The following is a 57373-nucleotide window of genomic DNA, read 5'->3' as shown; positions in this document are numbered from 1 at the left end:
CCATGACCCGACCGCTCGCCCGCCATGTCCTGCCCGAGTTCACCGAACGCACCGGCACCGGGTTCAGGACCCTGGATCCGTACTCGAAGCTCCTGGAGGGGCGGATCGTCCTGCTGGGGACGCCGGTCGACGACACCGCGGCGAACGACGTGATGGCCCAGCTCATGTACCTGGAGCACCGGGACCCGGACCGTGACGTCTCGCTGTACCTCAACTCCACCGGCGGTTCGTTCAGCGCGATGACGGCCCTCTACGACACGCTCCGGTACGTGGGCTGCGACGTGGCGACCACCTGCCTCGGCCAGGTCGGCGCCCACGCGGCCGTGCTCCTGGCGGCCGGCGCGCCCGGCAAGCGGTACCTGCTGCCGGGGGCCAGGGTGGTGCTCGGCCAGCCGGCGCTGCCGGAGCCGGTGCGGGGGCAGCCCAGCGACCTGGCGATCCAGGCCGAGGAGCTGGTCCGCACCCGCACCCTGATGGAGGAGCTGCTCGCACGGCACACCGGGCGCAGCCCGCGGCAGGTGGCCGCGGACCTCGAACGGGACCAGGTCCTCGACGCGCGGGAGGCCGTGGCGTACGGACTGGCGGACGGGATCGTGCCGGCCCGCCGGACCGGCCCGGACGCGAGGTGAGCCGCCGATGCTGCCCGAACTGCCGCCGCTGCCCGCTCTGACCCGCGCGGAGGCCGAGCTGATCGACGGTTACCTGGAGGCGGTCGACCTGCTCGGCCGCATCAACCCCGCCCGCCATGGGGACACCTACCGTGGACTGCGCGCGGCCCAGGCGCTCGTGGGCCGGGCGGTGGCGCTGCGGGACGCCCTGACGCTGATGCACCGGCGGGGCGAGCACGAACTGCACGCGCCGACGCTGGCGCGGGCGCTGCGCGTGCTGGACGGGGAGCGCAGGGCGGCGCGTGTCACGGTGCCGCCGCTCCCGGACGGCTGACGGGGCGCCCGTCGGACCCGGACGGGCGGCCCGGCGCGCCCCGCGTCCGACCCGGAGCCGAAACGGACCAAATGGCGTACGGCTGTTCGGAGGAGTTGTCGCTGCTCCCTATGGCCCCTTGCGGTTGCGCGCCGGGGCCGCCCCGCGGGCGACGCGAAGGATTCCGGTGCTGGTCGGAGGCTTACGGCGGCCGGACATCTGATCGATCATCAGCTTGTTCACCCGAACAGGTGAGTGGTGAGTAACCCCACAAATACTCGGTTCCGTTGGGATTTTCGGACATCGGTAGGCCAAGATCCCTGACTGACGACAAGACCCCGCCACAAGCGGCGGGGCGATCCGCGCGGACGCCGAGTCCTGCCGCCGTTCGGATGACAGGTCGACAGAAGTGCATCGGCAGGAGTGGAGGACCCAAGCACGACGGGTCGCCGGCACGGTCGTCTCCGCACTGGAGGCGCCGGGTCGAGCAGCCCTTGGGGTGAAGCCGCGCGAGCGGCCGGGCAACTTTGTCAGCCCGAATCCGACAGGTCATCCTTCACAGGCGGCTGACGAAGGGTTGCGCATGACTGCGCTCAATCGTGTCCCGTCGCTCATGGCCCGGGCCGGTACGGCCTCGGCGTTCGCCATCGCCGCCGTCGGCGGCTCGATCATGGTTCCGGGCGTCGCCGCCGACGCCGCGGCCGCCACCCCGGCGACGAAGGCACTCCAGGTCGCGGCCTCGAAGAAGGGATCCCCGTACAAGTACGGCGCCACCGGCCCGAACAGGTTCGACTGCTCCGGGCTGACGATGTACTCGTACAAGAAGGCGGGCAAGACGCTGCCCCGCACGGCGGCCCAGCAGTACAACAAGACGCGCCACATCGGGGCGTCCGGCCGCAAGGCCGGGGACCTGGTGTTCTTCCACTCGGGGTCGAACGTCTACCACGTCGGGATCTACGCCGGTAACGGCAAGATCTGGCACTCGCCGAAGACGGGCGACGTGGTGCGGCTCCAGAAGATCTGGACCAAGAGCGTCTGGTACGGCCGGGTCAAGTAGTCCCGCTCGACGGCCCCTGCCGGCCGCCAGGGCCTGTCCGGCGCGTCATGCCGCGGGCGCGGGGCTCGGCGGGACCGGTTCCGCCGGGAGGGCCCACGGAAGCTCGATCGACACCGTCTTGCCGCCCTCCCGGGTGGGGCGGACGTGGAGTCTGCCGCCGTGCTCCGCGGTGAGACAGCGGATGATCACCATGCCCCGGCCGTTGTCCTGCTGGACAGCGGCCGGCAGGCGTCTGGGGAAGCGGGGGTGGCTGTCGGTGACGCCGATGCGCAGGCGCTCGTCCCGGTCGAGCACGAGGTCCACCGTGAACGTGGGCGACAGCCCGAAGGTGTGCTGAACGGCGTTGGTGGCCAGTTCGGAGACGATGAGGCGGATGGTGTCGGAGACGTCCGCGTCCGCCGGCAGTCCCCACTCCCCCAGGGTGTCGAGTGCGAAGGCGCGGGCCGTGGACACCGAAGCGGGATCGCTCGGCAGAGTGAGGGAGGCTTCCAGATGGTCTGCCATGGCGACGTCGTCCCTTTCCCACGGGACCGGAGTCCGACACGGTGCGGATGGTTCGATTACGGTCCCGGACTGGTGCTTCGCCGCCAGAGTGCCATCACCGCGTCGCGCCCGGGTGGCGATCCACCAAGAAGTGCATATATCTGTCGCCCGATGCGGTGAACTCTGCTACGGCAGAGCGTATTTGCACGGCACCCAGGAGTGAGGAGCGGTCCATGCAGCACGGTCCCGCGGTGCGCCGCCGGAAACTGGGCGCGGAACTGCGGGCGTTGCGCACCGGGGCCGGCCTCACGAGCGGTGAGGCCGCGCGGCTCGTGGGCTGGCACCAGTCGAAGGTGAGCCGGATCGAGACCGGCTCCAGCGGTGCGAAACCGGCCGATGTGCGCTCACTCCTCGACGCCTACGGCGTGGGCGACCCCCAACTGCGCGAGGTGATGCTCGCGTTGGCCGGCCTGGACGACGGCGCCGGAAGGGACCACTGGTGGCACGCCTACCGGGGTGTCCTGCCGCCCACCTACCGGGACTTCATCAGCCTCGAGTCCCAGGCCCGCGCGATGCGCACACTGGAGACGACCGTGGTCCCGGGCCTGCTCCAGACGGCGGAGTACGCCCGCGCGGTGACCCGGGCCGCCCTGGGGGGAGTCTCGGAGGAGCGTCTGGACACGCTGGTGGAGGTGCGGCTGACCCGGCAGGAGGTGCTGCGGGCCCGTCCGCCGCTGGAGCTGGACGCGGTGCTGGACGAGGCGGTGCTGCGCCGGGAGGTAGGCGGTCCCGAGGTCATGGCGCGGCAGCTGGAGCGGCTGACAGAGGCGGCGCGGCTTCCCCAAGTGAGGCTCCAGGTACTGCCGTTCACTGCCGGGGCGCATATCGGCGTCACCGGCCCTTTCGTCGTCTTCTCATTTTCGAGCACTTCTGATCTTGACGTGGTCGTTCTCGACCACTTGACGAGTACTCTCTATCTCGAGCGGAAAGAAGACCTCCGGGTCTACACGGAGGCCTTCAACGCCCTTCAGGCGAACGCGCTTTCGCCCGAGGACTCCCTGGAATACATCGCCGCGATAGGTGACGGCCTGTAAGGAGGCGCCATGACCGCACTGCCTCGGCACGTACCTTCCAGCACCGAACTCGCCGACCCCCGCTGCCCGGACGGTCTGCGCTGGCTGCGCAGCAGCCACAGCACGGGGGCCAACAACTGCGTGGAGACGGCCCGCCCCCGCTCGGGACCGTGGTCCGGCCTGCTCGCCGTACGCGACTCCAAGGACCCGGACGGTCCCGCCCTGCTGTTCTCCCCCGAGAGCTGGACGGGCTTCACCGCCGCGTTCCGCTGAGTCCTTCCCCTTCTCCCCGGCGCACGGCCGTGTCGCACCGGCTCACGGCCGTGTCCCGTCGATCACCCGTACAGCGCGTTCGATCTGCCGCTCGCTGAGGTCCGCGCGGGCGGTCAGCCTCAGACGTGAGACGCCGTCGGGCACGGAGGGAGGGCGGAAGCAGCCCACGGCCAGGCCGGCCGTCCGGCAGTCGGCCGCCCAGCGCAGAGCCAGCTCCGGGGACGGGGCCCGCACGGAGACGACCGCGGCGTCCGGGCGCACCGCTTCCAGGCCCGCGGCCGTCAGCCGGGCGTGCAGCTCACCCGCGACCGCACGCGCGCGTGCGGCGCGTTCCGGCTCCCGGCGCAGCAGCCGCAGGGCCGCCAGGGCCGCTCCCGCCGCCGCAGGGGCCAGTCCCGTGTCGAAGATGAACGTCCGGGCCGCGTTGACCAGGTGGTCGATCACGCGCGCGGGACCGAGCACCGCCCCGCCCTGACTGCCCAGCGACTTGGACAGCGTCACCGTGACGACCACGTCGTCCGCGCCTGCCAGTCCCGCCGCGTGCGGGGCGCCCCGGCCGCCGTCGCCGAGCACCCCGAGGCCGTGGGCGTCGTCCACGACCAGACCGGCGCCGTGCTCCCGGCACGCGCGCGCGAGGGCGGCCAGCGGGGCCGCGTCGCCGTCGACCGAGAAGACCGTGTCGGAGACGGCCACGGCCGGGCCGTCGTGGGTGCCGAGCGCCTTGCGCACGGCGTCCGGGTCGGCGTGCGCTACGACCTGGGTGACGCCGCGGGCGAGCCGGCAGCCGTCGATGAGCGAGGCGTGGTTGCCCGCGTCGGAGACGATCAGCGAGCCGTGCGGCGCCAGCGCGGTGACCGCGGCCAGGTTGGCGGCGTAGCCGGAGGAGAAGACGAGCGCCGCCTCCGTGCCGCAGAACGCTGCGAGTTCGCGCTCCAGTTCGGTGTGCAGCTCGGTGGTGCCGGTGACGAGCCGGGAGCCGGTGGAGCCGCCGCCCCAGGTCCGGGCGGCACGCGCCGCGCCCTCGGTGACCTCGGGATGGCGGGCCAGCCCCAGGTAGTCGTTGCTCGCGAGGTCGAGCAGCGGGGAGTCGGCCGGCCGGGGGCGCAGGGTGCGTACGAGTCCGGCGCGGCGGCGCGACTCCGACTGCTCGTCGATCCAGCCGAACGCCATGGGTCCTCCGGGTCTTTTGTAGGTAGCGGACAGACACTAGCGGCCCGGCCGGTCACCCATGGTGTGGCAATACCCACACGTCGAAGCGGGTGTGTTGTCCGGTCCCTACCTTGGCCCGGAGCGGTTCGGTAGGACAGGATCGGCTCTCATGGACCTGCTGAACACGCTGGTGGACAAGGGGCTTCGGCGCGAGCTGCCGACCCGCGAGGAAGCGCTGGCCGTGCTGGCCACCTCCGACGACGACCTGCTCGAAGTGGTGGCCGCGGCCGGCAAGGTGCGCCGGCACTGGTTCGGCCGACGGGTGAAGCTCAACTACCTCGTCAACCTGAAGTCGGGGCTGTGCCCCGAGGACTGCTCCTACTGCTCCCAGCGGCTGGGCTCCACGGCCGGGATCCTCAAGTACACCTGGCTCAAGCCCGACGAGGCTTCCGAGGCGGCCGCCGCGGGGCTGGCCGGCGGCGCCAAGCGGGTGTGCCTGGTGGCCTCCGGGCGCGGCCCGACCGACCGGGACGTGGACCGGGTCTCCAAGACGATCCAGGCGATCAAGGAGCAGAACGAGGACGTCGAGGTGTGCGCCTGCCTCGGGCTGCTCTCCGACGGCCAGGCCGAGCGGCTGCGCGAGGCGGGCGCCGACGCCTACAACCACAATCTCAACACCTCCGAGGCCACGTACGGCGAGATCACGAGCACGCACACCTACGCCGACCGGGTGGACACCGTCCGCAAGGCGCACGCGGCGGGCCTGTCGGCGTGCTCCGGTCTGATCGCCGGGATGGGCGAGAGCGACGAGGACCTCGTCGACGTGGTGTTCTCGCTGCGTGAGCTGGACGCGGACTCGGTGCCGGTCAACTTCCTCATCCCGTTCGAGGGCACCCCGCTGGCCAAGGAGTGGCACCTCACCCCGCAGCGCTGTCTGCGCATCCTGGCGATGGCGCGGTTCGTGTGCCCGGACGTCGAGGTGCGCATCGCGGGCGGCCGGGAAGTCCATCTGCGCACGATGCAGCCGCTCGCGCTGCACGTGGCCAACTCGATCTTCCTGGGCGACTACCTGACCAGCGAGGGCCAGGCGGGCAAGGCCGACCTGGAGATGATCGCGGACGCCGGGTTCGAGGTGGAGGGCGCGGGCGAGGTCACGCTGCCCGAGCACCGGGTGGCGGCCGGCGGGGGCGGCGGCTGCGGCTCGCACGCCGACGCCGGGGCCGGGTGCGGATCCGCACAGGGCGCGGGCTGCGGTTCCCACGACGGCGGCGGGTGCGGCTCGCACGAGGGCGGTGGGGTGTGCGGCTCGCACACGGCCACCGAGGAGGGCGAGAGCGCGGGCGTCGCGGGGTCCGCCGGCGCGCCGACGGCCGGCGAGCCCCGTACGGACCTGGTCGCCGTGCGCCGCCGGGGCACCGGGACGGACCTCGCGCCCAATGCCTGAGCTGGGCGTGCCGGAGCTGCTGGACCTCGACCGGCGGCATGTGTGGCATCCCTACGGCCCGATGCCCGGCCGGTCCGAACCGCTCGTCGTGGAGTCGGCGAGCGGGGTCCGGCTGCGGCTCGCGGACGGCTCGGGCGAGCTGGTCGACGGCATGTCGTCCTGGTGGTCGGCGATCCACGGCTACGGCCACCCGGTGCTGGACGCGGCCGCGCGGGAGCAGTTGGCCCGGATGAGCCACGTCATGTTCGGCGGGCTCACCCACGAGCCCGCCGTACGGCTGGCGAAGCTCCTCGTCGACATGACGCCCGACGGTCTCGAACACGTCTTCCTGGCCGACTCGGGCTCGGTGTCGGTCGAGGTCGCGGCGAAGATGTGCCTGCAGTACTGGCGCTCGCTCGGCCGCCCCGGCAAGCAGCGGCTGCTGACCTGGCGCGGCGGCTACCACGGCGACACCTGGCAGCCGATGTCGGTGTGCGACCCCGACGGCGGGATGCACGAGCTGTGGACCGGGGTGCTGCCCCGTCAGGTGTTCGTGGACGCACCGCCCGCGGAGTACGACGAGGCGTACGCGGAGCGGCTGCGCGCCGCGATCGAGCGGCACGCGGACGAGCTGGCCGCGGTGATCGTGGAGCCGGTGGTGCAGGGCGCGGGCGGGATGCGGTTCCACTCCCCCGCGTACCTGCGGGTGCTGCGCGAGGCGTGCGACGCGCACGACGTGCTGCTGGTGTTCGACGAGATCGCGACCGGGTTCGGGCGCACGGGCGCGTTGTTCGCGGCGGAGCACGCGGCGGTGACGCCGGACGTGATGTGCGTGGGCAAGGCTCTGACCGGCGGCTACCTGACGATGGCGGCGACGCTGTGCACGGCCCGGGTGGCCGACGGCATCTCGCGGGGCGAGGTGCCGGTGCTGGCGCACGGGCCGACGTTCATGGGAAACCCGCTGGCCGCGGCCGTCGCCTGCGCCTCGATCGAGCTGCTGCTCGGTCAGGACTGGCTCGCCGAGGTCCGGCGGATCGAGGCGGGGCTGCGCGAGGGGCTGGCGCCGGCCGCCGCGCTTCCCGGTGTGAAGGACGTCCGGGTCCTGGGCGCGATCGGCGTCGTCCAGCTCGACCACGACGTGGACATGAAGGCCGCCACGGACGCGGCCGTGCGCGAGGGCGTGTGGCTGCGGCCGTTCCGCGACCTCGTCTACACGATGCCGCCGTACGTCACCGGTGACGCGGACGTGGCACGGATCGCGCGCGCGGTGTGCGCCGCGGCGCGGGAGGGATGAGCATGCCGATCCTGGTGATCACGGGGACGGGCACGGAGGTCGGCAAGACCGTCACCACGGCCGCCGTGGCCGCGTCCGCCCGGGCGGCGGGCCGGTCGGTGGCCGTCCTGAAGGCCGCCCAGACCGGTGTGGGGCCGCACGAGCGCGGGGACGCCGACGAGGTCGCGCGGCTCGCAGGTCCGGTGACGACGGCTGAACTCGCCCGCTATCCCGACCCGTTGGCGCCGGCGACGGCGGCGCGCCGGGCGGACCGGCCGGCGGTGCGTCCGCAGGCGATCGCCGAGGCCGCCGCCAAGCTGGCCGCCGAGCACGACCTGGTCCTGGTGGAGGGCGCGGGCGGTCTCCTCGTGCGCTTCGACGAGGCGGGCGCGACGCTGGCCGACGCGGCGGAGCTGCTGCGCGCGCCGGTGCTGGTGGTGGCCTCGCCGGGCCTGGGCACGCTGAACACGACCGAGCTGACCTCCCGTGAACTGCGTTCTCGCGGGCTGGAGTTGCTGGGAGTCGTGATCGGCAGTTGGCCCGACTCCCCGGATCTGGCGATGCGGTGCAACGTCACCGACCTCCCGGACGTCGCCGGCGCGCCGCTGCTTGGCGCGCTGCCCGAGGGTGCCGGCTCGCTCACGCCCGCCGACTTCCGTACGCGCGCCCCCGGTTGGCTGGCGGCGCGGCTGGACGGAACCTGGGAGGCGGAGGCGTTCCGCAACCGGGCGCAGGCCTAGGTACGCGCTCAGGCACCCTGTTCGTCCTCCAGCAGGCGGACCAGTTCGATGCGGGAGCGGATGCCCAGCCGGGTGAAGACGCCGCGCAGGTGGTGGTCGATGGTGCGGGGGCTGAGCGCGAGGGAGGTGGCGATCTCGCGGTTGGTGGCCCCGTCGGCCGCCATGCGGGCGACCCGTAGTTGCTGGGCGGTCAGACGGGGCGTCCGGTTCCGCGGCGGGTGCGCGGTGTCGGCGGGGGCGCCGAGGGCGCGCAGTTCGGCGCGGGCCCGTTCGGCGCAGTGCGGGGCGCCGAAGGCCTCGAACGCCTCCCGGGCGCTGTGCAGCCGGTCGCGGGCCTCGGCACGCAGGCGCAGGCGGCGCAGCGCGGCGCCGAACAGCAGTTCCGTGCGGGCCCGTTCCAGGGCTCGGGTGCCCCGGTCGTGGAGGTCGAGGGCGGTGCGGTAGTGCTCGACGGCGCCCGCGCCGGGGGTCAGCAGGGCGTGGCAGCGGGCGCTGAGGGCGAGGTCGTCGGCGCTGCGGACGGCGTGGGCCCAGCGGTCGTAGTCGGCGTGGGCGGCGCGGGCGATCCGGGTGTCCCCGGTGTGGACGGCGGCCTCGACGTAGTGCGGGGTGGCCAGATGGCGGACGGCTCGGTGTCCGTGGCCGGGTCCGAGGCCGGCGAGGGCGCGCAGCCGTGCGGCGGCGGAGTCGAAGCGGCCGAACCCCAGGTCGAGCAGGGCGAGCGCCCATTGGGCGAGGGCGGCGGGCAGCCCCAGGCCGTGTGCGAGGGCGTACGAGCGGGCGGCGGCGGCCCGGTCCCGGCACACGGCGGTGTCGCCGGTGAGCGCGGCGAACATCGCCAGGGCGGCCTGGAGGTGGCAGGCGCCGTTGTCCTGGCCGGTGGCGTAAGCCTGGCGCAGCGCGTCCAGGGCGGCGGCCTCGGCGGCGCGCAGACGGCCGGTCCACAGGTCGGCGTGGGCGCGGAACTCCATGGCCTGGGAGACGAGGGGCGTGAGCCCGCGGGCGCGGGCGGCGCCGGCCGCGCGGACGGTGGCGGTGGCGGCGCGGGTGTGGTCGCCGAGCATCAGGGCGGCGATGCCGGCGTGCAGCAGGAGGGTGGGGTCGCCGCCCGGTCCGCACCGCCCGGCGGTGGCCTCCAGCAGGTCCCGGGCGTCGTCGTAACGTCCGTCGACGGCGGCGGCGAGTGAGCCGAGGACGCCGGGCGGCTCGATGCCGAGCCGGTGGGCGAGGTGGACGGCCTCGCGGCAGCGGCGCAGGTCGCCGGTGTAGACGACGGCTTCGGTGGCGCGGGCGAGAAGGTGGCGGGCGTGTTCGCCGGCCGGGTCCGAGGGGCCGTCGGCGGCCCGTGCGGCCCCTTCGGTGAGCGCGTCGAAGGCGTCGCCCGCGTGCCCCGTCCGCAGGGCGAGGACGCCGTCGAGGGCGGGGGTGCCGGTGCGGGCGGCGAGGAGGCGGGCGCGGTCGCCGTCGCCGGAGTTCCAGGCGTCGGCGGCGGCCCGGGCGAGCAGGCGGGAGCCGGCCTGGGGGTCGGGGGTGAGGTCCGCGGCGCGTTCGGTGAGAACTCCGGACAGGGCGGGTTCACCGGCGGCGCGGGCCCGTGCGGCGGCCGCGGCCAGTTCGGCGGCGAGCCGGGCGCTGGGGCCGAGCGCGGCGGCCGCCCGGTGCCAGGAGCGGCGGGGGGACTCGCCCGCGCCGTGCAGGACGCGGGCGAGCAGTCGGTGGGCGTCGCGCCGGTCGGCCGGTACGGCGGTCTCGTAGGCGGCGATCCGGGTCCAGGGGTCGGCGAATCCGACGCCGCCGGGGGTGGCGTGGGCGAGTCCGGCGGCCTCCGCGGCCTCCAGCGGACGGGTGTCGAGGCGGGCCGCGGCGACGGCGCGCAGGAAGGCGTGGGTGGCGACCGGGTACTGGTCGGCGGCGGCGAGGAGGAGCAGCAGCCGGGTCCCGTCGGGGAGCGCCCGGACGGCGTGGCGGTACGGGGCGAGCAACTCGGGCAGCAGCGCCGCGGGTTCGGGGGGCAGGGGGTCGGAGCCGGTCAGCTGACCGTCCGTCAGGCGGACGGCGAGGGCGGCGGCGGCGCGCGGATCACCGTGCACCGAACGCAGGATCCGCACCCGGACCCCTTCGCGGAGAGCGAGGGCCGGGGGCGGTGGTGGCCAAGTGCGGTCAAGACGTGGGGGGTTCACCGGAGTCACCACACACATCACGTTACCGACGGGTTATTTGAACCGTAAAGACCGGCGACTTCACCGATGCGGCGCGCGTAGACCCGGCCGGACACTCCTGGCTACCCCACACGTTCCAGGAGGCACCATGCAGCGCTCCCGGCGTCGCATCGCCACGGCCCTGTCGGCCCTGGCCGCATCGCTCCTCGTGTCACTCTCCCTCACCGCTCCCCCGGCGCACGCGGCGGCCCGCAACCCCGTCGTCTTCGTGCACGGCTTCAACGGTTCCGGCGGCAGCTGGAACGCATGGGCGGCCTCCTTCAAGGCCGACGGTTACGCGGCATCCGAGCTGGACGCCTGGTCGTACACCTGGTCCCAGTCGAACGCCACCACGGCACGGCAGTTGGCCACCGAGGTCCAGAACGTGCTGGCGCGGACGGGCGCGAGCAAGGTCGACCTCGTGGTGCACTCCATGGGCGCGCTCAGCTCCCGCTACTACCTCAAGAACCTCGGCGGCACCGCGTACGTCGACGACTTCGTCTCCGTCGCCGGCACCAACCACGGCACCTCGGTCGCCTCGCTGTGCGGGTGGCTGTACACCTCGTGCAACGAGATGCGGACCGGCAGTTCGTTCGTCACCGCTCTCAACTCCGGTGACGAGACGCCGGGAAGCGTCTCCTACGCGGCCTACTGGTCGAACTGCGACGCGGCGATAGACCCGGACGACTCGGCGCTGCTGAGCGGAGCGGCCAACGTCGGCGTCGGCTGTGTCTCGCACACCGACATGAACAGCGACCCGGGCGTGTACGCGCGGGTGCGCGCGTTCATCCAGTAGGGGGAGCACGGCGGCGGCCGTGTGCGAGGAGCGCGGCGGACCCACGCGGGCAGAAGTCCCGGCGGGTCCGCCGCGCCCGTGCTGTCACCGGCGGACCGGGGTGCTGAAAGCCGGACCCGAGGCGCGGTGAGCCGGAAAACCGTTCCGGGTGTGGGCCCGGTCACATTAGGCTCGGCCGGACAGGAACGTCGGCACGTCCACGCGAGCGAGGAGGCACCTTGTCCACACCTGCTGCGGAGCACGCCCCCGGTCTGGCCTCGGCCCACGACGTGGCGGCCCGCGCCCGCGGGCTGACCAAGGCCTACGGCTCCGGCGAGACGACCGTGCTCGCCCTGGACTCGGTGGACGTGGACGTCGTGCGCGGCCGCTTCACCGCGGTCATGGGCCCGTCGGGTTCCGGGAAGTCCACGCTGATGCACTGCCTGGCCGGGCTGGACAGCGTCTCGGCCGGTCAGGTGTGGCTGGGCGACACCGAGATCACCGGCCTGAAAGACCGGGAGCTGACCCGGCTGCGCCGGGACCGGATCGGCTTCATGTTCCAGTCGTTCAACCTGATCCCGACACTGAACGCGGCCGAGAACATCACCCTGCCCATGGACATCGCCGGGCAGAAGCCCGACCGGGAGTGGCTGGACCAGGTGATCGACACGCTCGGGCTGCGGGACCGCCTGAGGCACCGGCCGTCCCAGCTGTCCGGCGGTCAGCAGCAGCGCGTGGCCTGCGCGCGGGCGCTCGCCTCCCGTCCCGAGCTGATCTTCGCGGACGAGCCGACCGGCAACCTGGACTCGCGCGCCGGCCTGGAGGTCCTGGCGTTCCTGCGGGAGGCCGTCGACGACCTCGGCCAGACCGTCGTCATGGTCACCCACGACCCGGGCGCCGCCGCCCACTCCGACCTGGTGCTCTTCCTCGCGGACGGGCGGATCGTGGACGAGATGCAGCATCCGAGCGCCGAGGCCGTGCTGGAGCGCATGCGCCTCTTCGCCGGGGGGAACGCCGCCCGCGCCGCTGAGGGGGACGGCGTCGCCGCCCGGGTCGGCGAGCCCGCCGGGGAGGACTGACCCGTGCTCAGAGCGACCCTGCGGAGCTTCCTCGCCCACAAGGGCAGACTGCTCCTGTCCGCGCTCGCGGTGATCCTCTCGGTGGCGTTCGTCGCGGGCAGCCTGATCTTCTCCGACACGGTGACCCGCACCTTCGACCGCCTGTTCGCCTCCACCGCGGCCGACGTGTCCGTCGAGCCGAAGGACGACATCACCTCCTCCGTGCCCACCGGCGCGGTGCGGACCCTGCCCGCCTCGCTCGCCGGCACGGTGGCGAAGGTCCCCGGGGTGGCGTCCGCCCACGCCGACGTGGGCGCGCAGAACATCACCGTCGTGAACAGCCGGAACCAGTCCGTGGGGCCCACGACCGGCGCCTCCACCATCGCCTCCGGCTGGAACGTCACCGACCGCAGCCCCGTGGAGCTGACCTCCGGTCACGCCCCGCAGGGCGCCGGCGAGGCCCTGCTCGACGCGGACACCGCCGACAAGAAGCACGTGCGGATCGGCGACACGCTGACCGTGATGGCGCAGCCCGGCTCGTTCCGGGTCACGGTCGTCGGCATCGCCACGTTCAAGACCACCAACCCGGGCACGGCACTGGTCTTCCTCGACCAGAAGGTCGCCGCGACGGAGCTGCTGGGCTCGCCCGGCCTGGCCACCTCCGTCTCCGTGACAGCGGCGGAAGGGGTCACCGACGAGCAGCTGAAGACACGGGTGGCCGCCGCGGTCGGCGCGGGCCCCTACGACGTGAAGACCGCGGACGAGCAGGCGAAGTCGGCGGCGGAGAATCTCGGCGGGTTCCTCGACGTCGTCAAGTACGTGATGCTGGGATTCGCCGGCATCGCCGTGCTCGTGGGCGTGTTCCTGATCGTCAACACCTTCTCGATGCTGATCGCCCAGCGCACCCGTGAACTGGGGCTGCTGCGCGCCCTGGGCGCCGACCGGCGCCAGGTGCGGCGCTCGGTGCTCACCGAGGCTGTGCTGCTCGGCCTGGTCGGCTCGACGCTGGGCCTGGCGGCGGGCATCGGCCTCGCGGCCGGCCTGATCCGGCTCATGGGCACGCTCGGCATGAACCTGAAGACGACGGAGATGGTCGTCGGGTGGGTGACCCCGGTGACGGCGTACGTCGTCGGCGTCGGCGTCACCTTCGTCGCGGCCTACCTGCCCGCGCGTCGCGCGGCGGGCGTGTCGCCGATGGCGGCGCTGTCGGACGCGGACGTCGCGGGCGTCGGCCGGCCGCTGAGGACGCGGGCGGTGGTCGGGGCGGTCGTCGGCGCGCTCGGCGCGGCCGCGCTCGCCGGCTGCGCGACCGCGTCCCGGACGGCGACCTCGGCGTCCCTGCTGGGCCTCGGCGTCGTCCTCACGCTGATCGCGACCGTCATCGCCGGACCGCTGCTGGTGCGGCCGGTGATCCGGGTGCTCGGCGCGGCCTTCCCCGCTCTGTTCGGCTCGATCGGCCGGATGAGCCAGCGCAACGCCCTGCGCAACCCGCGCCGCACGGGCGCCACCGCGGCCGCGCTCATGGTGGGCCTCGCCCTGGTGGGCGGCATGTCGGTGGCGAGCGCCTCGATGTCGAAGTCCTTCGACGAGCAGATCGACAAGACCCTGGGCGCCGACTTCGTCGTCCAGAACGCCAACTTCACGCCGTTCCCGCAGGAGGTCACCGACAAGGTCCGCGCGACCGACGGGGTCGGTCTCGTCGTACGGCAGCGGTTCGCGCCGCTCGCCGTGCGGCTGCCCGACGGCAAGCGGGTGGAGACCACGGCCGCCGGGTACGACGACCGTGTCGACGACGTCGCCCATGTGACGTACGCGGCGGGTAGCGCGGCGGCGGCGCTTGCCGACGGGGCGATGGGCATGGACGTGGACTTCGCGGAGAATCACGGGGTGCGCCTCGGCAGCGTGCTGCCGGTGTGGTTCCCCGGCGGGCGGACGGCCTCGCTGCGGGTCGGCGCGCTGACCGACCAGGACGCCGCCGAGGGCTACGGCATGCAGGGCGGCCTTTTCGTCGGCATCGCGACCGTGGAGAAGTACGTGCCGGGCGGTCAGGACTCCGCGCTGTACGTCAACGCGGCCGACGGCACGGACGCCGACGCGCTGCGGCCCCGGCTGGAGCGGACGCTCGACGCGTATCCGCAGGTGCAGGTGCGCGACCAGGCCGACTACAAGGACCTGGTGCACGACCAGATCGTCGTGCTGCTGTACCTGGTGTACGCGCTGCTCGGGCTGGCGATCGTCATCGCGGTGCTCGGGGTGGTCAACACGCTGGCGCTGTCGGTGGTGGAGCGGACCCGGGAGATCGGGCTGCTGCGGGCGATCGGGCTGTCCCGGCGTCAGCTGCGCCGGATGATCAGGCTGGAGTCGGTGGTGATCGCCGTGTTCGGCGCGGTGCTGGGGCTGGGGCTGGGGCTCGTGTGGGGTCTGTGCACGCAGCGGGTGCTTGCCCTGCAGGGGATGAAGGCGCTGGCGGTCCCGTGGGGCACGATCGTCGCGGTCGTCGTCGGTTCGGCGGTCGTGGGCGTGGTGGCGGCGCTGCTGCCGGCGCTGCGGGCGTCCCGGATGAACGTGCTGGCGGCGATCGCGCACGAGTGACCGACGGTGACCGGGGCGGTCGGCGTGCCGCCGCCCCGGTCACCGTCTCGCGGGCTCGCCGGGCCGGTGTTCCTCGGCGCCGGGCCCGGCCGCCCCGGGGGCGGGGGCGTTCCCGCCCTCGACGTCGATGCGGGGCAGGATCCGGTCGAGCCGGCGGGGCAGCCACCAGGCCCGGTCGCCGAGGAGGGCCAGGGCCGCGGGCACCAGGGTCATCCGGACGAGGAAGGCGTCGACCATGACGCCGAAGGCCAGCGCGAACGCGATCGGCATGATGTCGACGGCGTGCGAGAAGAGGAAGCTGACGAACACCGAGATCATGATGACGGCCGCCGAGGTCACCACCCGGGCCGAGGTGCGCGCCCCCGCCGTGATCGCCGCGCGGGCGTCGCGGTGGCGGACGTAGTCCTCGCGTACGGCGGACACCAGGAAGACCTCGTAGTCCATGGAGAGGCCGAAGAGGACGGCCATGACGATGATGGGCACGAAACCGGCCACCGGGCCCTGACTGGGCACGCCGAGCGGGCCGGCCAGCCAGCCCCACTGGAAGACGGCGACGGTCGCGCCGAAGGCGGCGCCGATGGACAGCAGGAAGCCCAGAGTCGCCTTGAGGGGGATCGCGACCGACCGGAACGCCACCAGCAGGAGCAGCAGGGAGAGGCCGATCACGACGACGGCGAAGGGCGCCAGCGCGCCGCCGAGCCGGGCTGAGACGTCGACGCTGACGGCGGTCTGTCCGGTCACCGCCACGTAGGTGTGGTGCGCGTCGCCGACGGACCGGGTCGTTTCCCGCAGCCGGGAGACCAGGCCGGCGGTCTCCTGGGTGCGGGGTCCCGTGCCGGGGACGACCTGGACCCGGGCCGCCTTCCCGTCCCCGGCCACCTCGACGCCGCTGACGTGGGCGATGTTCTCGACGCCGGCCAGCTCGTCCACGACGTCGGCGGCCGCGGCCCGGACGGTCTCCGGGTCGGCGTCCTCGACGACGACGACCAGCGGGCCGTTCGCGCCTGGCCCGAAGGCGTGGGCGATCATGTCGTAGGCCTGACGGCCGGAGGTGCTGACGGCCTGGGAGCCCTCGTCGTTGAGGGCGAGTTCGAGCCGGACGGAGGGAATCGCGATGGCGACGAGGACGGCCGTGCCCAGGATCAGGGTGCGCAGGGGGTGGCGCAGCACTCCCTCGGTCCAGCGCACCCCGAGGGCGGGCTCGCCGTCCGTGCGGCCGGCCCGGAGAGCCAGGCGGGCGGCGCGTGATCCGGGCCGGGGGACGAGCCTGCGGCCTGCCATGCCCATCAGCGCGGGCAGCAGGGCGAGCGCCACGACGACGGCGACCGCGACGGACCCGGCGGACGCGAGGCCCATCGAGGTCAGCATCGGGACGCCCGCGACGCACAGTCCCGCCAGCGCGATGACGACGGTGACCCCGGCGAAGACGACGGCGCTGCCCGCGGTCGCGGTGGCCCGGGCGACGGATTCCCGGACGGGCACGCCGGCGGCGAGCTGGGCACGGTGGCGGGAGACGATGAGCAGGGCGTAGTCGATGCCGACGGCCAGGCCCAGCATGACGGCCAGGGTCGGGGCGTTGTCGGCGATGTCGAACACCGACGCCAGTCCGGTCAGGGCGACCATCGTGCCGAGGACGCCGAGGACGGCGGTGATCAGCGGCAGACCGGCGGCGAGCAGCGAACCGAACGTGATCACCAGAGCGGCCAGTGCCACCGCCAGGCCGACCGTCTCGGTGGGGCCGAAGGGCGAGCTGTGCGGGGCGTAGGCCTCGCCGCCGTACGCGGTCACGAAGCCTGCCCTGCGGGCCTCGGCCCCGGCGTCCTCGACGGCCCGCAGCGTCGCGCCGGGCACCTGGCCGTCCCGCTCGGCGAAGAGGACCTGGGCGACCGCGGTGCGCGCGTCGCCGGAGACCTGGCCGTTGGTGGCCGGGTCGCCGACCCGGATCACGCCTTCCACGCGGGCGGCCGCGTCGAGGGCGGAGGCCAGGGACTTGCGCAGGCCGGGCTCGGTCACCCGGTGGCCGGGCGGAGCCTGGAAGACGATGCGCCCGGACGTGCCGGCGGGCGCCGGCCAGTGCCGCTCCATCCGGGTCAGCGCCTCCTGGGTCGGGGAGCCGGGGATGGAGTCGCCGGCCTGGAACGCGCCGGCGAAGGAGACGCCCAGGGCGGCCACGGCGCACATAACGAGGAGCCAGCCGGTCAGCATCGTTCGCCACCGCCGGGCGCCGAAGGCGCCCAGCCGGTGCAGGAGCGTGGCCATACCTGTTCCTTCCGTCAGGAGAGGGGCGGGACATGGCTGTGCCGCGAGAAGGCGAGGGCGGCCGTGGGCCGGCCCGGCTCCCGCCGGTGCGCAGGTTCCTTCCCAGTCTGTGCGTGCGAGGTGCACCGGCAAGTCACGGCAGGCCACCGGGGTGAACGGGTGACGCCGTCGGCGCGCCGGCCGTCACCGTCCCTGTTCCGAGGGGTACGGGGACGCCTCCCTGCCGCCCTCCGGGGTGTCCTCGCCCTGCCGCAGCGCCCACAGCGCGACGGGGGCGCCGGCCCCGACCAGCGCGGCCGCCATGCAGAGCCCGATCTTGTAGCCGGAGAGGAAGGCCTCCGTCTCACCGGCTCCCGCGGCGACGGCGCTCTGTTCCACGAACGACACGACGGCGCCCACGAGGGCGATCCCGACGACTCCGGAGGCCTCCCGGATGGCGCTGAACAATCCGGCGGCGATACCGGAAAGGTGGCCGGGCGAGGATTCCAGGGCGCGGGTGGTGAGCGGAACGGCGAGCGCGGAGCCGAAGCCGACGACGGAAAGCCCGGGCAGGACGTGGACGACGGTTCCTCCCAGGCTTCCCAGCGCGATCAGCAGCAATCCGGAGCCGACCAGGAGAAGGCCCGCGGCGGACACCCTGCCGGCCCCCCAGCGGTTCGCGATCCGGCCGATGAAAGGGGCGGTGGCGAGTACGGAAAGAGCCAGCGGGACAAAGGCGAGACCGGCCGATGTCGGGGTGAGTCCGAGGCCGTTCTGGAGGAATTGCGATGTGAAGAAATAAACTCCGCTGACACTCAGTCCGCCCAGCAGTTGGGTGATGACTCCGCCGAGGTAGGGGCGTTGCCGGAAGAGAAGCCGCAGCGCCGCGTTCCTGCGGAGCGTCAGTTCGTACGACAGGCCGACGGCCGAGGCCGCGAACACGGTTCCCGAGACGACGACGGGAACGCCGGTGAACCCGTACGCGGCTCCTTCGATCAGCCAGTGGGCGAGGGCCGCCAGCGCGCAGCAGGCCAGTGCGACGACGCGCAGGGACAGCGTGACCGTCGGCGCGGACGGGGAGCGGCCGAAGGGGGTGCGCCGGGGGACGGCGCAGCCGAAGAGGAGGCTGACGCAGCCGAGCGGCACGTTCATCGCGAACACCGATTCCCAGCCCAGGTGTTGGGTCATCACACCGGAGACGACGGGTCCGCAGGCCAGCGCCGCGGCCAGCGTGGCGGTCATGGCGCTGAAGGCGACGTTGCGCGAGCGGGCGGGGAGGTCCTGCGCCATGACGGCCAGCGACGCCGGCAGGATCAGCGCGGCGCCGGCGCCCTGGAGCCCCCGCAGGGCGATCAGCACCTCCCCCGAGGCGGCCACCGTGCCGCCCGCCGAGGACACGCTGAAGAGGGCGACGCCCGACAGGAGCGTCGTGCGCCGCCCGACGATGTCGGCCAGGTGTCCGCCCAGCAGGAGAAAGCTTGCGAGCGTGAGCGGATAGACAGCCGCGACCCATTTCAAGTCGGCGTCGCTCAAGACGAGTTCGGCTTGAATTGCGGGCAGTGCCACATTGACGATGGTGTTGTCCAGGGCCGTCATGAACGACGGCAGGAGAACGGCCACGAGAAGGGCGATGACACGCGGTCGGCTCACGATACCTGCCTCGTGCGACGGTGGAAGGAAGCGGAAAGGAGAGCCGCGTTCTCAAATCCCCTCCTGCATACGCCGCACCCCGAGCATATCGAGGGCGACTCGCGGGTATTCCGCCGACCTTTTCGGCCCGCGGTTCGCCTCGGCGTGTCACTGGATGCCCGGCATCCCTCCGTGTTTGGCTGTTCCTTCACCACTGCCAGGAGTCAGCCCCCTTCCTCAGACAAAGGTTCGGTGACTTAGTGCTGGAAACCGTGAGAGACACGATCAGTCACTATCTCGCTCAAGCCGCGGCACGCACACCCGACGAAACGGCGTTCACCTTCGTGGACTTCGCCGGCGACCGCGGGGGCGTCCCCTCCAGCCTGACGTGGGGCGAGCTGGAGCGGCGGGTGGACGCGCTCGCGAGCGCACTGCGCCGCGCCGGCGCGGTGGGCGAACGGGTCGCCGTCGTGGCGCCGCAGAACCTGGACTACGTCGTCGGCTTCCTCGCAGCCGCGTGCTCCGGCGCGATCGCCGTGCCGCTCTTCACGCCGGACCTGCCCGGCCACGCGGCGAAGCTGGGCGCCGTCCTCGCCGACGCCGACCCGGTGCTCGCCCTCACCAGCCCGGACTCGCTCCCGACCGTCGAGAAGTTCTGCGCCAACCAGGACGGGCTGCGCGTACGTGTGGCCACCGAGCGGGACTTGGTCTCGGAGCCGGCGCCCGGGGGCCCGGCGGCGGGCGGGGAGATCGCCCCTGTCCGGCCCGGGGACTGCGCCTACCTGCAGTACACCTCGGGCTCCACGCGCGTGCCGTCCGGCGTGGAGATCACCCACGCCAACGTATGCGCCAACGCCCGCCAGGCTCTTGAGGCTTACGGCATCCGCCCGGGCCACAACCGCACCGTCGGCTGGCTGCCGCTCTACCACGACATGGGGCTCGTGCTGGCAGTGGTGCTCCCCCTCGTCGGGCATGTCCCGTCCGTGCTGATGGACCCGCTGGCCTTCGTCCAACAGCCCGTCCGCTGGCTGCGGTTGCTCACCGCGCACCAGGGCGCGATCACCGCCGCCCCCAACTTCGCCTACGACTACTGCGCGCGCCGCGTCACCGACGAGGAGCGCGGCGAGCTGTCGCTGGGTTCCGTCGCCGCCATGGTCAACGGCAGCGAACCGATCTCCGAGCAGACGCTCCACCGGTTCCAGCAGGCCTTCGCCCCGGCCGGCGCGCTCCCCACGGCGATGCGCCCGTCGTACGGGCTCGCCGAGGCGACCGTCTTCGTCTCCGCCTCACCGGCGGGCGAGGAGCCCACCGTCACCCCCTTCGACCGGGACGCGCTCGCGGCCGGCGTCGCACGCGTCGCCGAGGGCCCGGGGGCCGTGACCCGCCTGGTCGGCTGCGGCCTGCCCACCGGCCAGGAGGCGGCCGTCGTCGACCCGGTCACGCACGTCCGTCTGGAGGACGGGCACGTGGGCGAGATCTGGCTGCGCGGCCCCAACATCGGGCGCGGCTACTGGGGCCGCCCGGAGCAGAGCGAGGCCACGTTCCGCGCCGCCCTCCACGGCGACCCGGACGACGGGACGCGGGGGTGGCTGCGCACGGGCGACCTGGGGCTGCGCCACCGCGGCCAGCTCTACGTCACCGGGCGCATCAAGGACCTCGTGATCATCGACGGCAGCAACCACTACCCGCAGGACATCGAGCAGACCGTCGAGAGCGCCCACCCGGCCGTGCGCCGCCATCACACCGCGGCGTTCTCCGTCCTCACCGACGACGGGGAGCGCCTGGTCGTCGTCGCCGAGCACGCGCGCGACCTGGCGGACGCCGACGGCGTCCGGGAGGAGGCGGCACGGGCCGTGCGCGCGGCGGTCTCCACCGGCCACGGCGTCGCCGTCCACGACTTCGTCCTGGCCCCGCCCGGCACCGTGCCCCACACCACGAGCGGAAAGGTCGCCCGCGGGGCCTGCCGCGAGCACTACCTCCAGGGCGCCTGGAGCGACGACACCCGAGCACAGAGGGAGACCGGCACCGCATGAAGCGACCAGGCGGAGACCAGGAGCCCGTGGAGGACGTCCGGACCAGCCCCGTCACGCCAGACGCCCGCTCCGGGCCGGGTTCCGAGGCGCTGCGGGCGGTACTGGTGCGGCTGGTGTCGAACCTCTGCGGCATCTCCCCGGAACAACTGGACGACGCCCGCCCTCTGGCGGAGTACGGCCTGACCTCCCGCGACGCCGTCGGGCTGACCGGTGAGCTGGAGAAGGTGCTCGACCGGCCGCTGTCCGCCACCCTGTTGTGGGAGAACCCCACCCTCGCCCAGCTGGTCGGCGCGCTGACGGACGACGAGGACGCCCGCGCGGCCGGCGCGGAGCACGCCCGCGCCTCCGCCGACGCGGGTGCGGGTGCGGGAGCAGCCGCCTCCGACGCCGACGACGAGGACGCCGTCGCCGTCGTCGGCATCGGATGCCGGCTGCCGGAGAACGTGCGGGGCCCCGACGCCTTCTGGGAGCGGCTCCTGGCGGGAGCGGACCTGGTCGGCCAGGTCCCCGAGGGGCGGTGGCGCGACTTCGCCGGCACCGCCTCCGACGTCACCGCGCTGATGGAGGCCACCACCCGCTGGGGAGCCTTCCTCGACGACGTCGCGGGGTTCGACGCGAAGTTCTTCGGCATCGCCCCTCACGAGGCCGAGGTCATGGACCCCCAGCAACGGCTGCTGCTCGAGGTGGCCTGCGAGGCGCTGGACCACGCGGGAACGCCCGCCCACTCCCTCAGGGCCACCTCCACCGGCGTCTTCGTCGGCCTCAGCGCCCTGGAGTACGGGCAGCTGACGACCTCGGACCCGGCGCGTCTGACGCCGTGGACGAGCACCGGGGCCGCCGGCAGCATCGTCGCCAACCGGGTCTCGTACTCGCTCGACCTGCGCGGCCCGAGCATCACCGTCGACTCGGCCTGCTCGTCGTCCCTCGTGGCCGTGCACCTGGCCTGTCGCAGCCTGCGCGGCCGGGAGTGCGACACCGCGCTGGCCGCGGGCGTCAACGTGCTGCTGTCCCCGGCGGTCACCGCGTCCTTCCAGCAGGCCGGCGCGCTGGCCGGGGACGGCCGGTGCAAGCCGTTCGACGCCTCGGCGGACGGGATCACCCGCGGTGAGGGCTGCGGTGTGGTCGTGCTCAAGCGGCTCGCCGACGCCCGGCGCGACGGCGACTTGGTGGTGGCCGTGATCAGGGGCACCGCGGTCAACCAGGACGGCCGCTCGGCGGGGCTCATGGCGCCCAACCCGGCCGCCCAGGAAGCCCTGTTGCGCGACGCGCTGCGGGACGCGCGGCTCGACGGCGCGGACCTCGACTACGTCGAGGCGCACGGGACGGGCACGCTGCTGGGGGACCCCATCGAGGCGACGGCTCTCGGAGCGGTCGTCGGAGCCGGGCGGCCGGCCGACCGTCCGCTGCTCCTCGGGTCGGTCAAGAGCAACCTGGGCCATCTGGAGGGCGCCGCCGGCATCATGGGGCTGATCAAGACCGCCCTGGCCCTGCGGCACGGCCGCATTCCGGCCGGCCTGCACTTCCGCACGCCCAACCCGCACATCGACTTCGCCGAGCTGGGCCTTCGGGTGGTCACCGAGCCGACCGAGTGGCCCACCGCCGGACAGCGGCCCGCACGGGCCGGCGTGTCCGCCTTCGGCTTCGGCGGCACCAACGCCCATGTCGTCCTGGAGCAGGCGCCGCCCGCCCCGGGGGCCGCGCGGACGCCCGCCGACGAGGAGGACGCCGGGCGCCCGCACGTCCTGGTGGTGTCCGCCCGGTCCGCCGACCGGCTCCCCGACGTGGCCGCGAGTCTGGCGCGGTGGGTGGCGGCCGACGGCGCGCCCGCCCTCACCGACCTCGCCCACACGCTCGCCACCCACCGCCGGGGCCCGTCCTGTGCCGCGGTCGTCGCGCGGGACCGCCGCGAGGCGGCCGACAGGCTCGCCGCGCTGGCCCGGGGCGAAACGGTCCCCGGAGTGGTCGCCGCATGCGCCGACAGCGCGGCGGCGCAGCCGTCCACACCGCGCCGGCCGGTGTTCGTGTTCTCCGGATACGGCTCGCAGTGGGAGGGCATGGGACGACGGCTGCTGGCCGAGGACTCCCTGTTCGCCGCCGAGGTGACCGCCCTCGACCCGGTGTTCCTCGCGGAGACCGGCTCCACGCTGACCGACCTGCTCACGACCCCGCACGACGGGACGGTCGACCGGGTCCAGCCGATGCTCTACGGCATGCAGCTGGCCCTGGCGCGGACCATGCGGGCCCACGGTGTGGTCCCCGCCGCCGTCATCGGCCACTCGATGGGCGAGGTCGCCGCCGCCGTGGTCGCCGGAGCGCTCGACGCCGAGGACGGACTGCGCGTCATCGTCCGCCGGTCCGCCCTCCTCGCCACCATCGACGCCGGCGCGATGGCCGCGATCGAGCTGCCCGCGCCGACCCGGGCCGACGTCCTCAGCCGGTTTCCCGGCGTCGAGGTCGCCGTCCACTCCTCTCCGCAGCGCTGCACGGTGGCCGGACCGGCCGACGCCGTGCGCGACCTGGTGGACGAGCTGACCGAGCAGGGCCACCTCGCCCGGCTGCTGGAGGTCGGCGGAGCCGGACACTCCGCCGAGGTCGACCCCGTCCTGCCGCCCCTGCGCGAGGACCTGGCCGGACTGCGCCCGCGCACCCCCGCCACGCCGTGGTACAGCACCGCTCTCGACGATCCCCGGACGGACATCACGGCCGACGCGGAGTACTGGTGCGCCAACGTCCGCCGCCCGGTCCGGCTGCAACAGGCGGTGGCCGCCGCCGCCGAGGACGGCCACGGCCTCTTCCTGGAGATCTCACCCCACCCCATCGCCGTCGTCCCGCTCGCCGAGACCCTCGACGCGATCCCGGCGGGGGGCCAGGCCCTGGTCGTCGCGACCATGCACAAGAACACCGACGACACCGTCGAGCTGCGTGCGGCGCTGACCCGGCTGCACTTCGCCGGCGTCAGGCTCGACACGGGCCTGTGGCCGGCCGGGGCGCGCACCTCGCTGCCCACACCGCCCTGGCGGCACGAACGGTTCTGGTTCGCCCGTGCGGTCCGCTCCGAAGAGGTCGTGGGGCATCCGCTGCTGGGGGTGCGCACCGACGACCCGAGGAGCGGCGCCGCGCTGTGGCAGGCGGACGTCGGCACCCGCCGGCACGGCCAGCGGGGCACGGTCCACGACAGAGCGGTCCTGACCCTGGCGGACGCGGCGGAACTGATGATCGAGGCCGGTCTGGACCTGTGGGCCCGGGAGGGCATCACCCGGCTGGGCGTCGAGGACCTGCGGATCCACCAGTGGCTCGCCCTCTCCGACAGCACTCCGGTGACCCTCGTCTGGGAGCCCGCGACCGGTACGGAGGGGGCCATCTCCCTGCACGCCCGCGGCGCCGGCCCCACCTGGAGCTGTCACGCCTCGGCCCGCGTCACCCGTGACGGCGCCGCCGAGGGGCGGCACCGCCCGCACGCGGAACGGGAACCGGTCCTCGTCGAGCACTTCGCCCTGAGGGACGTACAGCATCCGCACCGGCCGTCCTACGCCCAGCTGCTGACCGCCATGCTCGAAGCGGCGCGCTCCGCGGACACGGAAGCCGGCGTCCCGGTCGGCGTGGCGTCCCTGCACGTCAAGGGGCCCGGCGTCTTCGACACCGCGTACGACATCCGCTGCACCCCCGCGGACGGCGACGACGCGGCGGAGCCCGCCGTCAGCCACTGGGACCTCACCGCCCGGGGCGACACCAGCGAGATCGTCGCCCGGCAGGTCAGGCTGCGTCCCGTGGAGCGGCACGAGGTGCCCCGGCCGCTGGAGACGAGCGCCTACGACGTCCAGTGGGAGAAGTCCACCGCTCCCCTGCCGCTGGGCCGACCGCAGCGTGTCCTGCTCGTCAGCGACGAACCGGACGCCGCGAGCGGCGTCACCGGCTCGCTCGCGTCGGCCCTGGAGGCCAAGGGCGCCGCCCTCACCGTGGCCGACGCCCGCGACGACGCCGTCGACGGCGCGCTCGGCGCCTGGCTGGAGGCGGCGGAGGACGGCCCGAGCGCCGTCGTGCTGTTCTTCCCGCAGTGCGACCGCGACGACGACATCCGGCCGCTGCGCACGGCGGCCCGGCTGGCCCGCCGCCTGGCCGCCGACACGCGCCGGCAGCCGCCACGACTGTGGATGGCCACGGTGCTGGCGCAGTCGACGGGGCCCGGCGAAGCGGGCACGCCGCACCTGGCCTGTCTGCGCGGCCTCGTCCGCGTGCTGGCGCTCGAACAGCCGCAGCTGAGGGCGTCCTCGGTGGACGTCGACCGGCAGACCGGCGCGGTCGACGATCTGGTGGAGGAGCTCCTCGCCGACGGGGAGGCCGACGAGATCGCCTGGCGGACCGGCACCCGGCTCACCGCCCGGCTCGCCCGTGCCGACCTCACCCCCCGGCGCGGCGACGAGGTGGTCTTCACCCGTCCCGACGGCGCCTACGTCGTCACCGGCGGCCTGACCGGGCTGGGGCTCGCGACCGCGGCCCGGCTCGCCGAACAGGGAGCGGGCCGCGTGGTCCTCAACGGACGCCGGGACCCCGGCCCCGAGGCCCTGGAGGCGCTGGCCGGGTGGGAGGCCCGGGGCACGTCCGTCGCCGTGGTCCAGGGGGACATCGCGGAACCCGGCGTGGCCGAGGCCCTGGTGAGCGCGGCCGTCGCCGACGGCCACACGCTGCGCGGTGTCGCGCACTGCGCCGGCGTCCTGCACGACCGGGTGATCACCGACCTCGAACCGGGCGACATCGACACGGTGCTGCGGCCCAAGGCCGTCGGGGCCCGCAACCTGGAGGCGGCGATCGCCGACCACGACCTGGACTGGTGGGTGAACTACAGCTCCGCCGCCGCGCTGCTCGGCTCACCGGGGCAGTCGGCCTACGCGGCCGCCAACGCCTGGCTCGACGCCCTCGCCCACCGCCGCCGGGCCGTCGGCCTGCCGGCGACCTCCATCGCCTGGGGCCCCTGGGAGAACGTCGCGTCGACGGCCGGGAACCCTGCGCTGGCCCTGGAGCCCATCCGGCTGGGCGAAGGCATGGACGCCCTCCAGTCGCTCGTCGTCCTCGACCGCACGCACGTCGGGGTCGTGCACCTCGACGCGGACCGCGTGCTGGCGGCGTTCCCCGGCCTGTCGGCCATTCCCTTCTTCACCGACGTCCTGGAGGACGACTCGGTCGTCGTCGACGACTGGATCGGCCCGGACGGCATCGCGGCGCTCGGCGGCTCCGCCCCGGACGCGGTGTACGCCCGCCTGGTCCGGCGGACGGCCGGCATCATGGGCTTCAGCGTTCACGAGCTGAGCGAGACGGCCCCGTTGACCGAGCTGGGGCTGGACTCCCTGATGGCGGTGCGCATCCGCAACGCCGTCCGCCAGGACTTCGGCGTCGACCTGCCCGCCCCGCAGCTGCTCCGCGGCGCCTGCCTCCGGGAGCTCGGCTCCGCCGTGCTGGAGCGGCTCGGACTGGACCCCGCGGCGCCCCTGGCCGCCTCCACGCCGGACAGCGTGCGACAGGCGCAGTCGCCCCCGCCCTCCCTGCCGACCTCCCTCGGCGCGAGGGACGCGGCGGAGCGGCTGGTGGCGAGCGCGTGGGCGGAGGTCCTCGGACGCGGGCCGAAGGACATCCGCGAGGACTTCACCGCCGCCGGCGGGGACCTGGCCGCCGCCTCGGCCATGGCGGACGTCATCAGCCGGCGGCTCGGCGACGATCCGCAGCTGGCGCTGACGGCCGACGCCGTCCTCGCCCACCGCACGGTCGTGGCCGTCGCCGAACTGATCCGGCCCGTGGTCAACCGGACCGGCGCCTCCGCGGTCACCACCCTGCGCCCGGCGCCCGCGGGATCGCCGCGCCCCCCGCTGTTCACGTTCCACCCGGCGGGCGGGCCGACCTCGGTGTACCTGCCTCTGACGCAGCTGCTGCCGGCCGGGCTGCCCGTGTACGGGCTGGAACGCGTCGACGAGCTGAGCACCATGGAGGACAAGGCGGCCCACTACCGCACGCTCATCCGCGGCATCCAGCCGGACGGCCCGTACCACCTGCTCGGCTGGTCCTTCGGCGGCTGCCTCGCCTACGAGGTGGCCCGTCAGCTGAAGGAGGAGGGGCAGGGCGTCGGGTTCCTCGGCCTGATCGACACCATCCTGCCCGCCGCCCTGCAGCAGCGGGAGTCGCCGGAGTTCCTGCTCGAACGGTTCGGCCGCTTCGCCGAGTACATCGAGCAGACGTACGGCCACCGTCTGGAGCTTCCCTACGAGAAGCTGGCGGGCACCCCGGACGAGCAGCAGATCGAGGTGATCATGCGGCTCGTCGCGGAGGCCGGTCTGGAGATGAGCCCGGGGATCATGGAGCACCAGCGGACCTCGTACGTCGACGCCCGCGTCGGCGAACGGTACGTCCCCCGTCCTCACGACGGTCATGTGGTGCTCTACCGGGCGCAGCAGCCGCAGCGGCTGACCACGGCTCTGGACCCGCGCTATCTGCGGCAGGACGCCGACCTCGGGTGGGCGCCCCTGTGCCCGTCTCTGGAGATCGTTCCCGTAGGCGGCGACCATCTGTCCGTCATCGACCCGCCCCATGTCGAGACCATCGCGGAGCACCTGACCCGTGCTCTGGGGCTGTCCGCCCGGTGATCCGCGCGCCGCGCCCGTTCCGTGGGCCTACCTGCGGAACAGGCGCAGCCGCTCCTCTCCGATCCGGGCCCGGGCCTCGGGGTCGGTGACCCCGAGGCCGGTGCGGGGCGCCAGGCACAGCACACCGACCTTGCCGATGTGCTCGTTGGCCTGGACGGTCCGGGTGGCGGCCCCGACCTCCGCCAGGGGATAGGTGACCGACAGGGCGGGGACCACGCCGCCCAGGGCGATGAGCCGGTTGACTTCGCACTGCTCGTACAGGTTCGCTCCGTGGCTGCCGATGATCCGTTTGAGCCGCATCCACAGGTACCGGTTGTCGTAGGTGTGCTCGTAGCCGGTGCTGGATCCGCAGGTGACGACGGTCCCGCCGCGCCTGGCCAGGAACACCGACGCGGGGAACGTCTTCCTGCCGACGTGCTCGAAGACGATGTGCGGGTCCTCGCCGACCGCGTCGCGGATCGCCCTGCCCATCCGCTTCCACCCTTCGGCGCGTTGCAGGAGCGAGTCGTCGCCGCCGAGGATCTCCTCGCGGTTGATGACGGCGTCGCAGCCGAGGGATCTGAGCAGTCGCGCCTTCTCCTCGGAGTTCACGACGCCGACCGGGATGCCGCCGCCGTTGCGGACCAGTTGGACGGCGTAGGCGCCCAGTCCGCCGGTCGCGCCCCAGACCAGCACGATGTCGCCCTGCTTCATCCGTGCGCCGCGGTCGCTGACCAGCATGCGGTACGCCGTGCTCGCACACAGGGGGTTGACGGCGGCTTCCTCCCAGGTGAGCGCCGGGGGTTTCGGCATCAGCTGGCTCGCCCGCACGACGGCGTAGTGGGCGAGGCCGCCGAAGTTCGTCTCGAACCCCCAGGCCTTCTGGCCGAGCCCGAGCATGCCGTCCTGGTGGGTGTCGGGGTCCTGCTCGTCGACGTAGGCCGGCGAGATCGAGACGTGATCGCCGACCTTCCACTTGCGCACGGAGGAGCCGGTGCGGACGACGACGCCCGCGGCGTCCGAGCCGACGATGTGGTAGGGCAGGTCGTGCCGCGCTTCCCATCCGCCCCCTCTGCCCATGGCTTTGAGGAACTGAAAGGTGGGCAGCGGCTCGAACATGGCCGTCCACACCGTGTTGTAGTTGATCGCGCTCGCCATCACGGCGATCAGCGCCTCGTCGGGAGCGAGCTCGGGCATCGGCACGTCCGTGACGTGCAGGGACTTGCGCACGTCCTTGTCCTCGACGCCCTCGAACATGTTGACGTCGGCGGCGCGCACACAGGCCGCCGGGAAGTGGTCCGGGAGCGGGAGGGACTCGAGGGCCTCGGCGTCCGCACCCGCGATGACCGCTTCTGACAGGGGCGATGTCATGTCGGCTCCATTCATGCTCACTTCTCGCGACTGTTCCCACGAGAACCGCTGACCTGGGGTGCCGCAACCGCTGCTCTGCCGTACGGGCGACTGCCCTCGACCGGGCGGAGTGTCTGCCGTTGACGGGCGGTGAGTTTCGTCATGCTCCGAGCCGTGTGGCTCTCTCTTGCGAAGTGTGCGAAAACGAATCTGGTGTGCCTGGGGCTCGTGGCAGCTCTCGTCTCGGCCGAGACGGACGCCGTCGCGCGGGACCGGGAAGGCACGCCCGGGTCTCCCCGTGCGGAGGCCCGTGTCACTGCCGTGAAGACGCTCGACGAGCGGACGCGCGACATCACGGTCAGTTCACCGGCCATGGGCAAGTCCATTCCGGTCCGCGTCATTCTTCCCGCGAACTGGGAGCGGAGGCCGAAAGCCACCTTCCCGGTTCTCTACATGCTCCACGGCGGTGACGACAACTACACGGCCTGGACGCGCGAGACGGACCTGGAAGAGCTGGCGCGGAAGTCCGACGTGATCGTCGTCATGCCCGACGCGGGAAAGGACGGCTACTACAGCGACTGGTTCGCCGGCCCTCCCCGGTGGGAGACCTTTCACACCCGCGAACTCGTGCGGCTCATGGAGAAGGAGTACCGGGCCAGTTCCTCCCGCGCCGTGGTGGGGCTGTCCATGGGCGGGTTCGGGGCGCTCAACTACGCGGCACACCACCGCGGGCTGTTCCGGTACGCGGCGGCGATGAGTTCGTACGTGGACCTCGACGACCCCGCCGTGCGTCTGGCCATCGGGCTCGGCTCCCAGCGGGTCGGCGTCGACATGAAGAAGGTCTGGGGCGACCCGGTGCGCAACGCCGACGTCTGGCGGTTCCACAACCCCGCCGCCATGCCGCGCTCCTTCCGCGGGACGCGCGTCCATCTGTCCGTGGGCAACAGCGTTCCCGGACCGATGGACCTGGGCCGCGCCCCTGACGTGGTGCTGGCGAGCGTGTTGGGCGAGGCGGCGCTCCCGGCGCAGATCAAGAAGTTCGCCGCGTCGCTGCGCGAGGAACGGGTGCGGGTCACGACGCACATGTACGCGCCGGGGACGCATTCCTGGGCGTACTGGCGCAAGGAACTGCACTACATCTGGCCCGCGCTGATGGGCTCTCTCGGCAGCCGGGCCGACCGTGCCGGTGAGGCGGGTCACTCCTCCTTGCGGGCGAGGATCCGGTAGGCCTGCCCGCCTCGCAGCGCCCCCAGGAAGGGGGCGACGGCGACGTCGGCCGCGGCCGCCGCGGCGAACAGCGGGACGGAGGTCGTCCAGATGGCCGCGTGGGCGAGGGCGCGGCCCCGGGACGGGGGTGTGCGCGACCACGGGTGGCGGGGACTGGGCGTCCAGGAGCGGAATCGCTCCACGACGGCGCCGCAGAAGTCCCCGCCCGGCCGTCCGGTGACGCGCTGCTCGGCCACCGTGACGAAACCCCGCTCCAGCAGCGCCTGTTCGAGATTGGTGAAGGGCATCAGGTGCACGTGCTGCGGCTGCATCCAGGGGATCCAGTGGCGGCCCAGCAGCCGGCCGAGGGAGCTCTGCGGGTCGGGTACCTCGATCACCAGGTGCCCGCCCGGCTTGAGGACCTTGCGAGCCGCCTCCAGCTCGGCCCGGGGGTCGAGGGTGTGCTCCAGGTAGTGGAACATGCTCACCACGTCGTAGGCGCCTTCCAGCCCTTCGGCGAGTTCGGGGAAGCCTCCTCGGTGGCTCCGGTGCACCCAGCCGTACCGCGCGGCCCGCTCCACGGCGTCGCTGCGGTCCAGTCCGTGAAAGACGGTCCCCGGCCACACGTCCTGGGCGACGAGGCAGAAGTGTCCGTGCCCCGCGCCCACGTCCAGCCAGGTCCGGGGCGCGGTGTGAGTGGGCAGCAGCCGGGCGCGGGCGCGGTAGGCGGGGCCCTGGAAGGCGAACACCTTCTCCATCTGCCGCTCGCCGACGCCGTCGTAGCAGTCGCGGTAGTAGAAGTCGAGGCCGTCCGGGTTCAGCCGCGGGTTCTGGAAGGTGTGGCCGCAGCCCCCGCACTCCTCCAGGGTGAACCGGCCCGGCTTTCCCTGGTACATGTCCCGTGCCGTCACCCGGTGTCTCAGGTCGGACGAGCCGCACCACGGGCAGGAGCCGCGGCGCGGCTCGAAGAACCGCTCCAGGCCGCGGGCGATCTCCGCCTGGTACCGCGGCCGGAGCCCGGCATGGGGGTCGGCCGGCCCTCGCAGGGCGTGCACGGCCCGCGCCGTGCGCAGCCAGTCGCCCGGACCGCGTACGGGCCTGAGCAGCGCGGCGCGGTACCGGTCGGCGCGCGTCCTCCCGAAGCCGCGTACCAGGGCCGGCTGCAGTGCGTATCCGGCCAGTGCGGCCGTCCCCCAGGCCGGGGCGGTCGCGAGGCAGGCGAGGGTGAGGGCGCCTGCGGCCAGGCGCGCGGCCAGGACGGCCGGCAGCGGCACGAAGGTGTTGTCCGGCCGTGCGGCGACCCGTTCACGGGCGGTGCGGCGGACGCCGCGCAGTCCGGGCGCGAGCGCGAACCCGGTCGTGTTCGGCGCGCACTTCTTCAGCGACCCGAGCAGGTCGGTCAGTTCCGCGGCGGACAGCCCGGAGAGGTCCGTGCCGGCGGGGAGAGGTCTGCCGAGCCGCTCCAGCACGGACGCCTCCACGACGACGGCGTGCAGGGCGCTGCGTCCGAAGGCGAGCCTGTCGCGCCGGAAGGAGCGTGTGTCCACCAGACGGGCGAAGTCGAGCAGCTCCTCCGTGGGCAGGTCGCCCGGCACCAGATCGAGCACCTTGAGCCCTTCGCGGGAGGCGAAGGCACAGGCGGCGCGGCGCGTCTCGTCGTCCAGCCGCACGCCGGAGGCCAAGGCGAACCGGAAGTCCGGGGAGGGCGGCTCCGCCGAAGGCTCCAGCGGGCGCAGCCCGGCCAGCCGGCGGTCGAGCCGTACCGCGTTGAGGGCGAATCCCGCGCCGAGCGCTGCCGCAGCGACGTGGGCCATGGTCCGTGGCATCAGCTTTCCCTCCCGCAAGGGGTGGCATTTTCCACATGCTTGCACCATTTGTTCTGTAATGGATCTCTCACCCTGTCCCGGGGGCTGCCGATCGGGTGACGGGTCCGGCGGGCCCGTCCGGCTCGTCGCAGCGGCACCACCGGACGCCCGTCACTTCGGCACAACCGGAAAGAGGAACGGCATGCCGCGCACAGTGGTGATCTTCGCCGGGGGGTCGCGGGGCGATGTCCAGCCCTGCCTGGCACTGGGGCGGGCACTGACGCGTCAGGGCGACACCGTCAGGATCCTCGCCAGCGCGCGCTACCAGCCGCTGATCGCGGAGGCGGGGCTGGAGTTCCACGCCCTGCCGGCCGATCCCGCGGAACTGGTCGAGTCCCCCGAGGGTCAGGAGCTGCTCACCGGGCGAGGCAACCCGGTGGCGTTCATCCGCGGTATGGACAGGCTGCTGCGCCCCCTCATGACGCCGATGCTGGAGCAGACGGCGGTGGGCGCGAAGGGGGCCGATCTGGTGCTGGCGCCCACCTTCGCCTTCCTCGGCGTCCATCTGAGCCAGCACCTCCAAGTCCCGCACGCCGTCGTCCACTTCCAGCCGAGCCAGCCGACGAAGGCCTTCCCTCACCCGGTCGCGCCCGCGGCCCGGGCACTGGGAGGCTGGGGCAACCGGCTCAGCTTCGACGCGGTGGACGCCGGTTCATGGCTCGTGTGCCGGAAGTACGTCAACGCGTGGCGCCGGGAGAGTCTCGGCCTGCCGGAGCTGTCCCCGGCGGCCGCGTTCCGGCAGGCGCGACGCGCGCCCGTGCTCTGCGCGTTCAGTCCCGTGGTGGTGCCGCGGCCGTCCGACTGGCGGCCGAACGTCCATGTGACGGGTTACTGGCACCACGAACAGCCGCAGTGGCGTCCACCGCGGCGGCTCCTGGACTTCCTGGCCGACGGGCCCCCGCCCGTCTACGTCGGGTTCGGCAGCATGAGGACCGGCGACCCGGAGGCGACCGACGCCGTCGTGCGGGCGGCGCTGCGTCGCGAGGGGCTGCGCGGGGTGCTCGCCGGCGATCCCGCCACCAGCGAGGACGACATGCTCGTGGTCGGCGACACCCCTCACGACTGGCTGTTTCCGCGGACGGCCGCGGTCGTCCACCACGGCGGGGCGGGCACGACGGCCTCGGCGCTGCGGGCCGGCCGGCCCTCCCTCACCTGCCCCTTCTTCGGCGACCAGACGTACTGGGCGGCGCGGGTGCGCGATCTCGGCGCGGGGCCCGCCCCCTTGCCGGCCCGGGAACTGACCGTGGCCGCCCTCGCCGGCCGTCTGCGCGCCCTCACCCGGCACGCCCCCTACGCCGAGGCGGCGGGCCGGCTCGGCCGGGCGCTGGCGGCCGAGGACGGCACCGCCCGCGCCTGCCGTGTGCTGCACCGTCACGTGGGCCGTCGGGACTGATCCGGCAGGCGGCAGCTCGCGGACGGTGTGACGCCTCACCGGCGCGCGCGGAAACGGTTCGCCAGACGGGCGGGCGCTCTGCTTGGCTCGCCCCATGAGCGATCTCCACATCCGCCACGCCACCCTCGCCGACATCGACACCGTGCTGCGCTTCTGGCGCGAGGCCGCCGAGGGGACGAGCATCAGCGACGACCACGACGGCGTGGCGCGGCTCATCGTGAGGGACCCGGAGGCGCTGCTCCTCGCGGAGCGCGACGGCCTTCTCGCCGGCACGGTCATAGCCGGGTTCGACGGGTGGCGGTGCTCCGCGTACCGCCTGGCCGTCCACCCCGGCCATCGCCGGCAGGGCATCGCCACCGCCCTGCTGGAAGCGGCCGAGCGACGGTTCGCCGCCCTGGGCGGGCGACGGGTCGACGCGATGGTCCTGGAGGCCAACGAACGGGCTCACCACACCTGGGACGCGGCCGGCTACCAGCGGGAGGACCACTGGCGGCGCTGGGTCAAGCCGCTGTAGGGCCCCGCCGGGCGCGGCCTTGCGGGCGGGGCGTGGACGCGGTGGTCGCGGGCCGCGCGGGCGGGGCGTGGACGCCATGGTCGCGGTCGGTGCGGACGGCGCATCATGCGGGGCGCGCGGCGGGGTACGCGGCGAAGGAGACCGCACTCACCGCCGCTTTGCCGATCCTTTACCCTTGGGGGACCGTGTGGACCTTCAAGGTCCCTCTTCGACCTCGACGAAAGGTGTGAGCGTCCGCCCATGGGCGAGCCTCCCAGTATCCGACATCGCGCACTCCTCCTTGCCCTGGCCGACGATGGGACGGAGGTGACCCGATGATGGAAGTCGTCCTGCTGCTGGTGGCGATCCTGCTGTCGCTCGCGTGCGGCGCGTTCGTCGCCGCCGAGTTCTCGCTCACCACGGTCGAGCGCGGCGAACTGGAACGCGCCGTCGAGCGCGGCGAGCGCGGCGCGGCGGGCGCCCTCGAAGCCGTCCGCAACCTCACCTTCCAGCTCTCCGGCGCCCAGCTCGGCATCACCGTCACCAACCTGGTCGTCGGCATGCTCGCCGAGCCGTCGATCGCCAAGCTGATCTCCGGGCCGCTGGAGTCCGTCGGCCTGTCGAGCGGCGCGGCGAGTTCGGTCGCGCTGGTGCTGGGCACCGCCCTGTCGACCGTGTTCCTGATGGTCGTCGGCGAACTCGTGCCCAAGAACTGGGCGATCTCCTCGCCGCTGACGGTGGCCAAGGGGGTGGGCAACGCCCAGCGCTGGTTCAGCGCCGCGTTCCGCCCCTTCATCACCCATCTCAACAACACCGCCAACCGCGTCGTACGCCGCTTCGGTCTGGAGCCCGCCGAGGAGCTGGCCTCCGCCCGCAGCCCCCAGGAGCTGGCCGCGCTGGCCCGGCACTCCGCCAAGCAGGGCGCACTGGAGGCCGACACCGCCGAGCTGTTCGTGCGCACGCTGAACCTGGCCGACCTGACCGCGGAGAACGTGATGACTCCGCGCGTCCAGGTCATCGCCCTGGAGGCCCAGGCGACCTGCGAGGACGTCGCGAACGCGACCCGCGCCACCGGTCTGTCCCGCTTCCCGGTCTACCGGGGCAACCTGGACACGGTGGTCGGCACCGCCCACGTCAAGGACGTCCTGGCGGTCGCCGCGGAGCGCCGCACGCGCGTGCCGGTCGCCGAGATCATGCGCGAACCGCTGCTGGTGCCCGAGTCGCTCACCGTGGACCGGCTGCTGGACCGGCTGTCCGGCCGGCGGACGATGGCCGTGGTCATCGACGAGTACGGCGGCACCGCGGGCGTCGCGACGCTGGAGGACATCGTCGAGGAGGTCGTCGGCGAGGTCCGCGACGAGCACGACCCGCACGAGACGCCCGACCTGGCCCCGGCGGGCAAGGACGAGGAGGGCCGCGTGCTGTACTCCGCCGACGGCGCCGCCCGCACCGATCAGCTCTCCCGCGTGGGACTGACCGCCCCCGAGGGGCCGTACGAGACGCTCGCCGGGCTCGTCGCCACCGAACTGGGCCGCATCCCGGCAGTCGGCGACCGGGTGGAGGTCGGCGGCTGGCGCATGGACGTGGTGGACGCGTCCGGACGCAGGGCCGCGCGGGTGCTGCTGCACGCGCCGGTCGAGGACGCCACGGAACAGTCGGAACAGGAGGTCGGCAAGTGACCGCCGTCCAGTTGCTGATCGGCCTGGCGACCCTCGTCGTCAACGCCTTCTTCGTGGGCGCCGAGTTCGCGCTGATCTCCGTGCGCCGCTCCCAGATCGAGCCGTACGCCGAAGAGGGCGACCGGCGGGCCAAGAGCGTGCTGTGGGGGCTGGAGCACGTGTCCGCGCTGATGGCCGCCGCGCAGCTCGGCATCACGCTGTGCACGCTGGTCCTCGGCGTGGTCGCCGAACCGGCGATCGCGCATCTGCTGGAGCCGGTGTTCCACGCGGTCGGCGTGCCCGAGGGCGCCGGTCACGCGGTGTCCTTCGTGATCGCGCTGACCCTGGCGACGTATCTGCACATGCTGCTCGGCGAGATGGTGCCGAAGAACATCGCGCTCGCCGAGCCGGTGCGCAGCGCGCTGCTGCTCGGCCCGCCCCTGGTGGCGCTCTCCCGGGCGCTGAAGCCGGTGATCTTCGCGATCAACGCGTTCGCCAACGCGCTGCTGAAGCTGCTGCGGATCGAGACCAAGGACGAGGTCACGGCCACGTTCTCGGACGCGGAGCTGGCCCAGATCGTCAAGGACGCGGGCGAGGCCGGCCTCCTGGACGACCGCGCCCAGGAACGGCTGCACGACGCCCTCGAGCTGGGCCGGCGGCCGGTGCGGGACGTCGTCATGCCGCTGGAGCGCGTCGTGTACGCGCGCGTGGGCGTCACCCCGGAGGAGCTGGAGGAGCTGGCCGCCGAGTCCGGGTTCTCCCGCTTCCCGGTCGTGGACGAGCAGCGTCGGATCGTGGGCTACCTGCATGTGAAGGACGCGCTGGACGCCTCACCGCGGAACATACCGTTCCGTGTACGCGACCTGCGGCCCATCGCGCGCGTGCGGGAGGCGACCCCCATGGACGACGTGCTGACCGCGATGCGCGGCAGCCGCACCCACCTGGCGGCGGTGCTGGGCGGCGACGGCCGTCTGGCGGGCCTGGTGACCATGGAGGACGTCCTGCGGGAGCTGTTCGGACAGCGGGTCTGAGAGGCGGCCCCGGGGGTGCCCTTCAGGGGCGCCCCCAGGAGGTCCCGCGCCCTGGCGGCCCTTGCGCCCGGGGCGACCGACCGGCGGGTATGGCTGCGGGTTACCATCGCTGACGCCATGCAGACGAACACCACACCCCCGTACTCCAGCCTGGTCGCGGTCGGCGACTCCTTCACCGAGGGGATGTCGGACCTGCTGCCCGACGGGACCTACCGGGGCTGGGCCGATCTCCTCGCGGGACGGATGGCCGCCCGCACGCCCGGCTTCCGCTACGCCAACCTCGCGGTGCGGGGCAAGCTGATCGGTCAGATCGTCGAGGAGCAGGTGCCCGTGGCCGCCGCCATGGGCGCCGATGTGATCACCCTCGTCGGCGGCCTCAACGACACACTGCGCCCCAAGTGCGACATGGGCCGGGTGCGCGCCCTGCTGACCGAGGCCGTGGAGACGCTGGCCCCGGCCTGCAAGCAGCTGGTGCTGATGCGCAGCCCCGGCCGGCAGGGCCCGGTGCTGGAGCGGTTCCGCCCGCGCATGGAGGACCTGTTCGCCTGCGTCGACGACCTGGCCGCCCGGCACGGCGCGCTCGTCGTCGACCTGTACGGCGCCCCGTCCCTGAGCGACCCGCGGATGTGGGACGTGGACCGGCTCCACCTGTCCGCCGAGGGCCACCGCCGGGTCGCCGAGGCGGTCTGGCAGGGCCTCGGACACGACCCGGAGGACACCGAGTGGCGGACGCCGATGCCGGCGACGCTGCCGCCGGGCTGGCTGCTGCGACGGGCCGAGGACGCCCGGTTCGCCCGGCAGTACCTGCTGCCGTGGATAGGCCGCCGCCTCACCGGCCGCTCCTCCGGCGACGGCCTGCCGCCCAAACGCCCGGACCTGCTCCCGTACGAGCCGCCCACCGCCTAGTGCCCCGGCGGTCACGGCCGGGTGACCTGGGTCTCGTAGGTTCCGCCGAACGAACCCGCGGCGCTGGCCTGCACGAATCGCCAGTAGACTCCGTGCACGTGACTTCCGCTCCCGCCAAGCCCCGCATCCCGAACGTCCTCGCCGGACGCTACGCCTCCGCCGAGCTCGCCACGCTCTGGTCGCCCGAGCAGAAGGTGAAGCTGGAGCGTCAGCTCTGGCTCGCCGTGCTGCGGGCGCAGAAGGACCTCGGGATCGAGGTGCCGGACGCGGCGATCGCCGACTACGAGCGTGTCCTCGACACCGTCGACCTGGCCTCGATCGCCGAGCGCGAGAAGGTCACCCGGCACGATGTGAAGGCCCGCATCGAGGAGTTCAACGACCTCGCCGGGCACGAGCAGGTCCACAAGGGCATGACCTCGCGCGACCTGACGGAGAACGTCGAGCAGCTCCAGGTCCGGCTGTCGCTGGAGCTGATCCGCGACCGCGCGGTGGCCGTCCTGGCCCGGCTGGGCAAGCTCGCCGGCGAGTACGGCGAGCTGGTCATGGCCGGCCGCTCGCACAACGTGGCCGCGCAGGCCACCACCCTCGGCAAGCGTTTCGCGACCGCCGCCGACGAGCTCCTCGTGGCGTACGGCCGTATCGAGGAGCTGCTCGGCCGCTACCCGCTGCGCGGGATCAAGGGCCCGGTCGGCACCGCGCAGGACATGCTGGACCTGCTGGGCGGCGACGCGGGCAAGCTGGCCGAGCTGGAGGACCGCATCGCCGGTCACCTGGGCTTCTCGCAGGCGTTCACCTCGGTCGGCCAGGTCTACCCGCGCTCGCTGGACTACGACGTCGTGACCGCGCTGGTGCAGCTGGCGGCGGGTCCGTCGTCGCTGGCGAAGACGATCCGGCTGATGGCCGGGCACGAGCTGGTGACCGAGGGCTTCAAGCCGGGCCAGGTCGGCTCGTCGGCGATGCCGCACAAGATGAACACGCGGTCCTGCGAGCGCGTCAACGGCCTCATGGTCATCCTGCGCGGGTACGCGTCGATGACGGGCGAGCTGGCGGGCGACCAGTGGAACGAGGGCGACGTGTCGTGCTCGGTGGTGCGCCGGGTCGCGCTGCCGGACGCGTTCTTCGCGCTGGACGGGCTGCTGGAGACGTTCCTGACGGTGCTCGACGAGTTCGGCGCCTTCCCGGCCGTCGTCGCCCGTGAGCTGGACCGCTACCTGCCGTTCCTCGCGACCACCAAGGTCCTGATGGGCGCGGTGCGCGCCGGGGTCGGCCGTGAGCTCGCGCACGAGGCGATCAAGGAGAACGCGGTCGCCTCCGCGCTGGCGATGCGCGAGCAGGGCGTCGAGCGCAACGAACTGCTCGACAAGCTCGCCGCCGACGACCGCATCCCGCTGGACCGCGCGGAGCTGGACGCGCTGATGGCGGACAAGCTGTCCTTCACGGGCGCCGCCGCCGACCAGGTGGGCGTCGTGGTCGCCCGGATCGAGGAGATCGTCAAGCAGCGGCCCGAGGCCGCCGGTTACACGCCCGGAGCGATCCTCTGAGCCGCTTCACCCAGGCGGAGCTGGAGGCCGCGCGCGACCGTCTCGTCCCGGACGTGGTCGCGAGCGGCCTTCGCGTGCTGTTCTGCGGCATCAACCCGGGGCTGATGACGGCGGCGACCGGGCACCACTTCGCCCGCCCCGGCAACCGCTTCTGGCCCGTGCTGCACCGCTCCGGCTTCACGCCGAGGCTGCTCAAGCCCGCGGAGCAGGAGGAGCTGCTGACGTACGGTCTGGGCATCACGAACTTGGTCGCGCGGGCGAGTGCGCGGGCCGACGAGCTGACGGCCGAGGAGTACCGCGAGGGCGGCCGGCTGCTGGCGGAGAAGGTCGTCCGGCTGAAGCCGCGCTGGCTGGCCGTGGTCGGGGTCACCGCCTACCGGGCGGCGTTCGACGACCGCGGCGCCCGGGTGGGTCCGCAGGAGCGGCTCATCGGGGACACGCGTGTGTGGGTGCTGCCGAACCCCAGCGGGCTCAACGCCCATTGGACGACGGCGACGATGGCGGAGGAGTTCGAGCGGCTGCGGCTGGCGGCCGAGGCGCCCCCCGCGGTCACGGCGGATCCGTCTCGGTGACGACGGCGAGGAGCTGGAACGGCAGCTCCTTGTCCCACTGCGACACCCCCAGGGCCAACCAGCGCGCCTTGCCCGGCAGTTGCCACAGATGGACGTCCGGCACGTGAGCGCTGAGCGAGCCCCAGGGCTCGGGTATGTCCTCGCCGTCCAGCGAGCGTTCCAAGAGGCTCGCCAGACTGATGTGGTGCGGCGGGCCCCAGCGGTCGGTCAGCCGCTGGGTGAGACCGTCCCGGTCGGCGTCGTACTGGGCCTGTGTCTCCTCCCATCGCGTCCCGTCGTCCTCCCAGAAGTCGTCGCTGGTCGTTAATTCGGCGACCAGACCCTCCGGACCGGCGGTGCCCACGTCCGTCCTGCCGTGCTCCGCGGGGAAGCCCCGGGTGCACAGCAGGTCGATGGTGTCGAGGCAGCGCGCGATGTCCATGTGCTCCAGTAAAGCGGCCGCCACTGACAATTGGCCGGGCGTCAGCGACCGGCTGCCTCAGGCGTCCCTTCGCCGCAGCCGCCAGGCGCCCGCCGCGAGGGCCGCCGCCGTCCACAGCGCGGTCACCGCCAGCCCTGACCACGGGCCGAGGGTGCCCTCCCACGTGCTGTGCAGCACCGTCTGGCCGGCCCGGTCGGGAAGGAAGTCGGCGGCGTTGCCGGACACGTCGCCGACCACGAAGGACACGATCAGCAGGAACGGGATGAGAATGCTGAGCGTGGCGACGCCGCTGCGCAGGACGGCCGTCAGGCCGGCGGCGAACAGGGCCAGCAGGGTGAGGTAGAGCCCGCATCCGACGGCGGCGCGCAGTCCTTCGCCCGTGCCGATCGCGTCGGCGTCGTCCCCGAGCGCGGCGCTGCCCACGACCAGGGCCAGAAGGCCGGTGGCGAGGCCGACCGCGAGGACGGGCAGGGCGATCGCCGTGAGCTTGGCGGCGAACCAGCGGCCCCTGTGCGGCACGGCGGCCAGGGACACCCGCAGGGCCCCGCCGTGGAACTCGGCGGACACGGCCGTCGTCGCGAAGGCGATCGCCGCGATCTGGCCGAAGTTGACGCCGAAGTAGACGGAGAACAGCGGGTCGAACGCGTCGGCCGGGTCGTCGCCCGATTCGGCCGCGGCGAGCGCCGAGAACGCGACGGTGGCGAGCAGGATCGCGCTCAGTCCGCCGAGTTGCGAGCGCAGCGTACGGATCTTGATCCACTCGGCGTGGAGGGCGGGAGCGAACGCCATGGTCAGGCCTCCTGCGGCTGGGCCACGAACTCGGTGTCGGCGGCGGTCAGATCGAGGTAGGCCTGTTCCAGCGTGCCTTCCTCGGCGGTCAGTTCGAGCAGCGGGACACCCGCCTCGGACGCCAGGCGGCCGATGTCGTCCACGCGCGCGTGGTCGACGGTGAAGTGCCCTTCCCCGTGGGCGACGCCGTCGTGGCCGTGCCGGGCCAGGGCCTTGCCGAGCGCGTCGGGGTCGCTGGTGCGGACCCGTACCCGGGGGCGTACGCGCGCGTCGATGAAGTCCCGCAGGGGGGTGTCGGCGAGGAGGCGGCCCCGGCCGAGGACGACGAGGTGGTCGGCGAAGGAGGCGGTCTCGCTCATCAGGTGGCTGGACACCAGCACCGTGCGCCCCTCCGCCGCGAGCCGGCGCAGCAGTCCGCGGATCCAGATGATGCCTTCCGGGTCGAGGCCGTTGGACGGCTCGTCGAGCAGCACCACCGCGGGGTCGCCGAGCAGGGCGGCCGCGATGCCGAGGCGCTGGCGCATGCCGAGGGAGTACGTCTTGACGCGGCGGCGGGCGGCCGGGGCGAGGCCGGTCTCCTCCAGCACCTCGTCCACCCTGCGCGCGGGGATGCGGTTGCTCGCGGCGAGGGCGCGCAGGTGGTCCCGGCCGGTCCGGGAGCCGTGCGGGGCCTGCGCGTCGAGCAGCGCGCCGACATGGCGCAGCGGCTCGTCGAGGGCGGCGTAGGGGCGGCCGTCGAGGGTGGCGGTCCCTGAGGTCGGGCGGTCCAGGCCGAGGACGAGGCGCAGCGTGGTGGACTTGCCGGCGCCGTTGGGGCCGAGGAAGCCGGTCACGCGGCCGGGCAGGACGCGGAAGGTGAGCCGGTCCACTGCCCGCCGTGGGCCGAACTCCTTGGTGAGGTCGCGGACGTCGATGCTGGTCATGGGCTCACTGTGGCCGCCCGGCCGGGGCCGGGGCCTCCCCCGCGGGTGGAGTCCGTCTCCCCCGCTCGGGGGAGGCCGGTTGTCGGTGGCGGCTGTCACCATGTGCGCATGGGCCGCTTCCTGCGCCCGCTGCTGCGGGGGACGACGTACACACGGCTGGTGCATCTGTGGGTGCCGATGCTGTTGCTGAGCATCTGGATGTTCATCGACTCGTCGAAGCCGTGGGTGCCCGCGCTGATGCTGGTGCCGGTCGGGCTGATTCCGGCGGTGCGCCGGGGCGAAGGGGTGCAGGCGGAGCTGCTGTTGACGCCCGGTGAGCGCGACCCCGGGTTCTCGGTGTCGCCGGCGACGGCCTGGCGGGACCGGCTGCGGACGGTGCTGTGGCTGGAAGCGCGCATGGTGTTGGGCGGGGTGACGGCGGTGGCCTGCGTCTGGCTGCCCGTCCTGGCGCTGGAGCTGGTGGCGGCCGCGCGCGGGCGGGCGCACGACGACGTCCCGGTCCTCGCGGACGCGGCCCCGCACTGGTGGTACGCGCTGCTCGCGCCGCTCCCCCTCCTCACGCTCGGCGCGGTCGTCGTCGGCATGGGCGAGGCGGTCACCGCCGTCGCCCGGTGGCTCCTCGGCCCGTCCGCCGGCGAGCGGCTCGCCGCCCTGGAGGAGCGCACGGAGCAGCTTCTGGAGCGCAACCGCATCGCGCGGGAGCTGCACGACTCGATCGGCCACGCGCTGACGGTGGCGGTGGTGCAGGCGGGCGCCGCGCGGGCTACGGGCGACCCGGAGTTCACGGACCGGGCGCTCGGCGCGATCGAGGAGACCGGCCGGGCCGCGCTGGAGGACCTGGAGCGGGTGCTCGGGGTGCTGCGCGAGGCGGAGCGGCCGGTGAGCGGGCGGCCGACGCTGGCCGAGGCCGACCGTCTGCTGGAGTCGGCGCGGACGTCCGGGGCGAACGTGGACGCGGAGGTGACGGGTGCTGTGGAGGCGGTGCCGGGGCCCGTGTCCCGCGAGGGTTACCGCATCCTCCAGGAGGCGCTGACGAACGTGCTGCGGCACGCGGGCGCGGTGCCGGTGCGGGTCCGCGTCCATGCCGCGGCGGACGTGCTGACCCTGGAGGTCCGCAATCCGCTGACGGCCGCCGTCACCGGGCCCGGGCGGGGCAGCGGGCTGCGCGGGATACGCGAGCGGGCGGCGCTGCTCGGCGGCCACGCGTCGACGGGCCCGGACGCCGGCGACTGGCAGGTGCGCGCGGAGCTGCCGCTGAGCTGACGATCAGGCAGATCGCGGGGGACTCTAAGCTGTGCGGGTGCCGGTTTCCGTACTGCTCGTGGATGACGAGCCCCTGGTCCGCGCGGGGTTGCGTGCCGTGCTGTCCGCCCAGCCCGACATCGAGGTCGTCGGGGAGGCGGCGGACGGGGCGGCGGTGATCCCGCTGGTGCGGACGCTGCGGCCCGACGTGGTCGCCATGGACGTGCGGATGCCGTTGATGGACGGCATCGAGGCCACGCGCGCGTTGCTGCGGACGGTGGACCGCCCGCCGAAGATCCTGGTCGTGACGACCTTCGAGAACGACGAGTACGTGTACGAGGCGCTGCGCGCGGGCGCGGACGGCTTCCTGCTGAAGCGGGCGCGGCCGGCGGAGATCGTGCACGCGGTGCGGCTGGTCGCCGAGGGCGAGTCGCTGCTGTTCCCGGCCTCGGTGCGGCGGCTCGCCGCCGAGCACGGCGACGGGGGCGGCAACCGTGCGGCCCGGGACGTGCTGGAGCGGGCCCGGCTGACCGAGCGGGAGGCCGAGGTGCTGCGGCTGATGGCGCGCGGGCTGTCCAACGCGGAGATCGCGGCGCGGCTTGTCGTCGGGGCGGAGACGGTCAAGTCGCATGTGAGCGCCGTCCTGGCGAAGCTCGGGGCGCGGGACCGTACGCAGGCGGTGATCACGGCGTACGAGTCGGGGTTCGTGGGGGTGGGCTGAGGAGGCGCCGGGGGGCCCGGGGAGTCGGCAGGAGCGCGGGGCGCGGTTCGTGTCGATTTCGTGCTCGTCGGGGTTCGCGGCGCCGAGTACGATCCGGCCCATACGCGCGCGAGCTGGGAGGACGGACGTTGGGGCGGCTGACCGGCGGGGATCCCTCGCTGTTGCGAAGGATCAATTCCGCGGTGGTGCTGCACGAGCTGCGTGCCGCCGACTGCGCGACGCTCACGGAGATCACACGGGCCACCGGGCTGTCCCGGCCGACCGTCGAGGGGGTCGTGGAGGACCTCATCGGGGCCGGGCTCGTCGTCGAGAAGGCGGCCGAGGAGGGCGCCGCCCGGCGGCAGGGGCGGCCGGCTCGCCGGTTCAGGTTCCGGGCGGAGGCCGGCCATCTGCTGGGCCTGGAGATCGGGGCGCACCGCGTGGCCGCGCTGCTGTCCGACCTGGACGGGCGGGTGCTGGGCGCGCAGGCCACGGAGGTCGACGAGAGCGCCCCCGCCGACGAGCGGCTGGAGCGGCTGCGCACGGCGGTGGCGGAGCTGCTGCGCCGGGCGGGCGTGCCGCGCGGTTCGCTGCGGGCCGTGGGCGTCGGCACACCCGGCATCGTGGAGGCCGACGGGACGGTGCGGTTGGGCACCGCGCTGCCCGAGTGGACGGGGCTGCGGCTGGGCGAGCGGCTGGGCCGTTCCTTCAGGTGCCCGGTGCTGGTGGAGAACGACGCCAACGCGGCGGCCGTGGCCGAGCACTGGAAGGGCGCCGCCGTCGGTTCCGACGACGTGGTGTTCGTGCTGGCGGGGCTGAGTCCGGGCGCCGGTTCGCTGATCGGGGGACGGCTGCACCGGGGGTACGGCGGGGCGGCCGGCGAGATCGGCGCGCTGCACCTGCTGGGGCGGGGAGTCACGCCGGAGACCCTGCTGTCCACGACGGGCGAGCCGCTGCATCCGCTGGACGAGCAGGCGGTCACGCAGGTGTTCGCGCAGGCACGCGAGGGCGACCGGCGGGCCGGGGCGGCCGTGGAGCGCTTCCTGCAGCGGCTCGTGCACGACGTGGCCGCGCTGGTCCTGGCCCTGGACCCGGAGTTGGTGGTGGTCGGCGGCTGGGCGGCGGGACTGGACGGCGTACTGGATCCGCTGCGGCGGGAGTTGGCGCGCTACTGCCTGCGCCCGCCGCGGGTGGCGCTCTCGATGCTCGGCGAGGCGGCCGTGGCGACGGGCGCGCTGCGGCTGGCTCTCGACCACGTCGAGGAGCAGCTGTTCGCGGTGGAGGGGACGGTGACGGGCCGGTCACCGGCGGGGGCACGCCTGAGCCCCAAGGGTTTATGACGGACCGTCAGGAGGCGCGGCGTGCGGGGTCGTCGTGGTGGATCTCCACGCCGCCCGACGCGCCGAACGTCAGCCGGCAGGTGTCCGCGCGGTAGGTGGCCGCGGAGAGCGCGGCGGTGCGGCCCCCGGCGAAGAAGCGGGTGGTGACGACGAGGACGGGTGCGCCGGGCAGCCGGTCGAGTTCCTTGGCGTCGTCCGCGCGGGCCGAGCCCAGCTCCACGGCCCGGTCCTGGCTCTCCAGCTCCAGGTGCTGCAGTTCGCGCAGCACCGCACGCGCGCGTGCCGGGCCGGAGGGGGCGTCGATCGCGGTCAGCTCGGGCACCGACGCCTGTGGGACGTAGAGCAGTTCGGCGGCGAGGGGCCGGCCGTGGGAGACCCGGGAGCGGCGCACGATGTGCACGGGCTCGTCGCGGTCGGCGCCCAGGGCGTCGGCGACGGCCGCCGGCGGTACGGCGAGCGCGCAGTCGACCGGGTTCCACGTGTCACCGGGCGCGCCGGGCCAGCCGTTCCGTTCCGCTCCGACGTCCACGCGGGGCGGCGCGACCGTGGTGCCGACTCCCCGGCGGCGCTGGAGGCGGCCTTCCAGTTCGAGCTGCTCCAGGGCCTGGCGCAGCGTGGCGCGGGCGACCCCGAAACGGGCGGCCAGCGCACGCTCGTTGGGCAGGACCTCGCCCACGGCGAACTCCGAGTCCAGCGCCTCGGTGAGCACGGTCTTGAGATGCCAGTACTTCGGCTCGGGCACCGTCTCCAGTCGCAAGGTCCCCACCCTGTTCTCCGCTTGCAAGGTCCCCACCCTGTCCTTCGCGATCGCCGTGGCAGGCGGTGTTTTCGTGCCCTTGTTTATTAAGGGTTGTTGCACTTGTCTGCGACCATAAGGCGGCCCCCATCCACGGTCAAGATCAATCTTCGAACGCTTTCGAAGCCCAAGGGAACAGGAGGGGTAAGCGTTTACGGAGCGTTCGCACCCGGCCCTTTCCGTAGACACGGCGGCAAAACAGCCGCAATGAAACGGGGTGCGTCGTAAGGGAATTGACGGTAAGTAATCCGGATTCACGACCGCAGGGCGTGCAGCTTGTCCGGGTTGCGGATGACGTAGACGACCCGGACTCGGCCGTCGGCCACGTCGAGCTGGAGGACGGTGTCCGGCTCGCCTCCGGACAGGGTCAGCACGGCGGGTCCGCCGTTGACCTCGAGGAAGCGGAACGAGGCGTCGGGAAGGCCCCTGCGGGCGACGCCGACGATGAACCGGGCGACGTGGTCCGCGCTCCGGAGCACCCGCAGCGACGCCTGGACCTTGCCGCCGCCGTCGCCGACGAGCCGGGCGTCCGGAGCGAGCAGCGCCATCAGCCCCTCCAGGTCGCCCTCCGTGGCCGCGGCGAGGAACCGTTCGGTGAGTTCGCGCCGCTGGGCGGGATCCACGGTGAAGCGGGGCCGCCGCTCCTCGACGTGCCGGCGCGCCCGGCCGGCCAGCTGACGCACCGCCGGCTCGGAGCGGTCGAGGACGGCGGCGATCTCGGCGTAGGGGTAGCCGAAGGCCTCCCGCAGGACGAACACCGCGCGCTCCAGGGGCGACAGGGACTCCAGGACGACGAGGACGGCGAGCGAGACCGAGTCGGCGAGCACGGCACGCTCGGCGGTGTCCGGGACGGTGTCGCCGAAGTCGGTCAGGTACGGCTCGGGCAGCCAGGGGCCGATGTAGGCCTCGTCGCGGGACTTGACGCGGGTCAGGCGGTCCAGGGCGAGGCGGGTGACGATCCGCACCAGGTAGGCGCGCGGCCGGCTCACGTCGGCGCGGCCGGCGGCGGACCAGCGCAGCCAGGCGTCCTGGACGACGTCCTCGGCGTCGGCGACGCGGCCGAGCATGCGGTAGGCGACGCCCAGCAGCAGCGGCCGGTGCTCCTCGAAAACCTCGGTCGCGGTGTCTGTGGTCACCGAGCCATCCCATCCGACGGAGCAGCCGGTGTCCAGACGGAGCGCCGCCGGGGGCTACCCGTCGGTAGCAATTGCTGACAAGCTGTCTACGCGACGCCCGGCCACGGCCCCACCGGCCGCCCGCACCCGTCCGCCGCATGCGCACCTTCCCCGAACTCGCCCAGCCACTAACGCCGTTGGACCAGAGCGACCAGCCAGACCAGTTCGACCGTTCAGCCCGTTCAGACGAGGAGCACCGCCATGTCCGCCGCCACCGTCTCCTTCACGGTCCCCTCCCCCAGCGGCCCACAGCCCGTCACCGTGTCCTACGCGCGCGCCGGGCGCGGCGAGCCGTTGCTCCTGCTGCACGGCATCGGGCACCACCGGCAGGCCTGGGACCCGGTGCTGGACATCCTGGCCACCGAGCGGGACGTGATCAGCGTGGACCTGCCCGGCTTCGGCGCGTCCCCGGGGCTGCCCGAGGGGCTCTCCTACGACCTGTCCACCACCACGTCGGTGTTCGGCGCCTTCTGCGAGGCTCTGGAGCTGGAACGCCCCCATGTCGCGGGCAACTCGCTGGGCGGTCTGCTGGCGCTGGAACTCGGCCGGGAGAAGCGCGTACGGTCCGTCACCGCGCTGTCCCCGGCGGGGTTCTGGTCGGAGGCGGAGCGCCGTTACGCCTTCGGCATCCTGCTGACCATGCGCCACCTCTCCCAGCGGATGCCGTTGCCGATGGTCCAGCGGCTGTCGCGGTCGGCGGCCGGCCGTACGGCCCTCACCAGCACCATCTACGCCCGCCCGGGCCGCCGTTCACCGGAGGCCGTGGTCGCCGAGACGCTGGCGCTGGCCGGGGCCACCGGGTTCGACGAGACCCTGCGGGCGGGCACGAGCGTCAAGTTCACCGACGACGTCCCCGGCATACCCGTCACCGTCGCCTGGGGCACCCGGGACTGGCTCCTGGTGCGCCGCCAGGGCATCCGGGCCAAGCAGATCATCCCGCAGGCCCGCCTGGTGCGGCTGCCGGGCTGCGGTCACTGCCCGATGAACGACGACCCGGCACTCGTCGCCCGCGTGCTCCTCGACGGCAGCCGCTGACCCCCTCGGCCCCCGACCGGTCGCCGGCGACGCCCCGCGCCTCCGGGCCAGCACACCCGCGCCCAGGGCGACTCCGGCTCCCACGAGGGCGCTGCCGGCGGCCTGGGCGAGGCCGTAGGATCCCGTGCCGGCCAGCGGCGCGGTACCGGCGGCGGCGACCGGGATGAGACCGGAGAACAGCGTGGCGCGCTCGGCGCCGATCCGCTGCATGCCCATGTACCAGCACACGAAGCCGACGACGGTGACGACCACCGCCTGCCACAGCAGCGCGGCGGTCTCACCGGCGTCGGGCCGGCGCAGCCACGCGCCGCCGTCGAGGACCGCCCCGAGCGCCGCCGACTCGACGGCGGCGAGCCCGCACACCGTCGCGGACAGCAGCCGTGGGCCCAGCGGCCGCAGCAGGGGCACTGCCAGCACCGCGAAGCCGACCTCCCCGGCCAGTGCGCACAGGGACCAGGCGATGCCGGCCGAGTCCGTACGGCCCCAGCCCTGCACGGTGAAGGCGCCCATCGCCACCAGCGCCGCCCCGCACAGAACCGTCCGGCGCGGCCGTCGCCCCTCCATCAGCGGCACCATGACCGCCACGACGACCGGCGCGCAGCCCACGAAGACGCCGGGGACGGCGGGCTCGGCGGAGCGTTCGGCGGCGAGGACGGCGAGGTTGAAGCCCACCATGCCCGCGGCGGCCAGCAGGGTGAGACGGGCCCACTGACGAGCTGTCAGCGCGCGCAGTCGAGCCCCGGCGCCAGGGCCGGCGAGGGGGACGAGCAGCAGACAGGCGAGGCCGTAGCGCAGGGCCTGTCCGCCCGCGTACGGGTAGGAGCCGAGGACGCTGTTGGCTGTGAAGGAGCCGCCGACGAGGAGGCAGGCGAGCGCGGCGAGCAGGGAGCCGCGTGCGGTGGTGGCGTTCATGACGGCGACGTTAGGAAGTGCGGCGGCCCGGCTTAAGGTCCACTTCCATGACGCCATCGGGGACCAATCCGCAAGCACCCGTCGCCGGAGAGTCCGCCTCGGCCGCATGGGAGCTCCTGCTGCCGGCCGTGGCGGCGCCCGCACGCGCGCGGGGGCGTTCGCTCCGGACGGCCCTGCGCGAGGCGGTCCGCTCGGGGCGGCTGGCGCAGGGCACCCGGCTGCCGTCGAGCCGGGACCTCGCCGCCGACCTGGGCGTGTCGCGCGGGCTGGTCACGGAGGCGTACGAGCAGCTGACGGCGGAGGGCTACCTGCGCAGCGAGCGCGGCGCCGGGACCTGGGTGAGCGGCGCCGTGCGGGCGGCCCCGCCCCGCGTGCGGGACCTCGCCCCGCGCCCGCCCGGGGTCCGCGCCGACTTCGTGCCGGGGACACCGGACCTGTCGCTGTTCCCACGGGCCGCGTGGGCCGCCGCCCATCGGCATGTGCTCGCGGAGCTCCCCCACCAGGAGCTGGGCTACCCCGACCCACGCGGGCTGCCCCGGCTGCGCACCGCGCTCGCCGAGCTGCTCGCCCGGCGGCGGGGCGTGGTCGCCGACCCCGAACGGATCGTCGTCGTCTCCGGTGTGGCGCAGGCGACGGCCCTGCTCGGACTCGTGCTCCACGCGCGCGGGATCGACACGGTCGGCGTGGAGGACCCCGGCAGCCCGCAGCACGGCGCGCTGTACGCGGCGGCCGGCGTCACCGCCGTACCGCTCCCCCTCGACGACGAGGGACCGGCCCTGGGCCCGCTGAGGGCGTCGGGCGTACGGTCCGTGGTGACCACGCCCGCGCACCAGTTCCCGACCGGCATCGCCTGCTCGCCGCGCCGACGTACCGAACTGCTGGCATGGGCCCGCTCGGTGGACGGCTATGTGCTGGAGGACGACTACGACGGCGACTTCCGCTACGACCGCGCGCCCGTCGGCGCGCTTCAAGGCCTCGACCCGGAGCGGGTGGCGTACACCGGGTCGGTCAGCAAGTCCCTCGCGCCGGGGCTGCGGCTCGGCTGGCTGCTCGTGCCCGAGGCGCTGGCCGACGAAGCGGTGGAGCGCAAGAGGACCATGGACCTGGGCCATCCCACCCTGGACCAGGCGCTGTTCGCCCGTTTCGTGGAGCACGGCGACTACGACCGTCAGCTGCGTCGGTGCCAACGTGCCTACCGGGAGCGGCGGGACGCCGCCGTCGACGCGCTCGATGAGCACTTCCCCGGCACGCGCGTGTCCGGCATCGCCGCCGGCCTGCACGTCATCGCGACGCTCCCCGAGGAGTACGGCCCGTGGGCCCGCTTCGCCGCGCGGACGGCCGAGGCGGGGATCGAGGTGCGGGCCCTGGCCGCGTACGCGCACGCCGGGATGCGCGAAGGCGTGCCCGAAGCCGGCGGCCACGCCGACGAGATGAGTCTCGTGCTCGGGTACGCCCACCTGTCGCCGGCGCGGATCCGGGACGGTGTCCGGTTGACGGCGCGGGCTGTGGGCCGGCGTTGAGCGGCGGCCCGCGGTGGCCGGTGTCCGCCTCCGCGCCGCGTCCTGATGTTCACGTCCGGTTCGCGTGCCGGCCGCGGCGGGGCCGTAGGTGTGGCTGTGCACACCGGTCGGTTCCGTCTCAGGAGGCCTGTCATGTCACTTCGTCCGCTCCCCGGGCGTCGCAGCGTGCTGCGCGGCTCGCTGGCCGCGTCGGCGGCCCTGACCCTGCCCGTCGCGGCCGGCGCGGCGCCGGCCCTCGCCCTGTCGGGGCGGCCCCGGGCCGGCTGGGGCGTGCAGGCCGGGGACGTGACCACCGACTCCGGGCTGGTGTGGGTGCGCTCGGACCGGCCGGCGCGGATGATCGTCGAGACGGCGGCCACCCCGTCGTTCCGCGATCCGCGCCGCCGGCTCGGTCCCCTGCTGGGCGCGGACAGCGACTTCACGGGCACGACCCGGCTGCACGGGCTGCCGGCCGGCGAACAGATCCACTACCGCGTCCTGCTGGCCGACCCGGACGACCCGCGCCGTACGGGCGAACCGGTGACCGGCACGTTCCGCACGGCGTCCGCGACGCGGCGCGACGGCGTACGGTTCGTCTGGTCCGGCGACCTGGCCGGACAGGGCTGGGGCATCAACCCGGAGCTCGGCGGCTACCGCATCTACCGGGCGATGGCCGCGCTCGACCCCGACTTCTTCCTGTGCAGCGGCGACAACATCTACGCCGACGGCCCGCTCGCCGGGTCGGCCCCGCTCCCCGGCGGGCGGACCTGGCGGAACGTCACCACCGAGGAGAAGGCGAAGGTCGCCGAGACGCTCGCCGAGTTCCGCGGCAACTTCCGCTACAACCTGCTCGACGACAACCTCAGGCGCTTCAACGCCCAGGTCCCCTCCATCGTGCAGTGGGACGACCACGAGGTCACCAACAACTGGTATCCGGGCGAGATCCTCGGGGACGCCCGGTACACCGAGAAGGACGTGGACGTGCTCGCCGCGCGGGCTCGCCGGGCGTTCTCGGAGTACTTCCCGATCTCCACCCTGCGCCGCCCGAGCGGCCGGGTCCACCGCGTGCAGCGGCACGGCCCCCTGCTGGACGTCTTCGTGCTGGACATGCGCACCTACCGTGACGCCAACTCGCCGGACGCCCAGACCGCCGACGCTCAAGGCATCCTCGGCCGGGAGCAGTTGGAGTGGCTCAAGCGCGAACTGGCCCGATCCCGCGCGGTGTGGAAGGTGATCGCCGCCGACATGCCGCTCGGACTGGTCGTGCCGGACACCACCGACGGCGGGCCCCACTTCGAGGCGGTGGCGCAGGGCGACCCGGGCGCGCCGCTCGGCCGTGAGCTCCAGATCGCGGAGTTGCTGCGGTTCGTCAAGCACCGGCGGATCACGGGCACGGTGTGGCTGACGGCGGACGTCCACCACACCTCGGCCCAGCACTACGACCCGTCACGGGCGGCGTTCAAGGACTTCGCGCCGTTCTGGGAGTTCGTCTCCGGGCCGCTGAACGCGGGCGCCTTCCCGGCGAGCGCGCTGGACGGCACGTTCGGCCCGGACCGCGTCTTCGTGAAGGCGCCCGCCACGGCGAACGTCTCCCCCGCCGACGGTTACCAGTTCTTCGGCGAGGTCGACATCGACGGCGACAGCGGGGAGTTGACGGTGCGGCTGCGCGAGCAGGACGGCACGGTGCTGTTCACCAAGGTGCTGCAGCCGGGCCGCGTCGGGCAGTGACGGCGGCGCGACGACGGCCGTGCCGGCCTCGTCCAGGATGCCCCGAACCGGGCCGTGGCGCGGGGGTGACTCCCGTATCCTGAAAGGGCGTTCCGCGCATCGGCGTCATCTCCCGGTGCGCGGCGCGGTCCCCGGGGATGACGCAGGACCTCGGTCGTCGACGACGCGAGAGTCCGGACGGCGCACGTCCCCACACCCGTACAACTCTTGACGAAATGGTCAAATGGTTCCTTTACCCATCGGTCACAAACCGTTCGTGATCACGCAACACTGTTCCTTCACAGTGGCTGCATGACTCGAGACATGACTGACGACACGCACTGCGACCCCGAGCGCCCGGCGCGCCGCCGACTGCGCGCCGCCCTGGAGTCCGCCGCCCCGTGGCTCACACGCCGCCACGGCCACGCGCCGCCCGCGAGCGATACCGGCGATACCGACGCCCGGCCGCCCTCAGCGACGGGGCCGGCCGGGCAGAAGTCCGAACTCGCCCCTCCCGCCGCCGAGTCGAGCACGCTGTGGCGGATGCGCACGACGGTGAAGGACGAGCCGGGTTCGCTGGCCGCACTCTGCGCGGCCCTCGCCGCCCACCGGGTCGACATCCTGAGCCTGCAGACGCACCCGCTGGGCGACGACACGGTGGACGAGTTCCTGCTGCGGGCGCCCGGCGCCCTCACGGCGGCGGAGGTCACCGGGACCGTGGCCCAGGCCGGCGGCACGGACACCTGGATCGAACGGGCCGACGCCCACGACCTCGTGGACGCCCCGACCAGGGTCCTGGGCCTGGCCACCCGCACCGCTCTCGACCCCGCCGAACTGCCTCTCGCCCTGCGCCAGTTGCTGGGCCGGTGCACGATCCGCTCGCTGCCCGCCACGGGCGGACCCGGCGGCCGGAAGCCGGAGCACGTCCCCGTGGAGGGTGTGCTGGAGGACACCGTCATGCGCCTGCGGGCGCCGGAAGGCGGAGTGATCACCGTGGAGCGGCCGTATCTGCCGTTCACCCCGACGGAGTTCGCGCGGGCGCGGGCGCTGGTCGAGCTGGACGCCCGGCTCGGTCCGCGTGTCCCGCCCCAACTCGACGTACTGACGCTGTCTCAGGGCGACGACATCACCGTGCGCCGGGCCGGCGCCGGAGACGTGAAAGCGGCCAAGGCGATGCACGCGCGCTGCTCGTCCCGCACGCTCGGGCTGCGCTACCACGGCCCCGTCGGCGACGCCGACCGCTATCTCGCCCATCTGCTCAGCCCGCGCCACGGCCGCACCCTCGCCGTGCAGACGCCGTCGGGACGCGTCATCGCCCTCGGCCACCTGCTGTGGGACGGGGACGAGACGGAGGTCGCCCTGCTCGTCGAGGACGAGTGGCAGCGGCGCGGCATCGGCGGCGAACTGCTGGGCCGGCTGGTCGCGATGGCCCGGGAGGCGGGCTGCGCGAGCGTCTACGCGGTGACGCAGGCCTCCAACACCGGCATGGTCGCCGCCATGCGCGGGCTGGGTCTGCCCCTCGACTACCAGATCGAGGAGGGCACCCTGGTGATCACCGCCCGCCTGGAGCGGGCCGGCGCCGGGGCGGCCTCCGACCGGTACGAGCGGCAGGCCGCGCACGACTGACGCGGACCGTCCGGAGGCGGCCCGGTGGCGTACGACGCCGCCGGGCCGTTCCGCGTACGGCGACCCGCGTCACCGACCGGCCGGGGGCCGTCACACCACCACGCGGCCGTGCCCGGACCGTACGCGAGGAACCGTTTCTCCCGGCGAGGACTCCGGACCGGCCCCCAGCGCCGCGTCCAGATCCGCCCACAGGTCCTCGACGTCCTCAAGGCCCACCGACATCCGCAGCAGCCGGTCGCCGACCCCGGCGTCCCGCCGGTCATGTGCGTCCACGATGCGATGGCTGATGGACGCCGGGTGCTGGATGAGGGTGTCGACGCTGCCGAGGCTCACGGCGGGGGTGATCAGCCGGACGCCGGCGATCACCTCGTGCGGATCGCCGTACACCTCGAAGGCGACCATCGCGCCGCCTATGCGCGGATAGTGGACGCGTGCGACACGGGGGTCCGCGGCCAGCCGGCGGACCAGCTCGGCGGCGGTCGCCGAGGCGGCCCGCACCCGCACCGGAAGCGTCGACAGCCCGCGCAGCAGCAGGTAGCCGGCGAGCGGGTGCAGCACCCCGCCGGTGACGAACCGTGTCTGCCGCAGCCGCCCCGCGAACTCCTCGTCGCAGGCGACCACGCCCGCCATGACGTCCCCGTGGCCGCCGAGGTACTTGGTCGCGCTGTGCAGCACGAGCCGCGCGCCCTGCTCGGCGGGCCGCTGGAGCACCGGTGTGGCGAAGGTGTTGTCGGCGAGCAGCGGCACGGATCCGCAGGCGTGGGCCACCGCCCGCAGATCGACCTCGGCGAGGGTCGGGTTGGCCGGTGACTCGACCATCACCAGCCCGGTGTCGGGGCGCAGCGCGTCCGCGATCCCGGCCGGGTCGGTCCAGGTGACCTCCGAGCCGAGCAGCCCCGCCGTCAGCAGATGGTCGCTGCACCCGTACAGCGGCCGGACGGCCACCACGTGCCGCAGGCCCAGCGAGCCGCGCGCGAGCAGCACCGCGCTCAGCGCGGCCATGCCGCTGGCGAAGGCGACCGCGCTCTCGGTGCCCTCCAGCCGGGCGAGGGCGGTTTCGAAGCGGGCGACCGTGGGGTTGCCCAGCCGGCCGTAGACGGGCGGGCCCTCCGGTTCGGCGCCGGTGGCGGCGAACGCGTCGATGCGGGCGGCCTCGGCACGGCTGTCGTAGGAGGGATACGTGGTGGACAGGTCGATGGGCGGGGCGTGCAGGCCCTGGCGGGCCAGGTCGTCCCGGCCGGCGTGCACGGCTTCGGTGGCCAGTGCGCGGGGCGTTCCCAGGGTGCGTACACCGTCGTACGCGTGTGTGCTCGCGGAGGCAGAGTCCATGGACGGCAGGGTGAACACCGGACGGGGTCGGCGGGGAATCAGCCGTGCTACGTTCGGCCGATGGCCGAATCCGTCGTACTCGACCCGGTGGACCTCCAGCTGCTGCGGCTGCTGCAGAACGACGCCCGGACCACCTACCGCGATCTCGCGGCGCAGGTCGGGCTCGCGCCGTCGACGTGCCTGGACCGGGTGACCCGGCTGCGCCGTTCGGGCGTGATCCTCGGGCACCAGCTGCGGCTCGATCCGGCCAAACTCGGGCGGGGGCTGCAGGCGTTGCTGTCGGTGCAGGTCCGGCCGCACCGGCGGGAGCTGGTCGGGCCGTTCGTCGAGCGGGTGCGGGCGCTTCCGGAGGCGCTCACCGTGTTCCACCTGACCGGGCCCGACGACTATCTCGTGCACGTCGCGGTCGCGGACATGGCCGATCTGCAGCGGCTCGTCCTGGACGAGTTCACGGCCCGGCGGGAGGTGGCCCGGGTGGAGACCCGGCTGATCTTCCAGCGGTGGGACTGCGGCCCGCTGCTCCCGCCCGGCCCGCCGGTCCCGCCGCCCTCCCAGGACTGAACCGGCGCGATCAGGCTGACTCGGCGCGCCGTCCGGGAAACGGGGCTGACGCGGCGCCGGTACGCGTACGAGGATGGCCGCATGTCAGAGATCACCAGCCCGCTGCCCCGAGAGGTCGCCGACGCCTACGTCGACGAGCTCATCGCCCTCGACCCGGTCACCGGCACCTACCTCGGCGTGCCGGAGAGTTCGAGCCGACTGCCCGACCTGTCGCCCGCCGGACAGGAGGCCATCGCACGCCTTACGAGGGACACCCTGACGCGGCTCGCCGAGGCGGAGCGGCGGCCTGGGGCGGAACGGGACGTCGAGCGCCGGTGCGCGCGCCTGCTGCGCGAGCGGCTCACCGCCCAACTCGCCGTCCACGAGGCCGAGGAAGGGCTGCGCGCGGTCGGCAACCTGGGGATGCCGGTGCACAACGTGCGCGAGGTGTTCACCGTGACGCCGACGGGGACCGACGACGACTGGGCCGCGATCGGCCGGCGGCTGCGCGCGGTCCCGGCGGCGCTGGCCGGCTACCGGGAGTCGCTGGAACTCGGTCTGGAGCGCAAGCTGTACGCGGCTCCGCGGCCGACCGCGGCCTTCGTCGCACAGCTCACGGAGTGGGCCGACACCGACGGCTCGGGCCGCGGCTGGTTCGAGGAGTTCGCCGCCGCGGGGCCCGAGTCGCTGCGCGCCGAGCTGGACGAGGCGGCCCGGACGGCGACCGCGGCGGTCGTGGAGCTGCGGGACTTCATGCGCGACGTGTACGCGCCCGCCGTGGAGGGCGCGCCGCAGACCGTCGGCCGTGAGCGGTACGCCCGCTGGTCGCGCTACTTCAACGGCACCGACCTCGACCTGGACGAGGCGTACGCCTACGGCTGGGCCGAGTACCACCGGCTGCTCGCGGAGATGAGGCGGGAGGCGGAGAAGGTCCTCCCGGGCGCCGCGTCGCCGTGGGCGGCCCTCGCGCACCTCGACGAGCACGGCAAGCACATCGAGGGCGTCGACGAGGTCCGCGACTGGCTGCAGGGCCTGATGGACCAGGCGATCGACGCCCTGGACGGCACCCACTTCGAACTCGCCGACCGGGTACGGAAGGTGGAGTCCCGGATCGCCCCGGCCGGCAGCGCGGCCGCCCCGTACTACACGCCCCCGTCGGAGGACTTCTCCCGTCCCGGCCGCACCTGGCTGCCGACGATGGGCCTGAACCGTTTCCCGGTCTACGACCTCGTCTCCACCTGGTACCACGAGGGCGTCCCCGGCCATCACCTCCAGCTCGCGCAGTGGGTGCACGTGGCGGAGAACCTCTCCCGCTACCAGGCCACCGTCGGCATCGTCAGCGCCAACGCCGAGGGCTGGGCGCTGTACGCGGAGCGGCTCATGGACGAGCTGGGCTTCCTCACGGACGCCGAGCAGCGGCTCGGCTACCTGGACGCGCAGATGATGCGGGCCGTGCGGGTCATCGTGGACATCGGCATGCACCTGGAGCTGGAGATCCCCGGGGACTCGCCCTTCCACCCGGGTGAGCGCTGGACGCCGGAGCTGGCCGAGGAGTTCTTCAACGCGCACAGCAGCCGCTCCGAGGACTTCGTGGAGAGCGAGCTGACCCGCTATCTGACCATCCCGGGTCAGGCGATCGGCTACAAGCTGGGTGAGCGGGCGTGGCTGCTGGGCCGGGAGAAGGCCCGCGAGCGGCACGGCGACGCCTTCGACCTCAAGTCCTGGCACATGGCGGCCCTTTCGCAGGGCTCGCTGGGCCTGGACGATCTGGTGGACGAGCTGTCGCAGCTCTGAGCGCACG

The 57373-nt window shown here is 73.7% G+C and carries 43 protein-coding genes, 1 pseudogene and 1 riboswitch; of the genes and pseudogenes, 30 read left to right on the top strand and 14 right to left on the bottom strand.

The genetic code is table 11. The annotated features are described in order from the left end of the window. The first annotated feature begins 2 nt into the window (after positions 1-2). From EV567_RS14265 to EV567_RS14255, 3 genes are all read left to right on the top strand, one after another. On the top strand, positions 3-629 hold the full coding sequence (locus tag EV567_RS14265; protein ID WP_130439899.1) for an ATP-dependent Clp protease proteolytic subunit: 627 nt from the start codon (positions 3-5) through the stop codon (positions 627-629). A 7-nt stretch (positions 630-636) separates the two neighbouring features. Further along, a complete protein-coding gene (locus EV567_RS14260; RefSeq protein ID WP_130439897.1) occupies positions 637-942 on the top strand; it encodes a hypothetical protein in 306 nt (101 codons plus the stop codon). 367 nt (positions 943-1309) lie between these two features. Further along, a riboswitch (cyclic di-AMP (ydaO/yuaA leader) is annotated at positions 1310-1501 on the top strand. A gap of 3 nt (positions 1502-1504) precedes the next feature. Continuing rightward, complete coding sequence (locus EV567_RS14255; protein WP_130439895.1) at positions 1505-1978, top strand: C40 family peptidase; 474 nt, start codon at positions 1505-1507, stop codon at positions 1976-1978. Positions 1979-2023: 45 nt separating this feature from the next. Here the strand turns inward: EV567_RS14255 and EV567_RS14250 are convergent, their stop codons facing one another. After that, positions 2024-2482: an ATP-binding protein gene (locus EV567_RS14250; RefSeq protein WP_130439893.1), complete on the bottom strand. Its 459-nt coding sequence runs from the start codon at positions 2480-2482 to the stop codon at positions 2024-2026. A gap of 212 nt (positions 2483-2694) precedes the next feature. Between EV567_RS14250 and EV567_RS14245 the strand changes: the two genes are divergently transcribed. Beyond that, on the top strand, positions 2695-3555 hold the full coding sequence (locus tag EV567_RS14245) for a helix-turn-helix transcriptional regulator (RefSeq protein WP_130439891.1): 861 nt from the start codon (positions 2695-2697) through the stop codon (positions 3553-3555). A gap of 9 nt (positions 3556-3564) precedes the next feature. Then, positions 3565-3807, top strand: coding sequence for a DUF397 domain-containing protein (locus tag EV567_RS14240; protein ID WP_130439889.1), 243 nt, complete (start codon positions 3565-3567; stop codon positions 3805-3807). 42 nt (positions 3808-3849) lie between these two features. Here EV567_RS14240 and EV567_RS14235 read toward each other — a convergent pair whose 3' ends face one another. Then, entirely contained in the window at positions 3850-4977 is a 1128-nt protein-coding gene (locus tag EV567_RS14235; protein ID WP_130439887.1) for an 8-amino-7-oxononanoate synthase, read from the bottom strand. A 148-nt stretch (positions 4978-5125) separates the two neighbouring features. Between EV567_RS14235 and bioB the strand changes: the two genes are divergently transcribed. The 3 genes from bioB to bioD are packed head-to-tail and all read left to right on the top strand — an operon-like array spanning position 5126 to position 8392. After that, entirely contained in the window at positions 5126-6400 is a 1275-nt protein-coding gene (gene bioB, locus EV567_RS14230; protein WP_130439885.1) for a biotin synthase BioB, read from the top strand. Then, positions 6393-7673: an adenosylmethionine--8-amino-7-oxononanoate transaminase gene (locus EV567_RS14225; protein WP_130439883.1), complete on the top strand. Its 1281-nt coding sequence runs from the start codon at positions 6393-6395 to the stop codon at positions 7671-7673. The genes bioB and EV567_RS14225 overlap by 8 nt, the downstream gene beginning before the upstream one ends. A 2-nt stretch (positions 7674-7675) precedes the next feature. Next, the gene (gene bioD / locus EV567_RS14220) at positions 7676-8392 is read left to right on the top strand and encodes a dethiobiotin synthase (RefSeq protein ID WP_130440620.1); all 717 of its coding nucleotides are present in this window, start codon (positions 7676-7678) and stop codon (positions 8390-8392) included. Positions 8393-8400: 8 nt separating this feature from the next. Here bioD and EV567_RS14215 read toward each other — a convergent pair whose 3' ends face one another. Continuing rightward, positions 8401-10590 (bottom strand): helix-turn-helix transcriptional regulator, encoded by a 2190-nt coding sequence (locus EV567_RS14215; protein ID WP_130439881.1) that lies wholly within the window; start codon positions 10588-10590, stop codon positions 8401-8403. A gap of 109 nt (positions 10591-10699) precedes the next feature. Here EV567_RS14215 and EV567_RS14210 point away from each other — a divergent pair, with 109 nt between their 5' ends. The 3 genes from EV567_RS14210 (at position 10700) to EV567_RS14200 (ending at position 15015) form a co-directional block, all read left to right on the top strand. Then, on the top strand, positions 10700-11386 hold the full coding sequence (locus EV567_RS14210) for a triacylglycerol lipase (protein ID WP_130439879.1): 687 nt from the start codon (positions 10700-10702) through the stop codon (positions 11384-11386). A gap of 218 nt (positions 11387-11604) precedes the next feature. Further along, positions 11605-12444, top strand: coding sequence for an ABC transporter ATP-binding protein (locus EV567_RS14205; RefSeq protein ID WP_242620804.1), 840 nt, complete (start codon positions 11605-11607; stop codon positions 12442-12444). A gap of 3 nt (positions 12445-12447) precedes the next feature. Then, entirely contained in the window at positions 12448-15015 is a 2568-nt protein-coding gene (locus tag EV567_RS14200; RefSeq protein ID WP_130439877.1) for an ABC transporter permease, read from the top strand. 39 nt (positions 15016-15054) lie between these two features. On the opposite strand, the gene EV567_RS14195 is transcribed toward EV567_RS14200, so the two are convergent. Together EV567_RS14195 and EV567_RS14190 are read right to left on the bottom strand one after the other, a co-directional pair. Beyond that, positions 15055-17274, bottom strand: coding sequence for an MMPL family transporter (locus tag EV567_RS14195; RefSeq protein ID WP_242620803.1), 2220 nt, complete (start codon positions 17272-17274; stop codon positions 15055-15057). A 183-nt stretch (positions 17275-17457) separates the two neighbouring features. Continuing rightward, entirely contained in the window at positions 17458-18903 is a 1446-nt protein-coding gene (locus tag EV567_RS14190; protein ID WP_130439875.1) for an MFS transporter, read from the bottom strand. Between the two features lie 251 nt (positions 18904-19154). Between EV567_RS14190 and EV567_RS14185 the strand changes: the two genes are divergently transcribed. Beyond that, the gene (locus EV567_RS14185) at positions 19155-20915 is read left to right on the top strand and encodes a fatty acyl-AMP ligase (RefSeq protein WP_207228772.1); all 1761 of its coding nucleotides are present in this window, start codon (positions 19155-19157) and stop codon (positions 20913-20915) included. After that, complete coding sequence (locus tag EV567_RS14180) at positions 20912-27544, top strand: type I polyketide synthase (RefSeq protein WP_130439871.1); 6633 nt, start codon at positions 20912-20914, stop codon at positions 27542-27544. Before EV567_RS14185 ends, EV567_RS14180 begins: the two co-directional genes overlap by 4 nt. Positions 27545-27571: 27 nt before the next feature. Here the strand turns inward: EV567_RS14180 and ccrA are convergent, their stop codons facing one another. Further along, positions 27572-28894 (bottom strand): crotonyl-CoA carboxylase/reductase, encoded by a 1323-nt coding sequence (gene ccrA / locus EV567_RS14175; protein ID WP_130439869.1) that lies wholly within the window; start codon positions 28892-28894, stop codon positions 27572-27574. Positions 28895-29101: 207 nt separating this feature from the next. Between ccrA and EV567_RS14170 the strand changes: the two genes are divergently transcribed. Next, positions 29102-30100 carry an alpha/beta hydrolase family protein gene (locus EV567_RS14170; protein ID WP_165430377.1) on the top strand — a complete coding sequence of 333 codons (999 nt, stop codon included), beginning with the start codon at positions 29102-29104 and terminating at the stop codon, positions 30098-30100. Here the strand turns inward: EV567_RS14170 and EV567_RS14165 are convergent. Then, the gene (locus EV567_RS14165) at positions 30070-31893 is read right to left on the bottom strand and encodes a class I SAM-dependent methyltransferase (protein WP_130439865.1); all 1824 of its coding nucleotides are present in this window, start codon (positions 31891-31893) and stop codon (positions 30070-30072) included. The genes EV567_RS14170 and EV567_RS14165 overlap by 31 nt on opposite strands. A 193-nt stretch (positions 31894-32086) precedes the next feature. Here EV567_RS14165 and EV567_RS14160 point away from each other — a divergent pair, with 193 nt between their 5' ends. The 7 genes from EV567_RS14160 (at position 32087) to mug (ending at position 39538) form a co-directional block, all read left to right on the top strand. Continuing rightward, positions 32087-33337, top strand: a complete 1251-nt coding sequence (locus EV567_RS14160) for a glycosyltransferase (RefSeq protein ID WP_130439863.1) — start codon at positions 32087-32089, stop codon at positions 33335-33337. Between the two features lie 94 nt (positions 33338-33431). After that, a complete protein-coding gene (locus tag EV567_RS14155) occupies positions 33432-33851 on the top strand; it encodes a GNAT family N-acetyltransferase (protein ID WP_130439861.1) in 420 nt (139 codons plus the stop codon). 314 nt (positions 33852-34165) lie between these two features. Further along, the gene (locus EV567_RS14150; protein WP_130439859.1) at positions 34166-35509 is read left to right on the top strand and encodes a hemolysin family protein; all 1344 of its coding nucleotides are present in this window, start codon (positions 34166-34168) and stop codon (positions 35507-35509) included. Further along, entirely contained in the window at positions 35506-36519 is a 1014-nt protein-coding gene (locus tag EV567_RS14145) for a hemolysin family protein (protein ID WP_130439857.1), read from the top strand. The genes EV567_RS14150 and EV567_RS14145 overlap by 4 nt, the downstream gene beginning before the upstream one ends. 117 nt (positions 36520-36636) lie before the next feature. Continuing rightward, complete coding sequence (locus tag EV567_RS14140) at positions 36637-37425, top strand: SGNH/GDSL hydrolase family protein (RefSeq protein WP_130439855.1); 789 nt, start codon at positions 36637-36639, stop codon at positions 37423-37425. A 98-nt stretch (positions 37426-37523) separates the two neighbouring features. Beyond that, positions 37524-38966: an adenylosuccinate lyase gene (gene purB, locus EV567_RS14135; protein ID WP_130439853.1), complete on the top strand. Its 1443-nt coding sequence runs from the start codon at positions 37524-37526 to the stop codon at positions 38964-38966. Beyond that, on the top strand, positions 38963-39538 hold the full coding sequence (gene mug, locus EV567_RS14130; RefSeq protein WP_130439851.1) for a G/U mismatch-specific DNA glycosylase: 576 nt from the start codon (positions 38963-38965) through the stop codon (positions 39536-39538). The genes purB and mug overlap by 4 nt, the downstream gene beginning before the upstream one ends. Here mug and EV567_RS14125 read toward each other — a convergent pair. Genes EV567_RS14125 through EV567_RS14115 form a run of 3 tightly spaced genes read right to left on the bottom strand, consistent with a single transcriptional unit; the run spans position 39516 to position 41671 of the window. Beyond that, positions 39516-39959: a hypothetical protein gene (locus tag EV567_RS14125; RefSeq protein ID WP_130439849.1), complete on the bottom strand. Its 444-nt coding sequence runs from the start codon at positions 39957-39959 to the stop codon at positions 39516-39518. The two genes, mug and EV567_RS14125, sit on opposite strands and share 23 nt — an antisense overlap. Before the next feature lie 57 nt (positions 39960-40016). Continuing rightward, complete coding sequence (locus EV567_RS14120) at positions 40017-40748, bottom strand: ABC transporter permease subunit (protein ID WP_130439847.1); 732 nt, start codon at positions 40746-40748, stop codon at positions 40017-40019. 2 nt (positions 40749-40750) lie between these two features. After that, the gene (locus EV567_RS14115; protein WP_130439845.1) at positions 40751-41671 is read right to left on the bottom strand and encodes an ATP-binding cassette domain-containing protein; all 921 of its coding nucleotides are present in this window, start codon (positions 41669-41671) and stop codon (positions 40751-40753) included. Between the two features lie 108 nt (positions 41672-41779). On the opposite strand from EV567_RS14115, the gene EV567_RS14110 reads away from it, so the two are divergent. From EV567_RS14110 to EV567_RS14100, 3 genes are all read left to right on the top strand, one after another. Then, complete coding sequence (locus tag EV567_RS14110; RefSeq protein ID WP_130439843.1) at positions 41780-42934, top strand: sensor histidine kinase; 1155 nt, start codon at positions 41780-41782, stop codon at positions 42932-42934. Positions 42935-42971: 37 nt separating this feature from the next. Further along, entirely contained in the window at positions 42972-43634 is a 663-nt protein-coding gene (locus tag EV567_RS14105) for a response regulator transcription factor (protein WP_130439841.1), read from the top strand. Between the two features lie 128 nt (positions 43635-43762). Then, positions 43763-44953: an ROK family transcriptional regulator gene (locus EV567_RS14100; RefSeq protein ID WP_130439839.1), complete on the top strand. Its 1191-nt coding sequence runs from the start codon at positions 43763-43765 to the stop codon at positions 44951-44953. Positions 44954-44960: 7 nt separating this feature from the next. On the opposite strand, the gene EV567_RS14095 is transcribed toward EV567_RS14100, so the two are convergent. Both EV567_RS14095 and EV567_RS14090 read right to left on the bottom strand, forming a co-directional pair. After that, a complete protein-coding gene (locus EV567_RS14095) occupies positions 44961-45719 on the bottom strand; it encodes a GntR family transcriptional regulator (RefSeq protein WP_130439837.1) in 759 nt (252 codons plus the stop codon). Positions 45720-46003: 284 nt separating this feature from the next. Beyond that, a complete protein-coding gene (locus tag EV567_RS14090) occupies positions 46004-46885 on the bottom strand; it encodes an RNA polymerase sigma-70 factor (protein ID WP_130439835.1) in 882 nt (293 codons plus the stop codon). Positions 46886-47125: 240 nt separating this feature from the next. On the opposite strand from EV567_RS14090, the gene EV567_RS14085 reads away from it, so the two are divergent. Beyond that, on the top strand, positions 47126-47959 hold the full coding sequence (locus EV567_RS14085) for an alpha/beta fold hydrolase (protein WP_130439833.1): 834 nt from the start codon (positions 47126-47128) through the stop codon (positions 47957-47959). Between the two features lie 75 nt (positions 47960-48034). Here the strand turns inward: EV567_RS14085 and EV567_RS14080 are convergent. Beyond that, a pseudogene (locus EV567_RS14080) lies at positions 48035-48871 on the bottom strand (EamA family transporter); the annotation flags it as partial. Between the two features lie 47 nt (positions 48872-48918). Here EV567_RS14080 and EV567_RS14075 point away from each other — a divergent pair. The 3 genes from EV567_RS14075 to EV567_RS14065 all read left to right on the top strand — a co-directional run bounded on the left by EV567_RS14075 (position 48919) and on the right by EV567_RS14065 (position 53703). Continuing rightward, entirely contained in the window at positions 48919-50391 is a 1473-nt protein-coding gene (locus tag EV567_RS14075) for a PLP-dependent aminotransferase family protein (RefSeq protein ID WP_130439831.1), read from the top strand. A gap of 132 nt (positions 50392-50523) precedes the next feature. Continuing rightward, the gene (locus EV567_RS14070) at positions 50524-52098 is read left to right on the top strand and encodes an alkaline phosphatase (RefSeq protein ID WP_130439829.1); all 1575 of its coding nucleotides are present in this window, start codon (positions 50524-50526) and stop codon (positions 52096-52098) included. A 291-nt stretch (positions 52099-52389) separates the two neighbouring features. After that, on the top strand, positions 52390-53703 hold the full coding sequence (locus EV567_RS14065) for a GNAT family N-acetyltransferase (RefSeq protein WP_130439827.1): 1314 nt from the start codon (positions 52390-52392) through the stop codon (positions 53701-53703). 90 nt (positions 53704-53793) lie between these two features. On the opposite strand, the gene EV567_RS14060 is transcribed toward EV567_RS14065, so the two are convergent. After that, complete coding sequence (locus EV567_RS14060) at positions 53794-55032, bottom strand: PLP-dependent aspartate aminotransferase family protein (RefSeq protein WP_242620801.1); 1239 nt, start codon at positions 55030-55032, stop codon at positions 53794-53796. 60 nt (positions 55033-55092) lie between these two features. On the opposite strand from EV567_RS14060, the gene EV567_RS14055 reads away from it, so the two are divergent. Together EV567_RS14055 and EV567_RS14050 are read left to right on the top strand one after the other, a co-directional pair. Further along, positions 55093-55593 (top strand): Lrp/AsnC family transcriptional regulator, encoded by a 501-nt coding sequence (locus EV567_RS14055; protein ID WP_130439825.1) that lies wholly within the window; start codon positions 55093-55095, stop codon positions 55591-55593. A gap of 81 nt (positions 55594-55674) precedes the next feature. Then, positions 55675-57366, top strand: coding sequence for a DUF885 domain-containing protein (locus EV567_RS14050; protein WP_130439823.1), 1692 nt, complete (start codon positions 55675-55677; stop codon positions 57364-57366). Positions 57367-57373: the final 7 nt, after the last annotated feature.

Source organism: Streptomyces sp. BK239 (assembly GCF_004217285.1).
Taxonomy (GTDB): Bacteria; Actinomycetota; Actinomycetes; order Streptomycetales; family Streptomycetaceae; genus Streptomyces.
The sequence above is the reverse complement of the archived record's forward strand: the minus strand, read 5'-3'. Positions and strand labels throughout refer to the sequence as shown.

What these genes read in the sequence shown, in the direction of transcription:
- EV567_RS14110 (WP_130439843.1), top strand. Translation starts at nt 41,780, where the DNA reads ATGGGCCGCTTCCTGCGCCCGCTGCTGCGGGGGACGACGTACACACGG.
- EV567_RS14150 (WP_130439859.1), top strand. Translation starts at nt 34,166, where the DNA reads ATGATGGAAGTCGTCCTGCTGCTGGTGGCGATCCTGCTGTCGCTCGCG.
- bioD (WP_130440620.1), top strand. Translation starts at nt 7,676, where the DNA reads ATGCCGATCCTGGTGATCACGGGGACGGGCACGGAGGTCGGCAAGACC.
- EV567_RS14085 (WP_130439833.1), top strand. Translation starts at nt 47,126, where the DNA reads ATGTCCGCCGCCACCGTCTCCTTCACGGTCCCCTCCCCCAGCGGCCCA.
- EV567_RS14215 (WP_130439881.1), bottom strand. Translation starts at nt 10,590, where the DNA reads ATGTGTGTGGTGACTCCGGTGAACCCCCCACGTCTTGACCGCACTTGG.
- EV567_RS14155 (WP_130439861.1), top strand. Translation starts at nt 33,432, where the DNA reads ATGAGCGATCTCCACATCCGCCACGCCACCCTCGCCGACATCGACACC.
- EV567_RS14225 (WP_130439883.1), top strand. Translation starts at nt 6,393, where the DNA reads ATGCCTGAGCTGGGCGTGCCGGAGCTGCTGGACCTCGACCGGCGGCAT.
- EV567_RS14050 (WP_130439823.1), top strand. Translation starts at nt 55,675, where the DNA reads ATGTCAGAGATCACCAGCCCGCTGCCCCGAGAGGTCGCCGACGCCTAC.
- EV567_RS14265 (WP_130439899.1), top strand. Translation starts at nt 3, where the DNA reads ATGACCCGACCGCTCGCCCGCCATGTCCTGCCCGAGTTCACCGAACGC.
- EV567_RS14075 (WP_130439831.1), top strand. Translation starts at nt 48,919, where the DNA reads ATGACGCCATCGGGGACCAATCCGCAAGCACCCGTCGCCGGAGAGTCC.
- EV567_RS14070 (WP_130439829.1), top strand. Translation starts at nt 50,524, where the DNA reads ATGTCACTTCGTCCGCTCCCCGGGCGTCGCAGCGTGCTGCGCGGCTCG.
- EV567_RS14160 (WP_130439863.1), top strand. Translation starts at nt 32,087, where the DNA reads ATGCCGCGCACAGTGGTGATCTTCGCCGGGGGGTCGCGGGGCGATGTC.
- EV567_RS14255 (WP_130439895.1), top strand. Translation starts at nt 1,505, where the DNA reads ATGACTGCGCTCAATCGTGTCCCGTCGCTCATGGCCCGGGCCGGTACG.
- EV567_RS14180 (WP_130439871.1), top strand. Translation starts at nt 20,912, where the DNA reads ATGAAGCGACCAGGCGGAGACCAGGAGCCCGTGGAGGACGTCCGGACC.
- EV567_RS14065 (WP_130439827.1), top strand. Translation starts at nt 52,390, where the DNA reads ATGACTCGAGACATGACTGACGACACGCACTGCGACCCCGAGCGCCCG.
- EV567_RS14060 (WP_242620801.1), bottom strand. Translation starts at nt 55,032, where the DNA reads ATGGACTCTGCCTCCGCGAGCACACACGCGTACGACGGTGTACGCACC.
- ccrA (WP_130439869.1), bottom strand. Translation starts at nt 28,894, where the DNA reads ATGACATCGCCCCTGTCAGAAGCGGTCATCGCGGGTGCGGACGCCGAG.
- EV567_RS14195 (WP_242620803.1), bottom strand. Translation starts at nt 17,274, where the DNA reads ATGGCCACGCTCCTGCACCGGCTGGGCGCCTTCGGCGCCCGGCGGTGG.
- EV567_RS14055 (WP_130439825.1), top strand. Translation starts at nt 55,093, where the DNA reads ATGGCCGAATCCGTCGTACTCGACCCGGTGGACCTCCAGCTGCTGCGG.
- EV567_RS14210 (WP_130439879.1), top strand. Translation starts at nt 10,700, where the DNA reads ATGCAGCGCTCCCGGCGTCGCATCGCCACGGCCCTGTCGGCCCTGGCC.
- EV567_RS14115 (WP_130439845.1), bottom strand. Translation starts at nt 41,671, where the DNA reads ATGACCAGCATCGACGTCCGCGACCTCACCAAGGAGTTCGGCCCACGG.
- EV567_RS14140 (WP_130439855.1), top strand. Translation starts at nt 36,637, where the DNA reads ATGCAGACGAACACCACACCCCCGTACTCCAGCCTGGTCGCGGTCGGC.
- bioB (WP_130439885.1), top strand. Translation starts at nt 5,126, where the DNA reads ATGGACCTGCTGAACACGCTGGTGGACAAGGGGCTTCGGCGCGAGCTG.
- EV567_RS14120 (WP_130439847.1), bottom strand. Translation starts at nt 40,748, where the DNA reads ATGGCGTTCGCTCCCGCCCTCCACGCCGAGTGGATCAAGATCCGTACG.
- EV567_RS14235 (WP_130439887.1), bottom strand. Translation starts at nt 4,977, where the DNA reads ATGGCGTTCGGCTGGATCGACGAGCAGTCGGAGTCGCGCCGCCGCGCC.
- EV567_RS14240 (WP_130439889.1), top strand. Translation starts at nt 3,565, where the DNA reads ATGACCGCACTGCCTCGGCACGTACCTTCCAGCACCGAACTCGCCGAC.
- EV567_RS14260 (WP_130439897.1), top strand. Translation starts at nt 637, where the DNA reads ATGCTGCCCGAACTGCCGCCGCTGCCCGCTCTGACCCGCGCGGAGGCC.
- EV567_RS14125 (WP_130439849.1), bottom strand. Translation starts at nt 39,959, where the DNA reads ATGGACATCGCGCGCTGCCTCGACACCATCGACCTGCTGTGCACCCGG.
- EV567_RS14165 (WP_130439865.1), bottom strand. Translation starts at nt 31,893, where the DNA reads ATGGCCCACGTCGCTGCGGCAGCGCTCGGCGCGGGATTCGCCCTCAAC.
- EV567_RS14245 (WP_130439891.1), top strand. Translation starts at nt 2,695, where the DNA reads ATGCAGCACGGTCCCGCGGTGCGCCGCCGGAAACTGGGCGCGGAACTG.
- EV567_RS14250 (WP_130439893.1), bottom strand. Translation starts at nt 2,482, where the DNA reads ATGGCAGACCATCTGGAAGCCTCCCTCACTCTGCCGAGCGATCCCGCT.